Raw genomic sequence first — 48,328 nt, forward strand, 5'->3', positions numbered from 1 at the left:
GAGTAGGACGTCGCCAAGCAACTAAAAACACAAGTCTTTTGACTTGTGTTTTTTTGTGTTTTCAAACAGTATGCAAAAAGAAGTAATGGTAATACAAACACGTTGCCCAAGGATGAATCATATTATATAAGAAATCGATGTATATTTTTCTGTAAATTGTTAAGGAATAGAAGTATAAAATATGTCCATTTAAATTAAATAGGGAGGGAAAGATATGAAATCACAAAACGAAGTTTGTATTGTTTGTGAGACAGAAAGAAAAGAAGGGATATATGTTTATAATAATTTAATATGTTATGAATGTGAAAAGGACATGGTGAATACAGAAACAAATGATCCGAAGTATATATATTATTTAAAACAGCTTCGGAAATTAGAAGTATCATATTTTTAAATAGGCATATGCCTATTATTTTTTTTGTTCTGTATAATAGATAAAGAATGAAATAATAAGGAAGAGATATAGATGAATCAAAATCGCATACCTTTATATGAAGCATTAATAGAGTTTAAAGAAAGAAGGCCGTTATCTTTTCATGTTCCAGGTCATAAAAATGGTTTAAACTTCCCTCAAGGGGCAGTAGAGGAGTTTAAAGATATACTATCTATCGATGTAACTGAGTTATCAGGGTTAGATGATTTACATAGTCCGTTTGAATGTATAGATGAGGCACAACAATTATTAGCTGATGTATATGAAGTGGAAAAAAGTTATTTTTTAATTAATGGTTCAACAGTCGGGAACTTAGCAATGATTTTGTCTTGCTGTAGGGAACATGATATTGTTCTTGTACAAAGAAATTGTCATAAATCAATTATTAATGGTTTAAAATTAGCAGGAGCAAATCCAATTTTTTTAGATTCATGGATTGATGAAGCTTATAACGTACCCGTGGGAATTCATGATGAGATTATTAAGGAAGCAATTGAAAAATACCCAAATGCGAAAGCACTTATTTTAACACATCCTAATTATTATGGTATGGGGATGGATTTAGAGGCAAGCATTGCTTATGCACATGCACATAAAATTCCTGTGTTAGTAGATGAAGCGCATGGAGCTCATTTTTGTTTAGGCGGGGCATTTCCAAAGTCAGCTTTAGCATATGGTGCAGATATTGTAGTTCATTCCGCACATAAAACATTACCTGCGATGACGATGGGATCCTATTTACATATAAATAGCCGCTTAGTGAAAGAAGAAAGAGTTTCTACTTATTTAAGTATGCTACAATCTAGTAGTCCATCGTATCCAATTATGGCTTCTCTTGATATTGCACGCTTTACGATAGCGCGTATAAAAGAAAAGGGACATGATGAAATTGTCGAGTTTTTACGGGAGTTTAAAGAAGAATTGTCTTCTATCCCACAAATAGCTATTTTACAATATCCATTACAAGACGAGCTAAAAGTTACCGTACAGACGCGTTGTCAGTTATCAGGATACGAATTACAGTCTGTATTAGAAAAGGTTGGTATATATACCGAAATGGCAGATCCATATAATGTCTTATTTATTTTACCTTTGCAAGTAAATAAGACGTATATGAAGGCTGTAGAGATGATCCGGGCGGCATTGCAATCTTATGAGGTGAAAGACAAGACGGAATCTATTCGTTATACTTATAAAGGAGAAATTTCTCCTTTACCGTATACATATAAACAACTGGAAGGATATGAAACAAAAGTAGTATCTGTAGAAGAAGCAGTTGGGATGATAGCGGCGGAAATGGTAATTCCATATCCACCTGGTATTCCATTGATTATGTATGGGGAAAGAATTACTTCAGAACATAAAGAGCAAATTATGCATTTAGAGAGAGCAGGCGCCCGTTTTCAAGGTAGCACGAAATATATGAAAGTGTATGATATAGAAAGTAGGTTTTAGGATGAAGGGATTATTTGTAACAATTGAGGGGCCAGAAGGTTCGGGTAAAACAACATTAATTCAAGGTTTATTGCCATACTTTGAACAAAAGGAACAAAAGGTAATGGCGACGAGAGAACCAGGTGGTATTGCAATTTCTGAGGATATTAGAACGATTTTACATAAGCAAGAATATACGATGATGGAAGCACGTACAGAGGCACTTCTATATGCCGCTGCACGTAGACAACATTTAGTAGAAAAAGTTATGCCGGCACTTGATGAGGATTACCTTGTATTATGTGATCGTTTTATAGATAGTTCTTTAGCGTATCAAGGCTATGCAAGAGGGTTAGGTATGGATAAAGTATTTGAAATCAATCGTTTCGCAACAGAAGACTGCATGCCTAGTTTAACAATTTACCTAGACATTGAACCCGAGGTTGGTTTAGCTCGAATTGCAAAAGATGCAGGACGTGAAGTGAATCGGTTAGATATGGAAGATATCACTTTCCATAAACGTGTGCGTGAAGGGTATTTACAAGTTGTAGAACGTTTCTCGGATCGTATTGTATTAGTAAATGCTGATCAACCAATGGAAAAACTTATAGAAGAAGTTATTCAAGTTATAGAAGATAAATTGTTATAATAGAAGGAAAGAATGAAATAAGTGAGGTATGCATTATGACGAAGACGTGGGAGCAGCTTTCTGCTATACAACCCATCGGTGTAAAAATGTTGATGAATAGCATCGCAAAAGAGCGTATATCCCACGCTTACTTGTTAGAGGGAGGGAAAGGGACAGGAAAGTTTGCGACAGCAATTCAAATGGCAAAGAGTTTCCTCTGTTCTCAGCGGAATGGGGTAGAGCCTTGTCATGTATGTACAAATTGTAAGCGAATTGATTCAGGTAACCACCCAAACTTACATATTGTAAAACCAGACGGATTATCTATTAAGAAGCAGCAAATTCATGATTTACAAGAAGAGTTTTCAAAAACAGGATTAGAAGCAAATAAAAAAGTATATGTTATTGAGCACGCAGACCGTATGACAGCAAATGCGGCGAATACACTGTTGAAATTTTTAGAAGAACCAAGTAGTGATACAACAGCTATTTTACTTACTGAACAAAGTCATCAAATTTTAAATACGATTTTATCTCGTTGTCAAGTTGTTACATTTAGACCGTTACCTACGGAATCTTTAATTAGAAGATTACAGGATGAAGGTGTTACGACATCTTTATCGACACTTGCTGCACAACTCACAAATAGTTTTGATGAAGCTTTAGCTTTATGTAGTGATGAATGGTTTGCACAAGCACGAGCTTTAGTGATAAAATTATGTGAAGCGCTCGAAAAAGATAAAGCCTCTATTTTTTTTGTACAAGAAAAATGGGGAAAACACTTTGGAGAGAAAGAACAATTACAGCAAGGTTTAGATATGTTACTCCTTATTTATAAGGATTTATTATATGTTCAACTTGGAGAAGAAGATCGTCTTGTTTTTCATGAGCAGAAAGAGATGTTTGAATCTTTCTCCTACGCTCAGAAGCGCATTGTATCAGCTCTCTTTAATATATTAGAGGCAAAAAATAGAATCAACGCTAATGTAAATGCGCAGCTTGTGTTCGAACAGTTAGTGTTGCGGTTGCAGGAGGGATGACCGTTTTGTATGATGTAGTAGGTGTTCGCTTTAAGAAGGCCGGAAAGGTGTATTACTTTGATCCGAATCAGTTCGATATCTCTGAAAATGAGTTTGTAATTGTAGAAACGGTAAGAGGTATTGAATACGGAAAAGTAGTTATTACCAAAAAGCAAGTTGATGAAAACGACGTTGTATTACCGCTAAAAAAGGTTATTCGCATTGCAAATGAAAACGATCGTACCATTGTTGAAGAGAACAAACATGCTGCAAAAGAAGCATATCAAGTTTGTCAGCAAAAGGTAGTAGAACATAATCTTGATATGAAACTTGTAGATGTAGAGTATACGTTCGATCGCAATAAAATTATTTTCTACTTTACTGCGGATGGTCGGATTGATTTTCGCGAACTAGTGAAGGACTTAGCAGCAATTTTTAGGACAAGAATTGAACTAAGACAAATTGGTGTTCGTGATGAAGCGAAAATGCTTGGTGGTATTGGTCCATGTGGTCGTATGCTTTGTTGTTCTACTTTTTTAGGGGATTTTGAACCTGTATCCATTAAGATGGCAAAGGATCAAAATTTATCATTAAATCCTGCAAAAATCTCTGGTTTATGTGGTCGCTTAATGTGTTGCTTAAAATATGAGAACGATGAATATGAGGCAGCAAAGGAACAACTTCCTGATTTAGATCAACGTATACAAACCCCGCATGGTACTGGCCGTGTTATCGGATTAAATATTTTAGAAAGATTAATTCAAGTGGAACTAGTAGACAAGGAACGGATAGTAGAATATACGTTAGATGAGTTAGTGAATAAAGGGGTCGTTTCGAGTCAAACCACAGATTAATGAGGTGGGTGCTTGTGGAGAAAAAAGATATTTTTGCATCGGTTTCTAGTATGGAAGAGCAAATTGGACATTTATACAAACAGTTGGGAGAATTAAAACAACATCTTGCAGAGTTACTGGAAGAAAACCAACATATAAAAATGGAAAATGAAAATTTGCGACACCGCTTTGAAGAAGTGCAGATTAAAGAAAAACAAAAAACTCAAAAACGTAAAGAAGTGAAGCCGAAGACAGATATTGGTGAAGGCTACGATAATTTAGCAAGACTATATCAAGAAGGTTTTCATATTTGTAATCTGCATTATGGAAGTGTACGTAAAGAGGGAGATTGTTTATTCTGCCTGTCATTTTTAAATAAAAAGTGAAATTACCTTTCCAATAATAATTGGAAAGGTAATTTTTTATACATGAGAGTAGAATCGAATATGTTTTTTATTAGTAGAAGATGAAATAGGGTAGGTTAAGTGTAAGAAAAGGAGCAACATATGAATTTATATGAAGATGAACGTTTAGATTACTTATTAGCACAAGATTTGAAGATTATACAAAGCCCATCAGTATTTAATTTCTCGTTAGATGCTGTTTTACTTGCAGACTTTGCTTGGGTGCCAATTCAAAAAGGTAATTTACTTGATTTGTGTACAGGTAATGCCGTTGTGCCCCTTCTATTAAGTACAAGGACGAAAGGGAATATTACTGGTGTAGAAATTCAAGAACGCTTATATGATATGGGAATAAGAAGTGTTCAATACAATAAGTTGGAAGAAAGAATTCACTTAATACACGGGGATTTGAAAGATATGCCGGAGAAACTTGGACGTCATCAATATGATGTTGTCACATGTAATCCGCCTTATTTCCAAACACCTGCAACTTCTGAAAAAAATATGAATGAACATTTAGCAATAGCTCGTCATGAAATTATGTGTACACTAGAGGATGTTGTATCTGCAAGTAGTCAGCTAGTAAAGCAAGGCGGGAAAGTAGCATTTGTACATCGTCCAGGTCGTTTACTAGACATTGTTACATTAATGCGTAAGTATAAAATTGAACCGAAGCGTGTACGATTTGTTTATCCTAAGGCAGGAAAAGAAGCGAATACATTGTTAATTGAAGGAATTAAGGACGGAAACGCAGATTTAAAAATATTGCCACCTCTTTTTGTATATGAAGAAAATAATGAATATACAAAGGAGATTCGTTCTATTTTATATGGAGAAGAATAAGCATTGTTTTTATGTAGTGGAGTGCTCTGATGGAAGTTACTATGCTGGATATACAAATCATATAGAGAAGCGGATTGAGACCCATAATAGCGGAAAAGGGGCTAAGTATACGCGTGCTAGACTTCCTGTTGCTTTAAAATACGTAGAGTTTCATGAAGATAAGCGTACAGCTATGCAAGCAGAGTACTATTTTAAGCAATTAAATAGAAAACAAAAAGAAGAATATATGCAAAAAGGAGAACCTTATGTGGCAACAAAAAAGTTTTCAACAAAATGAAAAGGGCGTTTTATATTTAGTACCAACCCCTATTGGAAATTTAGAAGATATGACATTTCGTGCAATCCGAATTTTAAAAGAAGCGGATTTAATTGCTGCTGAAGATACGAGACAAACGAAAAAACTTTGTAATTACTTCGAAATTGAAACGCCTGTTATGAGTTACCATGAGCATAATAAGGAAGTAAGTGGGAAGAAAATATTAGATAAGTTAGACGAAGGAAAGACAGTAGCACTTGTTAGTGATGCTGGTATGCCGTGTATTTCCGATCCAGGTTACGATATTGTTGTAGAGGCTGTAGCGGAACAGTATCATGTTATCCCGCTTCCTGGGGCAAATGCAGCCCTTACAGCATTAATTGCATCAGGCCTTGAAACAAAACAGTTTTATTTCTATGGATTTTTACAAAGAAATAAAAAAGAAAGAAAAATGGAGTTAGAGAAGCTTCGTTATATACAAACTACAATGATGTTTTATGAAGCACCTCACCGTTTGGATGATACTTTAATCTCGATGCAAGAAGTATTGGGAAATAGAGAAATTGTATTGTGCCGAGAGTTAACAAAAAAATTCGAGGAATTTATTCGTGGAACAGTTGAAGAAGCAATTGAGTGGACGAAACAAAATGAAGTTCGTGGTGAGTTTTGTATTTTAGTAGCTGGTTCAACGGAAGAACCTGCTCCAGAGGAACAATGGTGGGAAACTATTTCGGTATATGACCATATTGAACATTATATAAACGAAAAAGGTATGAATTCAAAAGAGGCGATAAAAACAGTTGCTAAAGATCGAGATTTGTCGAAACGCGATGTATATCAAATCTATCATGTCGATAAAAAATAAGCTTCTCATAATTGAGAAGCTTATTTTGCTGTTTCGATATAATCTTGAAGCTCGTTTAAGATTTGCTCAGCGCCTTCTTTGCTTAAGATAATTTTACCTTCAGCTAAAGATAGGTTACCATCAGATACTTCACCAGTTACTTGGCAAGTCATGTTTGGCTTATATTTTTTTAAGATGATTTTCTCGTCATCAACATAGATTTCAAGAGCATCCTTTTCTGCAATACCTAAAGTACGGCGTAATTCAATCGGAATTACTACACGACCTAATTCATCAACTTTACGAACGATACCAGTAGATTTCATAATTCTTTTCCTCCTAAAGAAATAGTTTATAAGTTTCGAGTCTATTTTTAGATTCGTCATTTTTCGACAAAATACCCTATGGACATATGATACCAATCATTTACATTTCCGTCAATTCTTTAATTCTATATTTTTTAAAAAGATTTATAGATTTCTTACTTCTTATATATAATAGAATTTGAGTAATTTCTACTATTATTTCACTTTATTTTCAGAAAAGTTCAGAAATTATAGGTAATGACTGTATATTTTCTTGAAATATGAGTAATAGATGATAAATATAAAAATATGAAGTTGTTTTTATCCTGTATTAACGAGTAGTAAGATTCTAAATTTTAAATTCGGCTGGGTCAAAGAAGTTAAGTGGAAGTCGGATTGCTCGTAAAAGTCCGATTGGTGTGGGTTGATAATCCGTGGGAATGAACAAGATCCTCACAGATTAAAGTTTCACTTTATATATAAGTTTTTGATATACTATTTATAAATACATATGAGGTTATCCGGGAGGTCCAAAACAATGACAAAGGAAAACAAATCCTTTTATATTACTACCCCAATTTATTATCCAAGTGGAAAATTACACATTGGACATGCTTATACAACAGTAGCAGGGGATGCGATGGCACGATATAAGCGTATGCAAGGATATAATGTTCATTATTTAACAGGAACTGATGAGCATGGACAGAAGATCCAAAAGAAAGCAGAAGAATTAAATGTTACACCACAAGCATATGTGGATAACATCGTTGCAGGAATTAAAGAACTTTGGGAGAAGATGGATATCTCCTATGATGATTTTATTCGTACAACGGAAGATCGTCATAAAGATGTTGTCGAAAAAATCTTCAAGCAACTAGTAGATCAAGGTGATATTTACCTTGATGAATATGAAGGTTGGTATTCTGTACAAGATGAGACATTCTATACGGAACACCAATTAGTAGATCCAATTATGGAAGGTGACAAAGTAGTTGGAGGAAAAAGTCCAGATAGTGGTCATGATGTAGAGCTTGTTCGTGAAGAATCTTATTTCTTTAGAATGGGTAAATACGTAGACAGACTATTAAAATTCTATGAAGAGAATCCACATTTCATTCAGCCAGAGTCTCGTAAGAATGAAATGATTAATAACTTCATTAAACCAGGCTTAGAAGATTTAGCAGTTTCTCGTACTTCATTTGACTGGGGAGTTCGTGTTCCAGGTAACCCGAAACACGTTATTTACGTATGGGTTGACGCGTTATCTAACTATATTACAGCATTAGGTTATGGAACAGAAAATGAAGAGATGTATAAGAAATTCTGGCCAGCAGATGTGCATTTAGTTGGAAAAGAAATCGTTCGTTTCCATACAATTTATTGGCCAATCATTTTAATGGCATTAGATTTACCTCTTCCGAAAAAAGTATTTGCTCACGGTTGGATTCTAATGAAGGATGGAAAGATGAGTAAGTCAAAAGGAAACGTAGTAGATCCAGTTACATTAATCGATCGTTACGGATTAGATGCATTACGTTATTACTTACTTCGTGAAGTTCCATTTGGATCTGATGGCGTATTCACACCAGAAGGATTTGTGGAGCGTATTAATTTCGATTTAGCAAATGACTTAGGTAACTTATTAAATCGTACAGTAGCTATGATTGATAAATACTTTAACGGAGAAATCCCTGCATTTAAAGCAAATGTAACGGAATTTGATGGAACGTTAGTAACGTTTGCACAGGATACATTGAAAAAAGTAGAAGAAGCAATGGAGAATATGGAATTCTCTGTAGCTCTAAGCTCAATTTGGCAATTGATTAGCCGTACGAATAAATATATTGATGAAACACAACCGTGGGTATTAGCGAAAGATGAGAATGATCGTGAAAAGTTAGCCTCTGTAATGGCTCACTTAGCAGAAGTACTTCGTCAAACAGGTATTATGCTTATGCCATTCTTAACAGTAGCACCAAGCAAGATGTTTGCTCAGCTTGGCCTTACTGAAGAAGCACATACATCTTGGGAAAGCCTGTCTACAATTGGATGCATTCCAGCTGGAACAAAAGTAGAAAAAGGAAACCCGATTTTCCCTCGTTTAGAAATGGAAGTAGAGGTAGCGTACATTAAAGAACAAATGAAAGCCTCTGCTCCTAAAGTAGAAGAGAAAAAAGAAGAAGAACCGAAGGCAGAAGAAATTACAATTGATGATTTCTTTAAAGTAGAATTACGCGTAGCTGAAGTTCTATCTGCGGAACCTGTGAAAAAAGCAGACAAGTTGTTAAAAATTCAACTAGACTTAGGCACAGAAAAACGTCAAGTGGTTTCTGGAATTGCAAAATTCTATTCGCCGGAAGATTTAAAAGGTAAAAAAGTTATTTGTGTAACAAACTTAAAACCTGTAAAATTACGCGGTGAATTATCACAAGGTATGATTTTAGCAGGTGAAGAGAATGGCGTATTGTCATTAGCATCAATCGACCAAAATCTACCAAACGGTACAAAAATTAAGTAATTAAGACAAGAAAAGAGATGTTTCACGTGTAACATGTGTGAAGCGTCTTTTTTCTTTTTACACCTCAATTTTTGCATTAAGATTGTAGTATTGTTATCGTTAAGTTATAAAAGAGCTTATTTGCGTAGAATAAATTTGATTTCAATATAAAAGGAGTTATGTATTATGTTGTTTGATACACATTCACATTTGAATGCAGAGCAATTTGAAGAAGACTTGCAAGAAGTGATTGCCCGAATGAAAGAAGCGGGTGTTACTTATACAGTTGTTGTTGGTTTTGATGAAGTAACGATAAAAAAGGCGATTGAATTAGCTGAAGCCTATGATTTTATTTATGCTGCGGTTGGATGGCACCCAGTTGATGCAATCGACATGACAGAAGAGCATTTAGCTTGGTTAGAAGAACTTGCTTCTCATCCTAAAGTCGTTGCACTTGGAGAGATGGGCTTAGATTATCACTGGGATAAGTCTCCAAAAGAAATACAGAAAGAAGTATTCCGTAAACAAATTGCATTAGCGAAAAAAGTAAAATTACCGATTATTATACATAACCGCGATGCAACTCAAGATATTGTTGATATTCTAGAAGAAGAGAATGCAGCTGAAGTAGGAGGTATTATGCATTGCTTTAGCGGTAGCGTAGAGGTAGCAGAGCGATGTGTTGATATGAACTTTTTAATTTCGTTAGGTGGACCGGTTACATTTAAAAACGCTAAGAAACCGAAAGAAGTTGCTACGGAGATTCCATTAGAGAAATTATTAATAGAGACGGATTGTCCGTATTTAACACCGCATCCATTTCGCGGGAAACGAAATGAACCAAGTTATGTAAAACTCGTAGCAGAAGAAATTGCGAAATTAAAAGGAATTTCTTATGAGGAAGTAGCAGAAATGACAACGAAAAATGCAAAAGTTTTATTTGGTGTTGAATAAAAGAGTGGGAGAACCCATTCTTTTTTATTTTTGTGAAAAAATAGCAGGCGTGACAGAGAAGATAAGGGCGAATGAGTAAGTGGTACAATAAGGAGAGAGAACAAAGTTTTGGACATTCTATTTTTTAAAATGTAACAATGGGGAAAATAATAATGGAAAAGTCGTCATTTTTTTGTTTTACTAAGTAGAGACGAAACGAGTGTGGAGGCAAGCATGAAAATTAAAGAGATTATCGTTGTAGAAGGTAAAGATGATACAGTTGCGATTAAGCGTGCTGTTGATGCGGATACAATTGAAACGAACGGTTCAGCAATCGGTGATCATGTTATTGAACAAGTTAAATTAGCGCTGCAAAAACGAGGCGTTATTATTTTCACAGATCCGGATTATCCTGGAGAGCGTATTCGAAAAATTATTTCTGATAAGGTGCCTGGATGTAAACATGCGTTTTTACCGAAGGAAGAAGCACTTGCTAAGAGGAAAAAAGGTGTCGGAATTGAACATGCTTCTAATGAATCAATTCGCCGTGCTTTAGAGAATATACATGAAGAAATGGAAGCTTACACAAGTGAAATCAGTTGGAGCGATTTAGTCGATGCAGGTTTAGTGGGCGGAGAAATGGCAAAGAGTCGCAGAGAAAGAATGGGTAAGCTATTAAAGATTGGTTATACAAACGCAAAACAGTTACATAAACGTTTACAAATGTTTCAAGTTTCAAAAGAATCATTTGCAGAAGCGTATAAGCAAGTCATACAGGAGGAAAGAAAATGAAGGATATCGCAACGCCAAATCGTACGAAAGACATTGTTGAAAAGTATGGATTTTCATTCAAAAAAAGTTTAGGACAAAATTTTTTAATTGATACGAATGTATTAAATCGTATCGTTGATCACGCTGAAATTGGTTCAGAAAGTGGTGCAATTGAAATTGGACCAGGTATCGGTGCATTAACAGAACAATTAGCGAAGCGTGCTAAAAAAGTAGTGGCTTTTGAAATTGATCAAAGGTTATTACCGATTTTAGATGAGACGTTAGCTCCATATGGCAACGTTACTGTTATCAATAAAGATGTACTAAAGGCAGATGTACATGAGGTGTTTAGTGAGCAATTTGAAGAAGGGCAAGATGTAATGGTAGTAGCTAACTTACCATACTATATTACGACGCCAATTTTATTTAAATTGCTGGAAGAGAAATTACCGGTTCGTGGATTCGTTGTTATGATGCAAAAAGAAGTTGGGGATCGTTTAGCGGCTAAACCTGGAACGAAAGAGTATGGTTCTTTATCCATTGCTATTCAGTATTATACAGAGGTAGAAACAGTTATGACTGTACCGCGTACGGTGTTTGTACCACAACCAAATGTTGATTCTGCAATTATCCGCCTCCTAAAGCGTCCGAAACCAGTGGTAGAGGTAACAGATGAGACATTCTTCTTTGAAGTAGTACGAGCAAGTTTTGCACAGCGTCGTAAAACTTTAATGAATAATTTATCAAATAATTTAAATGGTTTCCCGAAAGATAAAGAGCTGTTGGATCGAATTTTAACAGAAGTAGGAATTGATCCGAAACGAAGAGGCGAGACGCTATCTATCGAGGAGTTTGCAACATTAAGTAATGCATTAGTTCTTCATAAGTTATCATAAGAATATAAAAGGGACAGTTCAACTTGAACTGTCCCTTTTGTCACCTTTCCCCTCTTACATTCATACTTTAAAAACAGGTAAGATGGCCTAATGAGTTTGGAGGTAGGAGAATGGCTTTACATGTTGGAGAATTAGTGGAACGATACTCTCATAATAGGGATATTCTTTTTCGTATTATAGAAATAAAAGGCGAGATAGCTATATTGTTTGGAGAGGAAATTAGATTGGTGGCAGATGCGCCACTTGAAGATTTAATTAGTATAGATCAACGAGAACATAAAAAGAGAGCGAAGCGTGAGAAAGAAACGATGGAGCGGACGTATCGTTTGTTTCAACAAGATTACGTACTAATGAAACAAAGGCATGAACACACTTCAACTGGTGGATATACAAGTGAAGTGAATTATTTTCAAATGCCAGGGCGTGTCTTGCACATAGATGGAGACCCGTTATATTTGCGCAAGTGCCTAGATTTATATAATAAAATTGGTGTTCCTGTACAAGGTATTCATTGTAAAGAAACAGAGATGCATGAAAAGGTAGTAGATTTAATAGATCATTTTCGTCCGGACATTTTAGTTATTACAGGGCACGATGCGTATACAAAATCAAAAGGAGTAAAGGGAGATTTAGCAGCATATAGGCATTCAAGGCATTTTGTACAGGCTGTTCGAGAAGTGCGAAAAAAATATCCATCGTTGGATCAACTCGTTATTTTTGCTGGGGCATGTCAATCACACTTTGAAGCATTAATTCGAGCAGGCGCTAATTTTGCTAGTTCCCCATCTAGAATTAATATTCACGCACTAGACCCTGTATATGTGGTTGGTAAAATTAGTTTTACGTCATTTATGGAAAGGGTTAATGTATGGGATGTTGTACGTAATACGATTACTGGTGAAAAGGGACTTGGCGGGATTGAAACAAGGGGGATTTTACGAACTGGATTACCTTTTCAACATTATGAAGAATAAGCAAGGTACATATGTATCTTGCTTTTTTGTATGGAAAGGATTTAAATCAGTTTGGATAAAAAGAGACAAGAACGCACAGACTACATAATGATACTTTTACAATATAGTATTTCTTCTATCTATTCGAACGCATGATGCTTTTATAATGATATTGTCTGTGAGTTGCGGTTAATAATTGGGATAGATATATCGTGTTTTAAGTGTTCAATCTAAATTACAGCGAGGTGTAACGAAGTATATGTCAAAACGTTTAGATGAAATTAAAAGCGAATTAGATCACCATCTTGGACAGAGACTGATGTTAAAGGCGAACAGTGGGAGAAGAAAAACTGTAGAACAATCAGGTGTACTTGCAGAAACGTACCGTTCTGTTTTTGTTGTACAACTGGATCAACAAGAAGATGCGTTACAACGTGTATCGTATAGCTATGCGGATGTTTTAACAGAGACAGTAGAGTTAACATTTTATGGTGAACCTCATAATGAAGTGATTTTATAATTCATGTATCGTTACATATATTCCCACAAATGAAAAGCTATATTATTTTGCATACTAATGATACCGTAGCAAAATAAGGAGGGACTCTGCATTGAGTAGACGAAGAGGTGTCATGTCAAATCAATTTAAAGAAGAGCTTGCAAAAGAGTTGGGCTTTTATGATGTTGTTCAGAAAGAAGGATGGGGCGGAATTCGTGCGAAAGATGCTGGTAACATGGTGAAACGTGCTATAGAAATTGCAGAACAGCAATTAATGAAACAAAACCAGTAGTTGTAAGATACTTTCTATGCTACGGTAGCCGAGGAGTGATTCCTCGGCTTTTTGTACTATAAAAGGTGCCATCATTTTACATAAGTAGTTTCATTCTGAATGCTTTTCGTTATAATTAGGGAAGTGTCATCGTCTTACTATAAATTTATGGTAAAATAAACGATAAAAGATTGAGTACATAGAGTGGGTGAATAGATTGAAGCTACTAGTGAAAGCACCAGCAAAGATTAATCTGTCGTTAGATGTACTGGGAAAAAGACAAGACGGATATCATGAAGTGAAAATGATTATGACAACAATTGATTTAGCGGATCGTTTAGAACTAATGGAATTAGCAGAAGACCGTATTGAAATTTTATCCCATAATCGGTATGTCCCAGACGACCAAAGAAATCTGGCTTATCAAGCAGCGAAATTATTAAAAGAGAAGTTTAATGTAAAAAAAGGTGTATCTATTACTATTGAAAAAACGATTCCAGTAGCAGCTGGATTAGCGGGTGGAAGTAGTGATGCAGCAGCAACATTACGTGGTCTTAATAAATTATGGAATTTAGGGCTTACAATTGATCAGTTAGCAGAGCTTGGCGCAGAAATTGGGTCAGACGTATCGTTTTGCGTATATGGTGGGACAGCAATTGCCACTGGAAGAGGAGAGCAGATTGAGCACATAAAAACTCCACCTTCTTGTTGGGTTATTTTAGCAAAACCCCATATTGGTGTATCTACTGCTGATGTGTATGGAAATTTAAAGTTGAATCGAGTTACACATCCAAATGTAGATAAAATGGTGGATGTCATAAATGCTGGAGACTACAAAGGGATTTGTGATACTGTCGGTAACGTTTTAGAAGATGTAACGTTTGCGATGCATCCTGAAGTTGCACGTATTAAGGCACAGATGAAGCGATTTGGGGCAGATGCTGTATTAATGAGTGGTAGTGGTCCAACTGTATTCGGTCTTGTGCACCATGATTCGCGAATGCATCGTATATATAACGGATTAAAAGGATTTTGTGAACAAGTATACGCAGTACGTTTATTAGGAGAGCGAGAAACGCTTGAATAAAGACGTATAATACGTTATGATTTGTTTAGAATATTCGTGATTTGAGGTGAGAGTATGAAAATTAGACGAAGTACAAGATTAGTCGATATGACTTATTACTTGTTACAAAACCCTCGTCAGCTAGTTTCTCTCACTTTTTTTGCTGAAAGGTATCAATCAGCTAAGTCTTCTATTAGTGAAGATTTAGTTATTATTAAGCAAACGTTTGAACAACAAGGGGTCGGCACATTGCAAACGATACCAGGAGCAGCAGGAGGAGTGAAATATATACCATATATAAGTGAAGAAGAGGCAGATCTAATTATTGGTGAGCTTTGTAGCTTATTCGAAAATCCAGATCGTATTTTGCCTGGTGGTTACTTATATATGACAGATCTTTTAAGTAATCCTCGTCATATTAATGGCGCAGGTCGTTTGTTTGCTTCTGTTTTTGCTAGGCAACCAATTGATGCAGTTATGACGGTGGCAACGAAGGGGATTCCACTTGCATATGCAGTGGCGAACTACTTAGATGTACCGGTAGTGATTGCAAGAAAAGATAATAAGGTAACAGAAGGACCCACTGTTAGTATTAACTATGTATCAGGTTCTTCTAAGCGAATTCAAACAATGACGTTAGCAAAGCGTAGTCTTCCGGAAGGATCAAATGTTTTAATTATTGATGACTTCATGAAAGCTGGCGGGACAATTCAAGGTATGATGAGTATGTTAGAAGAGTTTAAGGCTAATGTTGTTGGTATTGGTGTATTAGTAGAATCCACGGATATTGAAGAAAGACTAATTAATAACTATGTATCATTGATTCGTCTATCGGAAGTTGATGTGAAAGAAAAAGCGATTCAAGTGGAAAAGGGAAATTATTCACTGGCACCATTTGATGAAGGGCTTGTAGAGGCTGAGTAAAAAGGTAAAGCAAATAGCTTTATCTTTTTTTATTCTATTTATAAGTTACAAAATAGATGGACAAACTGCTTTTCGTGCACTATTTTTAAAGAGTAAAAATAAATAATAAAAGGGTGAAAAGTATGAAAGTTGTTCAAACAAAAAATGCACCACAAGCAATTGGACCATATTCACAAGGGATTATTGTAAATAATATGTTTTACAGTTCAGGACAAATTCCGTTAACTGCAAGTGGAGAGCTTGTAGTAGGAGACGTAACAGTACAAACAGAGCAAGTATTTCAAAATTTACAAGCAGTATTAGAAGAAGCAGGTGCTTCATTTGATACGGTAGTAAAAACAACAGTATTCTTAAAAGATATGGATGATTTTAATGCTGTTAATGAAGTATATGGATCTTATTTCTCTGCTCATAAGCCAGCTCGTTCTTGTGTACAAGTAGCAAAATTACCGAAAGATGTTTCAGTTGAAATCGAAGTAATTGCCCTAGTTAAGTAATTCTTTGTAAGCGATAACCTCTACTAATCTCTATATTCAATTACATTAAAAATTTTTATCTTAAAAATTTTTAAAAAATTAAAGGGAAAATAGAAATTTTGTGGAATTTATACAAATATATCGCTTATTTAGAAAAGGGTGGTGAACACAAGATGGAAGTGACTGACGTAAGATTACGCCGCGTAAACACAGAAGGCCGCATGAGAGCAATTGCCTCTATTACTCTAGACCATGAATTTGTTGTTCATGATATTCGTGTAATTGATGGTAATAATGGATTATTTGTAGCAATGCCAAGTAAACGTACTCCAGATGGAGAATTCCGTGACATTGCACATCCAATTAATTCTGGTACACGCTCTAAAATTCAAGATGCGGTTTTAACAGAGTATCATCGTTTAGGCGAGTTAGAAGAGGTTGAGTTTGAAGAAGCGGGTGCTTCGTAAAATTCGAATGAAAAGGGCTTTTTAGAGAAGCCCTATAATTTTGCAACAAACTCCTGTAAGCATTTACAGGGGTTTGTTTTTTTGTGTTTATACATATATTTTATTCGGAAAATTCTAAATTAAGAAAAAGAAAGGTGGGGAACTTCTAATTTTTTCAAAATCATTTTAAATAGTATAGCTTATTTCTTAAAAAAGATACTAAAGAGTAAAACATCTTATAAGAATTATGGTAAAATTTAATAGTTAAAATGTGTTTCTTGAAATATATGATGATTTAGGATAATATCGTTAATGGATAAATAGGTTGCGATGGAGGGTCTATATGTCAAACAGATTTGCAGTGATTCTAGCGGCAGGTAAAGGCACACGTATGAAGTCTAAGCTATACAAGGTGCTTCATCCTGTATGTGGAAAACCTATGGTACAACATGTTGTCGATCAAGTATCTCAATTAGGATTGCAGAAACTTGTAACAGTCGTAGGACATGGTGCTGAAATGGTACAAGAACAGCTAGGAAACGTAAGTGAGTTTGCATTACAAGCAGAACAACTTGGTACAGCACATGCTGTAGATCAAGCTGCAAGTGTACTTGCAAACGAAGAAGGAACAACTTTAGTTATTTGTGGTGATACACCGCTAATAACTGCTGAAACGATGGAAGCATTACTTCAGCAACATAAAGAAGCAGGGGCAATGGCAACGGTATTAACAGCTTACATAGAAGAACCTGCTGGATATGGTCGTATCGTTCGTAATGAGAATGGTCACGTTGAAAAGATTGTTGAGCATAAGGATGCAAATGAGAAAGAATTAGCTATTAAAGAAATCAATACAGGTACGTATTGTTTTGATAATAAAGCTTTATTCGCTTCACTTTCTAAAGTTTCAAATGATAACGTACAAGGTGAATATTACCTGCCAGATGTTATTGAAATTTTAAAAAATGAAGGTCATATTGTATCAGCTTATCAAACAGAGCACTTCGATGAAACGTTAGGTGTTAACGACAGAGTCGCTCTATCGCAAGCGGAAATTATTATGAAAAACCGTATCAACCGAAAGAACATGGTAAATGGTGTTACTATTATTGATCCAAGTAACACGTATATTTCTGCTGATGCAATTATCGGTAGTGATACAGTTCTTCATCCAGGAACAATTATTGAGGGGAACACTGTAATTGGTTCTGATTGTGAGATTGGGCCGCATACAGTAATTCGCGATAGTGAAATTGGAGATCGTACGACAATTCGTCAATCTACTGTACATGATAGCAAGCTTGGTACAGAAGTATCGGTTGGCCCATTTGCACATATTCGCCCAGATTCAGTTATTGGAGATGAAGTACGCGTTGGAAACTTCGTGGAAATCAAAAAAACTGTTTTTGGTAATAGAAGTAAAGCTTCACACTTAAGTTATATCGGGGATGCACAAGTTGGAGAAGACGTGAATCTGGGTTGTGGTTCAATTACGGTGAACTATGACGGTAAGAATAAATTCAAAACTGTGATTGGTAACGGGGTATTTATTGGATGTAATTCAAACCTTGTTGCTCCTGTAACAGTTGAAGACGGTGCTTATGTGGCAGCAGGCTCTACAATTACAGAGAATGTTCCATCAAAAGCATTGTCTGTAGCACGTGCACGTCAAGTTAACAAAGAAGACTATGTTGATCAATTGCTGAATAAGAAAAAATCATAATGTGGAGGGTTAATCTAGATGTCGACTCAATATCTAAATTCTAATTTGAAAGTATTCTCTTTAAACTCTAATAAGGAACTTGCTGAGCAAATTGCAAAGCACATTGGAGTAGGACTAGGAAAATGTTCTGTTGATCGTTTTAGTGATGGAGAAGTTCAAATTAACATTGAAGAAAGTATCCGTGGTTGCGATGTATTCATTATTCAATCTACAAGCTTCCCAGTAAACGAACATATCATGGAATTACTTATTATGATCGATGCATTAAAGCGTGCATCTGCAAAAACAATTAATATTGTTATTCCTTACTATGGTTATGCGCGTCAAGACCGTAAAGCGCGTTCTCGTGAACCAATTACATCGAAACTTGTAGCAAACTTGCTTGAAACAGCAGGTGCAACTCGTGTAATCACTCTAGATTTACATGCTCCACAAATTCAAGGGTTCTTTGATATCCCAATCGACCACCTAATGGGTGTACCGATTCTTTCAGATTACTTTGAAACAAAAGGTCTTAAAGATATCGTAATCGTGTCACCTGACCACGGTGGAGTAACTCGTGCTAGAAAAATGGCAGATCGCCTAAAAGCACCAATCGCTATTATTGATAAGCGTCGTCCTCGTCCGAACGTATCTGAGGTAATGAACATTATCGGTAATATTGAAGGTAAAACAGCAATTTTAATTGATGACATCATTGATACAGCTGGTACAATTACATTAGCAGCAAACGCTCTTGTTGAGAACGGTGCTTCTGAAGTATATGCTTGCTGTACACACCCAGTATTATCTGGTCCAGCAATTGAGCGTATCCAAAACTCAAATATTAAAGAGTTAGTTGTAACGAACTCTATCGTATTACCAGAAGAGAAGAAAATCGACAAAGTACATGAACTTTCAGTTGCTCCACTAATCGGAGAAGCAATCATTCGTGTATACGAAGAAGAATCTGTAAGTGTATTATTCAATTAATTGGATAGAATGAGACGTAACCAAGATTGGTTACGTCTTTTCGTATCGAAAAAAGAAAGTAGTGGTACAAGAATGAAATTGATAGTAGGACTTGGGAACCCAGGTAGAGAATATGAATTAACAAGGCATAATATTGGATTTATGGCGATTGATGAACTTGCAAAGCGTTGGAATATTTCTTTGAACGAACAAAAGTTTAAAGGAGTATTTGGTGCAGGATTTGTTAATGGAGAAAAAGTAATCTTATTAAAGCCACTTACATATATGAATTTATCTGGGGAAAGTATTCGTCCGTTAATGGATTACTATAAAATTGATGTAGAGGACTTCGTTGTTCTGTACGATGATTTAGACATCCCTGTAGGTAAATTACGCCTTCGTATGAAAGGCAGTGCGGGTGGACATAATGGTGTGAAATCAACAATTTCACATTTAGGAACACAAGAGTTTCAACGTATCCGCATGGGAATCGATCGTCCGAAAAATGGAATGAAGGTAGTAGATTACGTATTAGGACGTTTTACATCAGAAGAGATTCCTGGTGTAAATCATTCTATTGAAAAAGCAGCAGATGCATGTGAAGAATGGTTAAATAAACCTTTTCTTCAAATTATGAATACTTTCAATAGTTAAGGGTACGATTGGGAATATTTTGTTTTATTTTTACCCATACTAGCAGTAATTGGATTTTTAGGAGGCTAGTATGGAAGGGTATTATTATTGCAGACATTGCGGGAGTAATGTAGGCTCCGTTACCGCAGAAAAAGTATATAGCGACGTTTTATTTCAACTAACAGAGCAAGAAGTAGTAGAAATGATTCATTTTCATGAGAATGGAAATATATATATAAAAACGATTTGTGAATTGTGTCAAGAAACGCTCGCATCTTATCCTGAGTATTATGAATATGAAAAATTTCTGCAATAAAATGTTGTCGCTTTGGCATGTCCAAAGCATTTTTCTGTTTTCTTTTTCCGAAATATTTGCATAAAATATAGTGGCTTGCTCTTTTATGTTGAGAGGGGTTTTGAAAATGATAGGTTTATTAGAGCAATTTTATAAAAATGAAGAGATCCAATCGGTCATTAATGGATTAGAAGATGGTTTAAAAGAGCAACTTGTATCAGGTATGGCAACCTCTTCTCGTTCGTTATTAATGGCGGCCTTATATAAAAAAACAAAAAAATCACAACTTATTGTGACGCATAATTTATATCAAGCACAAAAAGTACATGAAGATTTAGTGGCGTTACTTGGTGAAAAAGATGTATGGCTATATCCAGTAAATGAATTGATAGCATCAGAACTTGGTGTTGCAAGCCCAGAATTGAAGGCGCAACGTATTGAAGTGTTAAATCGCTTAGCTGCAGGAGAGCACGGGATTATTGTAGCACCAGTTGCAGGACTACGCAGATTTTTACCAATGAAAGAGTTGTGGAAGCAAAGGCAAATCGAAATCAGTCTAGGGCAAGAGATTGATTTAGATACATTTTTGCATACTTTACATCATATCGGCTATGAGCGTAAGTCTATGGTAGAAGCTCCTGGAGAATTTAGTTTGCGTGGGGGAATATTAGATATATATCCACTAACTGAAGAGTTACCATTTCGTATTGAATTTTTCGATACAGAAGTCGATTCTATTCGATTATTTGATGTGGATGAACAGCGCTCTCAAGATAAAAAAGAAAGTGTTAGATTTGGTCCAGCAACAGAGTTTTTATTTTCGCAGGAAGAATTGAAATCAGGAATTAAGCATCTTGAAGAAGGTCTGACTAAGACGATGCAAAAACTTTCTGATGATAAGTTGAAGACTACAGTGCTTGAGACGGTAAGTCATGAAATTGAGATGTTAAAAAACGGGCAAAGTATAGAACAGATGTTTAAATATTTATCTATTTTCTATAATGAACCTGCTAGTCTGATAGATTATTTACCAGAAGATGGTGTTGTTATTTTAGATGAGATTTCACGTATTCAAGAAACAGCATCACATCTTGAAACGGAAGAGGCGGAATGGTATATATCCCTTCTCGGTGAGGGAACAATTATTCAAGATTTATCTTTCTCTCATTCGTTTGAAGAATTTCTTCATCATAAAAAAAGAAGTTTTGTATATTTAACGTTATTCTTACGTCATATAGCACATACACATCCGCAAAACATTGTGAATGTGACATGTAAAACAATGCAAGATTTCCATGGGCAGATGCAGTTGTTGAAAACTGAAATTGATAGATGGAACGAAGGGCATTTTACGACTGTTGTGTTAGGTACAGATGATGAACGTGTGAAAAAACTACAACATATTTTAAGTGATTATGATATTGAGGCAGATATTGTAGAAGGCACAGATATATTATTGCCTGGAAGGTTACAAATTGCTGTAGGTGATTTACATGCAGGATTTGAAATGCCGATGCAAAAGCTTGTTGTCATTACTGAAAAAGAGCTTTTTCATAAGAAAGTTAAAAAATCACAACGTAAGCAAAAGTTATCGAATGCTGAACGTATTAAAAGTTATTCGGAATTAAAAGTTGGGGATTATGTAGTTCATGTAAATCATGGTATAGGTAAATTCTTAGGTATTGAAACATTAGAGATTAACGGTGTTCATAAAGATTATTTGAATATTAAATATCAAGGTAATGATAAGTTATACGTTCCAATTGAACAAATTGACCAAGTGCAAAAATATGTAGGATCTGAGGGTAAGGATCCGAAAGTTTATAAATTGGGTGGAAATGATTGGAAGAAGGTCAAAACGAAAGTTGAAAAATCTGTACAAGACATTGCGGATGACCTAATTAAACTATATGCTGAGCGCGAAGCTTCAAAGGGTTATGCATATACACCGGATACGGCAGAACAACAAGAATTCGAGTCCTCTTTCCCGTATCAAGAGACAGAGGATCAATTACGTTCTATTGAAGAGATTAAAAAGGATATGGAACGCGGACGTCCGATGGATAGGCTTCTTTGTGGTGATGTAGGATATGGAAAGACGGAAGTAGCTATTCGTGCGGCGTTTAAAGCAATTATGGATGAAAAACAAGTTGCAATTTTAGTGCCGACAACGATCCTTGCACAACAACACTATGAAACAATTCGAGAGCGTTTTCAAGATTATCCAATCAATATAGGATTATTAAGTAGATTCCGTACGAGAAAGCAGCAAAATGAAACAATTAAAGGTTTAAAAGATGGCACAGTAGATATTGTAATCGGAACGCACCGTATTTTATCTAAAGATGTTACTTATAAAGATTTAGGTCTTCTTATTATTGATGAAGAACAAAGATTTGGTGTAACGCATAAAGAAAAAATTAAACAATTAAAAGCAAATGTTGACGTATTAACACTAACGGCAACTCCGATTCCGCGTACGCTCCATATGTCTATGCTTGGTGTGCGTGATTTATCTGTTATTGAGACGCCGCCGGAAAATCGTTTCCCGGTTCAAACATATGTAGTAGAGTATAATCCAGCATTAATGCGAGAAGCGATAGAACGGGAGCTTGCAAGAGGTGGTCAAGTTTACTTCCTATATAATCGTGTAGAGGATATCGAACGAAAAGCAGATGAAATTTCGATGTTAGTTCCAGATGCGCGTGTAACTTATGCACATGGGAAAATGAACGAGAGTGAATTAGAGTCTGTTATGCTATCGTTTTTAGAAGGACAGCATGATGTTCTTGTAAGTACAACGATTATTGAGACGGGTGTAGATATTCCAAATGTAAATACATTAATTGTATTTGATGCAGATCGTATGGGATTATCGCAGTTGTATCAGCTTCGTGGGCGTGTTGGACGTTCTAATCGTGTTGCATATGCTTACTTTGCATACAAACGGGATAAAGTGTTATCGGAAGTTGCGGAGAAGCGCCTGCAAGCCATTAAGGAGTTCACAGAGCTTGGATCTGGTTTCAAAATTGCGATGCGAGATTTATCAATTCGTGGTGCTGGTAACTTGTTAGGAGCCGAACAACATGGATTTATTGATTCTGTCGGATTTGATTTATATTCTCAAATGTTAAAAGATGCAATTGAACAGCGTAGAGGAACAGACGGAGTTGAAAATACAGTTAATGTTGAAATTGATTTAGAAGTAGATGCATATTTACCGGATGCTTATATTTCTGATAGTAAACAAAAAATTATGATGTATAAACAGTTTAGAGGTGTTTCTGCAATTGAGGATATTGAAGAGTTGCAGGAAGAGATGATAGATAGATTTGGTGATTACCCGCAAGAAGTTGGTTACTTATTACAAATCGCAAATATTAAAGTATTAGCAATGAAAGAACAAATTGAATTAATTAAGCAAAATAAATTTGAAGTAACAATTCTGTTCTCAGAACAAGCGAGTCAAAACATTGATGGCGGAAAATTATTCATGCTTGGAAATAGTTTTGGACGAATGATCGGTCTAGGAATGGAAGGATCACAATTGAAAATCGTCATGAAAACAAATGGCTTAGAGACATCGAAGTGGTTAACAATTGCTGAAAATTTATTAAAAGGCTTGCCAGATGTAAAAAAAGAAGTCATAAATGCCTAATATTAGATAAAAAAATGCAATTCGACGTGCATAGAAGAACTAATGTGTAAAATACTATGTCTAACAGTTGGTGATTTTTACATGAACAGGTAAATTCACCACTTTGATCATCAGTAGAAAGTGAGGCAGCATTAGAATGAAAGCAACTGGAATCGTACGTCGAATTGATGATTTAGGTAGGGTAGTAATCCCGAAGGAAATTCGTAGAACTTTACGTATTCGAGAAGGGGACCCACTAGAAATATTTGTAGATCGCGATGGAGAAGTAATTTTAAAGAAATATTCTCCAATTAGCGAGCTAGGTGATTTTGCAAAAGAATATGCAGATGCTTTATATGATAGCTTAGGACATAATGTGCTTGTATGTGATCGAGATTCTATTATCGCAGTATCAGGTGTATCAAAAAAAGAATACTTAAATAAAAGCGTTGGCGATCTAATTGAAAAAACGATGGAAGAAAGAAAGTCTGTTATTATGACGGACGAAAGTGATATTTCCATTATTGATGGTGTAACAGAAAAGGTTCATTCTTATACAGTTGGGCCGATTGTTGCAAATGGAGACCCAATTGGGGCTGTCATTATTTTTTCAAAAGAAGCGATTATAAGCGAAATAGAGCACAAGGCGGTCAATACTGCTGCCAGTTTCTTAGCGAAACAAATGGAACAGTAAAGGTGTATGGTTTTAGAAGTAGCAATCTTTCCTAATTATGATATTTCTTCTTGAGAAATCAATTATTTGGAGATATATGTATATTGAATGAAGGTAGCGCTTTGCTACCTTTTTTCATTGAATATTTCTAGCGTTGCACGAACGTATTCTTACTTGTGTAGGTAAGGAAGCTTGTCCTTTTCTTTATGATATAATACGAGGGGTGAGAATAGAAAAAGGAGTTTTCTTGCATGGAATCGAAGAAGTATCAAGCCTTTTGGCGTGGGGCTATTATATTAACAATCGCAAGTTTTGTTACAAAGGTATTAAGCGCCTTTTACCGTATTCCATATCAAAATATAGCGGGTGACGTTGGTTTTTATATTTACCAACAAATTTATCCATTTTATGGATTTTGTTTAATTTTAGCTACTTATGGGTTCCCTATTATAATTTCAAAAATGGTTGCGGAACGATTAGAGCGAGGGAAAAAACAAGAAGCAGAGGAAATTATTTGTGTATCTTTTTGGTTTTTATTAGGTATTGGTTTCATAGGATTTTTTACATTGTTCTTTGGTGCCGAAGCAATTGCGATAGCTATGGGCGATATACACTTAGATAAGCTATTACGCGTTATTTCCTTTTCATTCATATTGATGCCGTTTTTATCTGTAGCAAGAGGATATTTCCAGGGATTCAATAATATGATGCCAACAGCTGTTTCGCAAGTGATAGAACAAACGATTCGTGTTTCTATTATTGTATTTTTATCTCTATTCCTAATTGCTCACGAATTTGATTTATATACAGTTGGTGCAGGTGCTATGCTCGGTTCAATCGCAGGTGGATTGATTGGGATTATCGTACTTATACTTTATATGCGTCATGACTTTCGTTCTATATTCTTCAAAAGTGTAAAGAGGATTAAAGGGAAAAAGAAGATTATAAAAATCCTGTTTTGGCAGGGGTTAGCGATTTGTGTTAGTAACTTAGTGCTTATTTTTATACAAATGGCTGATTCTATTTCTTTCTATTCTCTACTTATTGGAGCGGGAGAGCCAGCTGAAAGTGCAAAGGTGTTAAAAGGTGTTTATGACAGAAGTATCCCGCTTATGCAATTAGGTACTGTCGTGACAACTTCCTTCTCGTTGTCGCTTATTCCAATTATTACAGCAGCGAAGGAAAGAGGAGATCTTACCTTTATTCGAGAAAAGGTAAGGTTAGCGATGAAAATAACATTTGTTATCGGATTTGCAGCAGCCATTGGATTAACTTGTATTATCCAACCTACGAATATTATGTTGTTTGAAAATAGTGATGGGTCAGATGTTTTATCTATTTTATCTTTATCTATTTTATTTAGTTCATTGTCGATTACAACTGCTTCTATTTTGCAAGGGTTAGGACAAACATTAAAACCAGCAATATTCGTTATATTTGGCGGTTGTTTAAAGTTAGCTTTAAATTATATATTAATGCCATATTTTAGTGTGAAGGGAGCTGCAATTGCGACGCTAGTTGCGTTAATTGTAATTTCTATACTAAATAGTGTATTACTTATGCGAGCTGTATCCGAATCGCTTATCGACAAACGGAATATGTTAGGTGTAGTTATTAGTGGTATCGGTATGGGATTTGTACTAATGATGTTTATGCGTGTATTGCAAATGTCTGGATTAGTGATGGATACAAGTCATAGAGGTGTTGCAACACTTGAGGCGTTGTTAGGTGTAGCCATCGGCGGATTGGCATATATGTTTTTCATTTTAAAATTACGTGTATTTACAAAAGCGGAAATAGGAACCGTTATGAAAAAAGAGAAAAAAGAAGGTTCATTGAAGAAGAGTGGATAGAGGTGGCAGGTTGTGAGTGGAATCATTACTATTTTAGGATTAGGTGCTGGTGAATTAGATCAGTTAACGATGGGTGTATATCGAAAAATAAAAGAAGCAGATCACATGTTTGTTAGAACGAAGGAACATCCCGTTATAGAAGAGTTGGAGAAAGAAGGTATACAATATACTGCCTTTGACAATGTATATGAAGCACATGATACATTTGAAATTGTATATGAAACAATTGCGAATACATTGTTAGAACAAGCTGAAGATACAGAAATCATCTATGCTGTTCCAGGGCATCCGCTTGTAGCGGAAAGAACGGTTCAGCTACTATTGAAAAAAAGTGAAGTAGCGAATGTTGAAGTGCGAATTGAAGGTGGGCAAAGTTTCCTTGATCCTATGTTTGCAAGTCTTAAGATTGATCCGATTGAAGGGTTCCAATTAATTGACGCCACATCATTTGAAAGAGGACAATTAGAATTACGTCAACACTTAATCTTTTGCCAAGTATATGACGCATTCGTTGCATCAGATGTGAAATTAACATTAATGGAGATGCTGCCAGATGATTATGAAGTGTATATCGTAACAGCTGCGGGGACTTCATTTGAGCAAGTGAAAAAGGTGCCGTTGTACATGTTAGATCATGAAACGGAGTTGAATAACTTAACGAGTGTATATGTACCACCAGTTCAGGAACGTGCGTCCTTATATCAACAGTTTGATGTACTTCGAGAAATTATTGCAGACCTTCGTGGTCCAAATGGTTGTCCGTGGGATAAAAAGCAAACACATCAATCTTTAAAGAAGTATTTAATTGAGGAAGCGTATGAAGTGTTAGAAGCAATTGATGAAGAGGATGATGATCACTTAGTAGAAGAACTGGGTGATGTATTATTACAAGTTATGCTTCATGCCCAAATCGGAGAGGACGAAGGTTGGTTCTCTATAGATGATATTATTCGAACTTTATCTGAGAAAATGGTTCGTCGTCATCCGCATGTATTTGGGAATACGGATGTAAATAATGCCGATGAAGTAATTGCCAATTGGGAAGAAATTAAAAAACAAGAAAAAGGGTTTGTAAAAGAATCTGTTTTAAATGGAGTTCCAAAAAGTTTGCCGCAGTTACTACGCGCTTATGAAATCCAGAAAAAAGCTGGTAAGGTTGGTTTCGATTGGGTGGATGTACAGCCGATGATAGAGAAAGCCTTAGAAGAATGGCAAGAGTTCCAACAAGAAGTCGCAAACATGGATGAGGCGAAGATGTTAAGTGAATTTGGCGATTTACTATTTGCGTTTGTTAATATAGCTCGTCATTATAAAATAGATCCAGAAGAAGCGTTACGTTCAACAAATGAGAAATTCGTCAGTCGTTTTTTATACATGGAAGCAAAGGTAGCTGAAATGAATAAAGAGATGCAAGATTTATCATTAGAGCAGTTAGATGTTTTCTGGGAAGAGGCAAAACAAACAGAGCGTTAATAGGGGGATTTAATATGCGTCTAGATAAGTTTTTAAAAGTATCACGTTTAATTAAAAGAAGAACATTGGCGAAAGAAGTAGCTGATCAAGGAAGAATATCCATTAACGGTCAAGTGGCAAAAGCGAGTTCGGATGTGAAAGTAGCTGATGAATTAACAATTCGTTTTGGTCAAAAAATAGTAACTGTAAAAATAAATGAATTGAAAGAAACGACTAAAAAAGAAGATGCAGCAAATATGTATAGCTTAGTTCGTGAAGAAAAAGTAAAGGCCGAAGAAGGCTTGTTCTAAAATCGATTATCCCTTCATACATTACTATTAGCTAGTATAAATGTATGGGGGGATTTACGTGAATAATGGTTACTCACCTATGTCTTCTAATCAACAAAATGTTTCTGTAGAGCATGATATTATTATGCGTGGCAGACGTGTAATTGATATTACCGGTGTAAAGCAGGTAGAGAGTTTTGATAGCGAAGAGTTTTTACTTGAGACTGTAATGGGCTTTTTAACAATTCGTGGTCAAAATTTGCAAATGAAAAATTTAGATGTAGAAAAAGGTGTTGTATCGATTAAAGGGAAAGTTCATGAGATGCTGTATATTGATGAGAATCAAGGGGAGAAAACTAAAGGCTTCTTTAGTAAGTTGTTTAAATGAGTCTAACAATTCAGTTGTATACGATGCTCTCAATGATCGGAATGGGTGCTTGGATTGGAGCGTCTTTAGATACATACCAACGATTTTTAAAACGTCAAGAACGTAAGCGTTGGATTGTATTTATACATGATATACTATTTTGGATTGTCCAAGCATTATTCGTTTTTTACGTATTGCTTCTTGTAAATGAAGCTGAACTACGTATATATGTATTTTTAGCATTATTATGTGGTTTTGCGGCATATCAAAGCATGTTGAAAGCAATATACATGAGACTGTTAAATTTTCTCATCTATATTTTTGTGCAAACAACACACTTTTTTGTTCAAATTATACAGCTACTCATGATAAAACCTGTTATTATTATAGCGCAGCTATTTATTGCATTTATATTATTCTTATTTCGTATACTGCTTTCAATTGGACATGTGTTATGGAAAATGGTGATTTGGATATTACTTTTCATATGGAAAGTTTTTTTCTGGCCTGTTCGATTTATTGCTTCGCTCATATGGAAACTTCTCCCTAATCGTGTTAAACTTTTTATAATGAAGCATGTAGGGTTCCTGCAATATATAGCAAAATTGAAGGGACATATCTTCCAATTATGGGAGCGTATAAAAAAGAAGTTAGGGGGACCTCGGAAATGAGGGAACTGAGACAAAGAACAATCGAAAAACAGAGTCCAAATCCTGTTAAAGAGCATATAATACAAACGGATGAGAACAGGAAGCGACTTTATCGCCGTTTAGCGGTTTTTCTTGTCTTTGCTTTTACAATTATTGCGAGTATTAGTGTAACGTTTTATCAACAAAACAGTTCCATTAAAGCAAAAGAAGCAAAAGTTAAGGACATGAAAAAAGAACTGGATTCATTAACGAACAAAGAAAAGAGTCTAAAAGACGAAGTTCAAAAGTTAAATGATGAAGAGTACGTATTAAAGATTGCTAGAAGGGATTATTTCTTCTCTGGAAAAGGGGAGATAATTTTTCCTGTTTCTAAGTAGAGTATGTCTTATTGACACTATATTTTAGGATTATATATAATAAAGTAAAATTTGACTTTTTAACCACTAAGGAGGAGCATTTTTTTTATGTCAATCGAGGTAGGCAGCAAGTTACAGGGTAAAGTAACAGGTATTACAAATTTTGGGGCTTTTGTGGAGCTGCCAGAAGGCTTAACGGGTCTTGTTCATATTAGTGAAGTTGCTGATAATTATGTGAAAGATATTAACGATCACTTAAAAGTGGGCGACCAAGTAGAAGTAAAAGTTATTAACGTTGAAAAAGATGGTAAGATCGGTCTATCTATTAAAAAAGCGAAAGAGCGTGAAAAAACAGAAGGAGATCGTCCACGTGGTGAATACCAACGCGGTGGTGATCAACAACGTTCTGGACGTCCACAACGTAATCGTTCTTTCAACAGAGATAACCGTGGTGGCGGTAACGACCGCGCTCCAAAAGAAACATTCGAGCAAAAGATGGCACGTTTCTTAAAGGACAGTGAAGATCGTTTAACTTCTTTAAAGCGTAACACTGAATCTAAACGTGGTGGCCGTGGCGCACGTCGCGGATAATAAGAACGTTTAATTCTTAGAATATAGAGAGGTGCCCAGGGCGATTGCTCAGGGTGCTTTTTTATATGTGAAAATATATTTTAAAAAAAGTTTTCAAGATGTGTTGACTTTAAATTATATCTGAGGTAAGATACTAATTGTCCGTTAAATAAGACGACATGGCGGTGTAGCTCAGCTGGCTAGAGCGTACGGTTCATACCCGTGAGGTCGGGGGTTCGATCCCCTCCGCCGCTATATTTAATTTAACGGCCCGTTGGTCAAGTGGTTAAGACACCGCCCTTTCACGGCGGTAACACGGGTTCGAATCCCGTACGGGTCATCTAAAAAGATCATGCAAATGCGCATGATCTTTTTTTGTTAAATAAATTAAGACATACAACACTTCTACAAAATCACCCTATATTTTCTGAATGTTCGATTAAAATATTAAAAATAAAATACATACTGTGTATATATGTAGAGTTATTTCGAATAAAAAGTCGAACGATTATAAAAGTGAAAACTGTTGTTTTGACAAAAATCCCAATAATCATCTTTTATAATGACAGTAATTAAACTATGCAGGTGGTGTTAAAAATATGCCTAAAGCAGGAAGGAATACTATGAATACAAGTGCATTGGCAATGAATGAAGGTCAGCTTGGAGGAGTAAAGTGGACGAGTAAGTTGCGAATGAAGTTTGAGCAAGTTTTCTTTAGATGGGGATTTATTATTGTTGTTATTGGTTTTCTTTTGGGACGAGCATATATATTAACAAACATTTTACCGTTTGCACTGCCGTTTTTTGCTGCTGTTTATGTTATGAAGCGGGATAAAATGCCGCTCGCGTTCTTGGCTCTAATGGGGGGCGCACTTTCAGTTTCGATAGATAATTTATTCTTTACCTTTGCATCTATTTTTACTTTCTTCATTTATAATATCTTCTTTAGTCGGTTTACACGTAAAACTGTTGGACTTGTACCATTCCAAGTATTTATCTCCGCATTAACTGCACATTTAGTTGTCGTATATTTTGCACAACAAACTGTTACCATGTACGATTTACTCGTTAGTACGATTGAGGCAGGGCTTAGCTTCGTATTAACTATGATATTTTTACAAAGTGTCCCGCTTTTAGTAGAAAGAAAAGGGAAACAACAAGCGTTAGAGACAGAAGAAATTGTTTGTTTAATTATATTACTAGCATCTGTTTTAACTGGTACAACAGATTGGTTCATATATGACGCTTCTATTCAACATATTTTTACTAGGTATTTAGTGCTTGTGTTTGCGTTTATCGCAGGAGCGGCTACAGGATCTACAGTAGGGGTCGTCACTGGGTTAATATTAAGCTTAGCAAATGTCTCTAGTTTGTCCCAACTTAGTCTGCTTGCTTTTTCTGGATTGCTTGGTGGTTTGTTAAAAGAAGGGAAACGCTTAGGTGTTAGTTTAGGTTTATTAATTGGGACAAGCTTGATTACGCTATATGTAGACAAGCAAACAAACATTGTGACAACTTTAATTGAATCTGGTGTGGCGATTGCTTTCTTTTTATTAACACCGAAACTTGTTATGGATCGTATTGCTAAATTTATGCCAGGTACACAGGAGCATTCGCAAGATCAACAACAGTATTTAAGAAGGATGCGTGATGTTACAGCGAATAAAATCAATCAATTTGCCAATGTATTTGCTGCTTTATCTAATAGCTTTTCTGTATATGGATATGTGGAGGAGGAAGATAAAGAGACGGAGGCAGATTTGTTTTTAAGTACAATTACTGCAAAAACATGTCAAACATGTTTTAAAAAGGACCAATGCTGGGTAGTTAATTTCGATAAAACGTATGATTATATGAAACAAATAATGAGCGAAACAGAAGAAGGAACTCTGCAGCATAATCGGAAGTTAGTTCGTGAATGGGACAAGCATTGTGTGAGAGGAAAGAAAGTGACGGATTTAGTAGCAGGTGAATTAGATCACTTCTATGAGGGACAAAAATTACGAAAACAAATGAAAGAAAATCGTAGAATAGTAGCAGAGCAATTGTTAGGTGTATCAAAAGTTATGGAGGATTTTGCCAAGGAGATACAAAGGGAAAGAGAAAATCATCAAGTACAGGAAGAGCAGATTCTGCAAGCATTTCGTGATTTTGGTGTAGAAATAGAGCATGTTGATATTTATTGTTTAGATAGAGGAAGTATTGATATTGAAATGTTGATTCCAGTTGCATCTAATGAACATGGAGAGTGTGAAAAATTAGTTGCACCAATGCTTTCTGATATCCTGAAGGAAAACATAGTTGTGAAACATGAAGAAAAATCTTCTTATCCGAACGGCCACAGTTTAATATCATTTGGTTCAGCAAAAACGTATTCCCTTGATACCGGCTTGGCCACAGCCGCGAAAGGCGGTGGGTTTGTTTCGGGTGATTCTTATGCAATGATGGATTTAAGTGTTGGGAAATATGCCCTTGCAATTAGTGATGGCATGGGAAATGGGCAAAGAGCTCATATGGAGAGTAAAGAAACAGTGAAATTATTACAAAAAATACTTCAGTCAGGCATTGATGAGGAGATAGCGATTAAATCTATTAACTCTATTCTTTCTTTAAGAACAACAGAAGAGATGTTTACGACATTAGACTTAGCTATGGTAGATTTGCGGGATGCGAGTGCGAAGTTTTTAAAGATTGGATCGACGCCGAGTTTTGTTAAACGCGCAAATAATATTTTGAAAATTGAAGCAAGTAATTTACCAATGGGAATTATTGAGGATGTTGAAGTTGATGTAGTGGGTGAGCAATTAAAAACAGGTGATATTCTTATTATGATGAGTGATGGGATTTTTGAGGGCGCGCAGCATGTGGAGAATCATGAATTATGGATGAAGCGGAAAATTAAAGAATTACAAACTGAAGACCCGCAAGAAATTGCTGATATCATTATGGAAGAGGTGATTCGATCTGGCGATGGTTATATAAATGATGATATGACTATTGTAGTAGCGAAAGTGAAGAAAAATATGCCGAAGTGGGCTACCATTCCAATTGTAGGAATGCAAGCGCAATAAAGTGAAACTTGAAATATGATGTTTCTTTCTAAAAACCTAGGTGGATGCCTAGGTTTTTTTGCTTTAAAAGATAATATTATTATTTTTGTGAATATGTACGAATGATGTAAGATAAAAATGTAATTTTTGTATATCTTTTTTTTGCACAATGTTTGTAAAAGTTGTACCATTATAAACAAGGTAACTAACGTTGCTGTTCTTGTTTAATGAAAGGTGATTACGAAGTTGAAAGATACATTTGTTGAAAAGGTAGATGACTTTGTAAAGCAGCATGATGTATTAAAGGAACGCTCAACAATTGTTGTAGGTGTTTCTGGTGGTCCTGACTCTGTGGCTCTTCTATATTATTTGTTAGAAAAAAGAGCAGCAAAACAGTTTGAGATTGTAGTGGCGCATGTGGATCATATGTTTCGAGGTGATGAATCTCATGAGGACCTACAGTTTGTGCAAGACCTTTGTAAAGAGCTAGGAGTTATTTGCGAAACGATAAGGATTAATGTGTCGCAATATCAACAGCAATACGGGATGAATGCACAAGTTGCTGCTAGAGAATGCAGATATGCATTTTTGGAAAGAATAATGAAGAAATATGATGCGAGGTATGTAGCTCTTGGACATCATGGTGATGATCAAGTAGAGACAATTTTAATGCGCCTTGTACGAGGGAGTACTCCGAAAGGATATGCAGGCATTGCAGTGAAGCGTCCTTTTCATAATGGGTATTTAATTAGGCCGTTACTTGGAGTAACGAAGGAAGAGATTGTTGATTACTGTCATAAGTTAAAAATAATTCCTCGTATAGATCCAAGTAATAAAAAGGAAGTATATACAAGGAATCGATTACGTAAATATGTTCTTCCTCATTTGAAAGAAGAAAATCCACAAGTGCATGAGAAATTCCAAAAATTTAGCATGCAGATGCAAGAGGATGAGGCGTATTTGCAGGAATTAGCTTTTGAGAAAATGAATAAAGTAATTACAAAAAAAAGTGATAAACAAATTAGCTTATCAATTCCTGCCTTTGAATCCATGTCTATGCCTTTACAAAGAAGAGGGATTCAACTAATATTAAACTATCTTTATGAATATAAGATTCCATCTTCTCTTTCCTCTATACATATTGACAAAGTGATTGAGTTTTTTAAGCGGACACAACCTTCGGGTTCACTTGATTTCCCAGGTGATTTAAAAATTGTTCGCGCATACGAGGAGTGCAGCTTTGGATTTAAACAAGAAATTGTTTCCCCTTTTTTACAAGATTTATCAGTGCCCGGGACAATTACGCTATCGAACGGGGATAAGCTTGTAACAGAGGTGAGCGAAGATATACCAAGTAACATGAATGAAACAGTTTTTGTTGCTAAGTATAATGATATATCATATCCACTTCGTATTCGTTCTAGAGAAAATGGAGATCGCATGTCAATACAAGGTATGAATGGCACCAAAAAGATAAAAGCTATTTTTATCGAAGCGAAAGTACCAAGAGAAAAAAGAGAAGAATGGCCGGTCGTTTGTGATGCAAGAGGGAATGTTATTTGGTTACCCTTGTTGAAGCGATCTGCATTTGCTATCTCGAAAGAGACAGCAAAGAAGGATAAATATATGATTATTCACTACAAAAGCAAGGAGTCTTCCGGGAGGATAATGAAATGATGAATCAAGATATCGAAAAAGTATTAATTTCTGAAGAGCAAATACAAGAAAAGGTGCTCGAATTAGGCGCAATTATTGCAGAGGATTATAAAAATACAGTACCTCTTGCGATTGGTGTACTAAAGGGTGCAATGCCATTCATGGCAGATTTATTAAAGAGAACAGATACATATCTTGAAATGGATTTTATGGCTGTATCTAGTTACGGTCACTCAACTGTTTCAACAGGCGAAGTGAAAATTTTAAAAGACCTTGATACTTCTGTAGAAGGTCGCGATATTTTAATCGTTGAAGATATTATTGATAGTGGTCTTACGCTAAGCTACTTAGTAGACCTATTTAAATATCGTAAAGCGAAGTCTGTAAAAATTGTTACGTTATTAGATAAACCAACAGGCCGTAAGGTAGATTTGAAAGCGGATTATGTTGGATTTACTGTACCGCATGAATTTGTTGTAGGGTATGGATTAGATTATAAAGAGCAGTACCGTAATCTTCCTTATGTAGGAGTATTAAAACCAAGCGTTTACTCAAATTAATTAAATACAGGCGTCACAATTGTATAGGAAAGTTTTTCTATGTTACGATTTACTATAGTGTTTATGCCGTGAGAGGAGGTTAGGAATGAATCGTATCTTCCGTAATACCATCTTTTATTTACTGATATTCCTAGTAGTAATTGGAATCGTGAGCTATTTTAATGGTTCGACACAAAAAACGACATCAGTTAGCTACGATAAATTCATTACTAAACTAGAAAAAGGTGAAGTTCGTAATGTGCAACTTCAACCGAAAAATGGTGTGTTTGAGGTAAAAGGACAATTTAACAACTCTAGCCAAGGAGAACAATTTGTTACTTACGCACCAAATACTGAGGAATTACAAAAGAAAATTAATGACAAAGCGCAAGGTGCTGAAGTTAAGTATCAACCAGCAGAAGAAACAAGTGCTTGGGTAACATTCTTTACTTCTATCATTCCGTTTGTTATTATCTTCATTTTATTCTTCTTCTTGTTAAACCAAGCTCAGGGCGGCGGTAGCCGTGTTATGAACTTCGGGAAAAGTAAGGCGAAGTTATATAATGACGAAAAGAAAAAGGTTCGTTTCAGAGATGTTGCTGGGGCGGATGAAGAGAAACAAGAGCTTGTTGAGGTAGTTGAATTCTTGAAAGATCCTCGTAAGTTCGCTGAAGTTGGTGCCCGTATTCCGAAGGGTGTTCTATTAGTTGGACCTCCAGGTACAGGTAAAACTTTATTAGCACGTGCTGTTGCAGGTGAGGCAGGCGTTCCGTTCTTCTCTATCAGTGGTTCTGACTTCGTAGAGATGTTCGTCGGTGTCGGTGCATCACGTGTACGTGATTTATTCGAAAATGCAAAGAAAAATGCTCCTTGTATCATTTTCATTGATGAAATTGATGCAGTAGGACGTCAACGTGGTGCGGGTCTTGGTGGTGGCCATGATGAGCGCGAGCAAACGTTGAACCAATTACTTGTTGAAATGGATGGCTTTGGTGCAAACGAAGGTATTATTATCATCGCTGCGACAAACCGTCCTGATATTCTTGACCCAGCATTATTACGTCCAGGTCGTTTTGACCGTCAAATTACAGTAGATCGTCCAGATGTAAATGGCCGTGAAGCTGTACTGAAAGTACATGCTCGTAATAAACCGCTTGATGAGAATATCAACTTAAGAGCAATTGCAACTCGTACACCGGGATTCTCTGGTGCCGATCTTGAAAACTTATTAAACGAAGCTGCGTTAGTAGCTGCGCGTCAAGATAAGAAGAAAATTGATATGAGTGACATTGATGAAGCAACGGATCGTGTTATTGCAGGTCCGGCTAAGAAAAGTCGTGTTATCTCTGAAAAAGAACGTAATATCGTTGCTTTCCATGAAGCAGGCCATACTGTAATTGGTGTTGTTCTTGATGAAGCAGATGTCGTTCATAAAGTAACAATTGTCCCTCGTGGTCAAGCTGGTGGATATGCAGTAATGCTTCCGAAAGAAGATCGTTACTTCATGACAAAGCCAGAGTTACTTGATAAAATTACTGGTTTACTTGGTGGTCGAGTAGCCGAGGAGATTGTATTTGGTGAAGTGAGTACAGGTGCTCACAACGACTTCCAACGTGCGACTGGCATTGCAAGACGTATGGTAACGGAATTTGGTATGAGTGATAAGCTTGGACCAATGCAATTTGGTAGCTCACAAGGTGGTCAAGTGTTCTTAGGAAGAGACTTCCATTCAGAACAAAACTACAGTGATGCAATTGCACACGACATCGATGTGGAAATGCAAACGATTATGAAAGAATGTTATGCTCGTGCAAAAGACATTCTTACTGAAAATCGTGATAAGTTAGATCTTATTGCAAAAACGTTACTTGAAGTAGAAACGTTAGATGCTGAGCAAATCAATCATTTATGTGATTATGGCAGATTGCCAGAACGTCCAACATCTTCAGCTGATGTGAAAGTAAACATCAACATGAAGAAGGATGATGAAGAATCAGAAGATAAGTAAGAAATGAAGGAGTGACGGTGGTCACTCCTTTTTTTATTTGTGTAACGAAATGAAGTAGAAAAAGAATTTAAATAAATCTGGTATTAAAAATTGAAATAGGGAGTAATCTTTTTGTAAAATGATGAGGACAGAAAAGCTGATTATATAAGTATGTGTGATATGATGTTTTTATAAGTTTTATACATACTGCACAAATATAGATTAAATAAGATAAGTGGTGAGAATATGATTTTTGTATTGGATGTAGGGAACACAAATGCTGTACTGGGCGTGTTTGAAGAGGGGGAACTTCGTCAACATTGGCGCATGGAAACAGATCGTCATAAGACAGAAGATGAATATGGAATGCTTGTAAAACAGTTGCTTGAGCATGAGGGTCTTTCGTTTGAAGATGTGAAAGGTATTATCGTGTCTTCAGTCGTACCACCAATTATGTTTGCTTTAGAGCGCATGTGTGAAAAGTATTTTAAAATTAAGCCGCTTGTAGTAGGCCCTGGAATAAAAACGGGGCTAAATATTAAATATGAAAATCCACGTGAAGTAGGTGCGGATCGAATCGTAAATGCAGTAGCAGGAATTCACTTATATGGAAGTCCGCTTATTATTGTCGATTTTGGTACGGCTACTACATATTGTTATATTAACGAAGAAAAGCATTATATGGGTGGCGTTATTACACCGGGAATTATGATTTCAGCAGAGGCTTTATATAGTAGAGCGGCAAAACTTCCTCGTATTGAAATTACAAAACCAAGCAGTGTTGTTGGGAAGAATACGGTAAGTGCGATGCAATCTGGTATTCTTTATGGTTATGTTGGACAAGTGGAAGGTATTGTTAAGCGCATGAAAGAGGAAGCTAAACAAGAACCAAAAGTTATTGCAACAGGTGGATTAGCGAAATTAATTTCAGAAGAATCGAATGTAATTGATGTTGTAGATCCATTCTTAACATTAAAAGGTTTGTATATGTTATATGAGCGTAATGCAAATTTACAGCATGAGAAAGGTGAATAAATAAATATGAAAGATTATTTAGTAAAAGCGTTAGCGTTTGATGGTGAAGTGCGTGCGTATAGTGTACGTACTACAAATACGGTAAGTGAGGCGCAAAGACGTCATGATACATGGAGAACAGCTTCAGCAGCACTTGGTCGTTCTTTAACTGCAGGTACAATGATGGGTGCAATGTTAAAAGGTGACCAAAAGCTAACGATTAAGGTAGAAGGTAATGGCCCGATTGGTCCGATCTTAGTAGATGCTCATGCAAATGGGGATGTGCGTGGTTATGTAACGAATCCACATGTTGACTTTGAAGGAACAGAACAAGGGAAATTACGTGTATATCAGGCGGTAGGTACTGAAGGATTTGTAACGGTAATTAAAGATATTGGTATGCGTGAGCCGTTTATTGGTCAATCTCCAATTGTTTCAGGAGAATTAGGAGAAGACTTCACGTATTATTTTGCAGTTTCTGAGCAGACCCCTTCTTCTGTAGGTGTTGGTGTCCTTGTAAATGGAGATGATAGCATATTAGCAGCGGGTGGATTTATTCTTCAAATTATGCCAGGTGCACAGGAAGAAACAATTTCATTCATTGAAGAGCGTTTACAGAAGATTCCTCCTGTATCAACATTGATCGAACAAGGGCTTTCTCCAGAAGAGTTACTGTATGCAGTCCTTGGAGAAGATAAGGTAAAAGTATTAGAAACGATGGATGTTCAATTTAATTGCACATGCTCTCGCGAACGTATCGAGAGTGTGTTAATTAGTTTAGGTAAAACGGAGTTAGAGCAAGTTCGTGAAGAAGAAGAAGAAACAGAAGTTCATTGTCATTTCTGTAATGAGCGATACAAGTTCTCTAAAGAAGACATTACAAATTTAATTGAGAATTTGTAATAAGGCAATTCCCCCTCTAAATACATTGACAAACAGGGAATTTTCTGACAAAATCTAAATATAGATAAAACCAATAAAAATACTCGGTGTTAGGAGTGACAGGAATGCGAGTGGCACAATCAGTTTCAGAATTAATCGGGAAAACGCCGATCGTTAAGTTGAACCGCATCGTAGAATCAGACAGCGCAGATATATACTTAAAATTAGAATTTATGAATCCAGGGAGCAGTGTTAAAGATCGTATCGCATTAGCTATGATTGAAGATGCTGAGAAAAAAGGATTATTAAAAGAAGGCGATACAATCATTGAACCGACAAGTGGTAACACAGGAATTGGTTTAGCGATGGTAGCAGCTGCTAAAGGATATAAGGCAATTTTAGTAATGCCAGAAACAATGAGTATTGAACGTCGTAATTTATTACGTGCTTACGGTGCGGAATTAGTATTGACTCCAGGTCCTGAAGGAATGGGTGGAGCAATTCGTAAAGCGACTGAATTAGCAAAAGAGAATGGTTACTTCATACCACAACAGTTCAAAAATCAATCGAATCCAGAAATTCACCGTTTAACAACAGGTCCAGAAATTGTTGAACAAATGGGCGACCAATTAGATGCGTTTATTGCAGGTATTGGTACGGGTGGAACGATTACTGGTGCTGGTGAAGTGCTGAAGGAAGCGTATAAAGATATTAAAATTTATGCAGTAGAACCTGCGGATTCACCAGTATTATCTGGTGGGAAACCAGGTCCACATAAAATCCAAGGAATTGGGGCTGGATTTATCCCAGAGACATTGGATGTAGAAGTATATGATGAAATTGTTCAAGTGAAAACGGAGCAAGCGTTTGAATATGCAAGAAGAGTGGCGAAAGAGGAAGGTATTCTAGTTGGTATCTCTTCTGGAGCAGTTATTTATGCAGCAACAGAAATTGCGAAAAAGTTAGGCAAAGGGAAAAAGGTACTTGTTATTATCCCAAGTAACGGTGAACGTTATTTAAGTACACCACTTTATCAATTTGAGTCTTAATATATGTGATTGAAAAAGCATCCTTGAAAAAGGATGCTTTTTCTTTTTGGATTGGAAATAGGAAAAGAGTGAATGACTAGAAAACTTCATGTAAAATAAGAGGTAGTATAATTAATTTATTTTCACTAGCCTTCGAGTATAACTCTTCTATATACATAACGAATGTAGTTTGAAGTGGTTAATATAAGAGGGTGGGATAAAAGAAGACGGGGTGTTGATATGCAACGAAGAAAATCTTTAGCGCTTTCTATTCCATATCAGTTAGATTTCTTTAAGCAATATAAATTTCTTTCTAAGGATAAACCGCAACATATTTTGTTAGAGAGTGGGCGTGGCGGTCGTTATAACATTGTGGGGTTAAACCCGGTAGCGGTAATCCGAGGGAAGGGTAAAACATTACATATAAGTGAAAGTGGTAAGGAAACAATAAAGCAAGGAAACCCATTAGATTTAATGCAGGAATATATGGAGCGATGGAAAACGGATTATAATCCGGAATACCCGCCTTTTCAAGGTGGTGCAATTGGCTACTTTAGTTATGATTGCATCCGTTATATTGAAAAACTTCCTTCTCTTGCCGAGGATGATATTAATATACCTGACATATTCTTTTTATTATTTGATGATGTGTTTGTGTATGATCAAGAAGAAAAAGTATTATGGATTATTACACATTATGCAGATAAGCATGAAGAGGCAAAAGAACGATTAAATGAATGGAAGGTTCTTTGGACGACAGAAGCGCCAGAAGTGACTATGCCGTTTGCGTGCCCTGAAAAGAAAAGTGAAGCAGTTGCTTTTACTGAAGAAGGTTTTATGAAGGCAGTTGAATGTATTCAAGAATATATTGGTGCTGGTGATGTGTTCCAAGTGAACTTGTCAACAAGACAAGAAAGAACGTTACAAACACATCCACTAGAAATTTATACAAGTCTTCGCGAAATTAATCCATCTCCATATATGGGTTACTTGGAGCTTGGGGATTTTCAAATTGTTAGTGGATCGCCGGAGTTGCTAATTAAGAAACAAGGAGCTGAAGTAAGTACAAGACCAATTGCTGGAACGAGATCTAGAGGGGCGAATGAGCAAGAGGATGAAGAGTTGGCAAGAGAATTAATTGAGAATGAAAAGGAACGAGCAGAGCATGTCATGCTTGTAGATTTAGAGCGAAATGATTTAGGGCGTGTTTGTAAATATGGCACTGTAGAAGTAGATGAATTTATGGTAATTGAGAAATACTCACACGTTATGCATATTGTTTCTAATGTGCGTGGTGAGGTGGAAGAAGATAAAGATGCTTTTGATTTAGTGAAGGCTGTATTCCCTGGGGGGACAATTACTGGTGCCCCGAAAATACGTACGATGGAAATTATTGAAGAACTAGAACCTGTTCGCCGAGGGATTTATACAGGTTCAATTGGTTGGATTGGTTATTCTGGAGATACAGAATTGAATATTGTGATTAGGACACTTCTTGCTAAAGATGGAAAAGCACATGTACAAGCGGGAGCGGGAATTGTAATTGATTCAAATCCGGAAAATGAATATAAAGAGTCGTTAAAAAAGGCGATTGCTTTATGGCGTGCAAAAGAACGTAGCGAAGAAACGGTTAGGTGAGAGAAATGATATTAATGATTGATAATTATGATTCTTTTACATTTAATTTAGTGCAGTTTCTTGGAGAACTTGGACAAGAGCTTGTTGTTAAACGTAACGATGAAGTGACTATTTCAGATATTGAGAATATGAAACCAGACTTTTTAATGATTTCGCCAGGTCCATGTAGTCCGAATGAGGCAGGGATTAGTATGGAGGTTATTCGATACTTCGCTGGAAAGATTCCGATTTTTGGGGTTTGTCTAGGGCATCAATCTATTGCGCAAGTGTTTGGTGGAGAGGTTGTCCGTGCAGAGCGATTAATGCATGGGAAAACATCGCTTATGCATCATGATGAGAAGACGATTTTTTCGGATATCCCTAATCCATTTACTGCGACGCGCTATCATTCCCTTATTGTTAAGAAAGAGACATTACCGGAGTGCTTAGAGGTAACATCTTGGACGGAAGAAGGGGAAATTATGGCGCTCCGTCATACAACATTACCGATTGAAGGTGTACAGTTCCATCCGGAATCTATTATGACTTCTCACGGAAAAGAGTTGTTGCAGAATTTCATTCGTAAATATAGTCCAAGTGTGACATCATGTTAATTTACGTAAATGGTCAGTATGTAGAAGCGAGTGAAGCGAGAATTTCGCCGTATGACCACGGTTATTTATATGGACTTGGAGTTTTCGAGACGTTTCGTATTTATAATGGTCATCCTTTCTTATTGGATGATCATTATGACCGTTTAATAGATGCGCTGGATACGTTGCAAATTAAATGGTCGATGACGAAAGATGAAGTAATGCTTATTTTGAAGAATTTACTCGTTAAGAACAAATTAGAGCATGCGTATGTCCGTTTTAATGTATCGGCGGGTATAGATGAAATTGGATTGCAAACAGAAATGTATGAAGAGCCGTCTATTATTGTTTTTATAAAACCTTTAGCGGCCCCGGGAGATGTAGTGGAAAAAGAAGGGGTTGTCTTAAATCAAGTGAGAAATACACCAGAGGGTGCATCTCGCTTGAAGTCTCACCATTATTTAAATAACATTTTGGGGAAACGCGAAATAGGCAATGTTGTGAATAAGGAAGGTATTTTCCTTACTGAAACAGGTTATGTTGCAGAGGGCATTGTTTCGAATCTCTTTTTTGTAAAAGGTGATATTTTATATACACCTTCTTTAAAAACGGGGATTTTAAATGGTATCACTCGTGCGTTTATTATAAAGGTTGCTGAAAAGATGGGTATAGAAGTAAAGGAAGGTCTCTTTACAAAAGATGAATTACTTTCAGCCGATGAAGTCTTCGTAACAAACTCGATTCAAGAAATTGTTCCGCTTAATTGTATAGAGGGGCGAGATTTCCCGGGTAAAGTAGGTGTGGTTACAAAAAGATTTATGAATCTTTATGAAATGCAGAGAGAGAAATTGTGGAGCAGAAATGAATTACGAAGAGGAGATGTGTAGTTTGAAGTGGGATTATGATTTGCGCTGCGGCGAATATACATTGAACTTAAATGAAAAAACGTTAATTATGGGGATTTTAAATGTAACACCAGATTCGTTTTCTGATGGTGGGAGTTACAACGAGGTAGATGCTGCAGTGCGCCATGCGAAAGAAATGCGAGAAGAAGGTGCTCATATTATTGATATTGGTGGCGAATCTACTCGTCCGGGCTTTGCTAAAGTATCGGTGGAAGAAGAAATAAAACGAGTTGTTCCAATGATTCAGGCTGTTTCAAAAGAGGTGAAATTGCCTATTTCTATCGACACGTATAAAGCTGAAGTTGCAAAACAAGCAATTGAAGCTGGTGCTCATATTATTAATGATATTTGGGGAGCGAAGGCGGAACCAAAAATCGCTGAAGTTGCAGCTCATTACGATGTACCTATTATCTTAATGCATAATCGCGATAATATGAATTATCGTAATTTAATGGCTGATATGATTGCTGACTTATATGACAGTATTAAAATTGCTAAAGATGCTGGTGTGCGAGATGAGAATATCATTTTAGACCCAGGTATTGGTTTTGCTAAAACGCCTGAACAAAATTTAGAAGCGATGCGTAATTTAGAACAGTTAAACGTACTAGGTTATCCAGTTCTCTTAGGTACTTCGAGAAAGTCCTTTATTGGGCATGTGCTAGATTTACCGGTAGAAGAACGTCTTGAGGGGACGGGAGCTACCGTTTGTCTTGGTATTGAAAAGGGTTGTGAGTTTGTTCGTGTTCATGATGTGAAGGAAATGGCGCGTATGGCTAAGATGATGGATGCGATGATTGGTAAGGGGGTAAAGTAATTGGATAAAATTTATATTCATGATATGGAGTTTTACGGTTATCATGGTGTATTCCCAGAGGAAAATAAATTGGGCCAGAGATTTAAAGTGGACTTAACGGTGGAATTGGATTTGAAACAAGCAGGAGAAAGTGATGACTTAGAGCAGTCTGTTAATTATGGAGAGCTTTTCGAGTTATGTAGGAAAGTTGTAGAAGTTAGAACATATAAGCTTGTAGAGAGCATTGCTGAAAATATTGCTACAGATATATTGAAACAATATGAGAGTATTTCAAGATGTACGATAAAGGTAATTAAACCAGATCCGCCGATACCGGGACATTATCGTGCTGTAGCGGTAGAAATTACGAGAGAACGTCCATGAATAATATAGCTTACATTGCATTAGGTTCAAATATTGGAGAACGTTATACGTATTTAACTGAAGCGATTCAGTTTCTGAATAAAAATCCTTATATCAAAGTTGAGGATGTTTCGTCTGTATATGAGACGGAACCGGTTGGCTATACTGACCAAAGTTGCTTTTTGAATTTAGTTATAAAAATTTCTACCAATTTATCACCGCAAGAATTATTGAAAGTAACGCAAAAAGTAGAAAATGATCTAGGAAGAAAAAGGGAAATTAGGTGGGGACCTAGGACTATCGACCTTGACATTTTACTATATAATCAAGAAAATATTGAAGCAGAGAATCTTATTGTTCCGCATCCGCGGATGTTCGAAAGAGCTTTTGTTATCGTTCCGTTGTTAGAGATTAATCAAGATATAAAACAAAACATTTCACGTTCACAAGTAGAAGAAATGAAAAGGCGAGAGGGAGTAACGGTATGGAAGCAGAAAAATGGGGAAGACGCATTCGTGCTTTTCGAAAACTAAAAGGTTATACGCAAGAAGGTTTTGCAAAAGAATTAGGGGTATCTGTATCTGTTTTAGGTGAAGTTGAGCGAGGGAATCGATCGCCTTCCCAAGACTTTGTAGTGGAAGTTGCTAAAGCATTAAAGGTCTCGATAGATGAGCTAATGCCAAAGTGACCATGAAGGAAGGAGTAAATCGAGTGTTAAAAATCGCAAATATTGAGATGAAAAATCCGGTTGTATTAGCACCGATGGCGGGAGTGTGTAACTCTGCATTCCGTTTGACAGTAAAAGAATTCGGTGCAGGCCTAGTTTGTGCTGAAATGGTAAGTGATAAGGCGATACTACTGAACAATAAAAGAACATTAGATATGTTATATATTGATGAGAGAGAAAAGCCATTAAGTTTACAAATTTTTGGTGGTGAGAAAGAAACTCTTGTAGATGCTGCGAAATACGTAGATCAATATACGACAGCAGACATCATTGATATTAATATGGGGTGCCCAGTACCGAAAATCGTTAAGTGTGATGCAGGAGCAAAGTGGCTTTTAGACCCAAATAAAATATATGAAATGGTAGCGGCAGTTGTAGATGCTGTAGAAAAACCAGTTACAGTTAAAATGCGTATTGGTTGGGATGAGGATCATATTTTCGCAATCGAGAATGCGAAGGCTGTTGAGCGTGCTGGTGGACAAGCGGTAGCGGTTCATGGGCGCACACGAGTACAAATGTATGAAGGAAAAGCGGATTGGGATATTATTAAACAAGTAAAGCAAGCTGTAAATATCCCGGTTATCGGAAATGGTGATGTCGCAACGCCGCAAGATGCAAAGCGTATGCTTGATGAAATCGGTGTAGATGGTGTTATGATTGGCCGCGCTGCCCTTGGAGATCCATGGATGATTTATCGTACGGTAAAGTATTTAGAGACGGGTGAATTAATGCCAGAACCGACAGTACGTGAGAAAATTGACGTATGTATGTTGCATCTAGATCGTCTGATCGATTTAAAGAATGAAAATGTCGCTGTAAGAGAGATGAGAAAGCACGCAGCTTGGTATTTAAAGGGCATTCGTGGTAATGCAACTGTACGTAATGGTATCAATGCTTGTAATACGCGTGAAGACTTAGCGAATGTATTAGGTACATTTGTAGAAGAAGTAGAAGCGAAACAACAAACAATTCACGTTGGTTAATAATAGGAAGGGAAGATTGACATTCTTCTATACACTTCCTATAATTACGTGAAAGAAAGAAGAACTGCCAGTTAGTTGCTGGCAGTTTTTCTAGTTGAGTAGAAAATGCTATACTGTATATATTGTAAAAATTAATAGAGCTGGAGTGATATCAATACCATGGATAACATGAACCACGAAGAATTAAACGACCAATTGCTTGTTCGTCGTGAAAAGCTACATAACTTACGTGAGCAAGGGATCGATCCGTTCGGTAAACGTTTTGAACGTACAAATGCAACAAATGAATTATTAAGCCTATATGGAGAGTTCTCTAAAGAAGAATTAGAGGAGAAAGAAATCTCTGTTTCTATCGCTGGTCGTATTATGACAAAACGCGGTAAAGGAAAAGCTGGATTTGCACATATTCAAGATTTACATGGACAAGTTCAAATTTACGTTCGTAAAGATGCTGTTGGAGATGAAGAGTACGAATTATTTAAAACAGCAGATTTAGGTGACTTAGTAGGTATTGAAGGTAAAGTTTTCAAAACGAACGTTGGAGAACTTTCGGTGAAAGCAACGGGCTTTACGCTATTAACGAAATCTCTTCGTCCATTACCGGATAAATATCATGGACTAAAAGATGTTGAACAACGCTACCGTCAACGTTACTTAGACTTAATTACAAGTATGGAAAGCCGTGAAACATTTGTTACTCGCAGTAAAATCATTCGTGAAATGAGAAGATACTTAGATGACAATGGTTATCTTGAAGTGGAAACACCTATGATGCACGCAATTGCAGGTGGAGCTTCTGCGCGTCCTTTCATCACGCACCATAATGCGTTAGATATGGAATTATATATGCGTATCGCAATTGAACTTCATTTAAAACGCCTTATTGTGGGTGGATTAGAAAAAGTTTATGAAATCGGCCGTGTATTCCGTAACGAGGGTGTATCAACTCGTCATAATCCCGAGTTTACGATGATTGAATTATATGAAGCGTATGCTGATTATAAAGATATTATGAAACTAACAGAAAATATGGTTGCTCATATCGCGAAGCAAGTACTAGGTACAACAACAATCCAGTATGGTGACTATGAAATTAATCTAGAACCAGAATGGACACGTCTTCATATGGTAGATGCAATTAAAGAACATTCTGGAGCAGATTTCTGGAATCCGATGAGTGTAGAAGAAGCGCGTGAACTTGCAAAAGAACATAATGTAGAAATTAAGGATACAATGGAAGTTGGTCATATTATTAATGAATTCTTCGAACAAAAAGTAGAAGATAAATTAATCCAACCAACATTTATTTACGGTCATCCGGTAGAAATTTCGCCACTTGCGAAAAAGAATGACGAAGATCCACGATTCACAGATCGTTTCGAATTATTTATTGTTGCACGTGAACATGCAAATGCATTCACTGAATTAAATGATCCAATTGATCAGAAAGAACGTTTTGAAGCACAATTAAAAGAACGCGAACAAGGTAATGATGAAGCTCACATGATGGATGATGATTATATTGAAGCTCTTGAGTATGGTATGCCTCCTACAGGTGGACTAGGAATTGGTATTGATCGTCTTGTTATGTTATTAACGAATGCACCATCTATTCGTGACGTACTATTATTCCCTGCTATGCGTCATAAACAAGACTAAGCTTTGGAGATTTCTCCAAAGCTTTTTTTATTTGAGTATGAACGTGGGGCATTAGATGTCGATGTTGGGAGAAATTATATTTATATAGAAGAAAAGTGCTGTTTTTATACTTTTTTACTAAGTTAAAAATTTTATTAGAAAAACTATTGCATTTTAATAATCAAACTGGTATATTTATATTCGTTGCCACGAAAGGTAACAAGCAAAACAAACGAAAAACAACTTATTGAAAAAAGTTGTTGACGAAAATATAACGAAATGTTATATTAATAAAGTCGCTTCTGAGCGACGAAGTAGTTCTTTGAAAACTGAACGAAACAAACAACGTGAAACGTCAATTTTTAT

The 48,328-nt window shown here is 36.2% G+C and carries 50 protein-coding genes and 2 tRNA genes; 51 read left to right on the plus strand and 1 reads right to left on the minus strand.

Annotated elements, in window-relative coordinates:
- The first annotated feature begins 214 nt into the window (after positions 1-214).
- The 9 genes from RTP99_RS26590 (at position 215) to rsmI (ending at position 6,715) form a co-directional block, all read left to right on the plus strand.
- Positions 215-394: a sigma factor G inhibitor Gin gene (locus RTP99_RS26590; protein WP_000842028.1), complete on the plus strand. Its 180-nt coding sequence runs from the start codon at positions 215-217 to the stop codon at positions 392-394.
- 72 nt (positions 395-466) lie between these two features.
- Positions 467-1,888: an aminotransferase class I/II-fold pyridoxal phosphate-dependent enzyme gene (locus tag RTP99_RS26595; RefSeq protein WP_001075281.1), complete on the plus strand. Its 1,422-nt coding sequence runs from the start codon at positions 467-469 to the stop codon at positions 1,886-1,888.
- 1 nt (position 1,889) lies between these two features.
- Complete coding sequence (gene tmk / locus RTP99_RS26600; RefSeq protein ID WP_000677228.1) at positions 1,890-2,516, plus strand: dTMP kinase; 627 nt, start codon at positions 1,890-1,892, stop codon at positions 2,514-2,516.
- A gap of 35 nt (positions 2,517-2,551) precedes the next feature.
- The gene (gene holB, locus RTP99_RS26605; RefSeq protein WP_000169574.1) at positions 2,552-3,535 is read left to right on the plus strand and encodes a DNA polymerase III subunit delta'; all 984 of its coding nucleotides are present in this window, start codon (positions 2,552-2,554) and stop codon (positions 3,533-3,535) included.
- A 5-nt stretch (positions 3,536-3,540) separates the two neighbouring features.
- On the plus strand, positions 3,541-4,368 hold the full coding sequence (locus tag RTP99_RS26610) for a PSP1 domain-containing protein (RefSeq protein ID WP_000272429.1): 828 nt from the start codon (positions 3,541-3,543) through the stop codon (positions 4,366-4,368).
- Between the two features lie 14 nt (positions 4,369-4,382).
- Positions 4,383-4,733 carry a DNA replication initiation control protein YabA gene (gene yabA, locus RTP99_RS26615; protein WP_000412056.1) on the plus strand — a complete coding sequence of 117 codons (351 nt, stop codon included), beginning with the start codon at positions 4,383-4,385 and terminating at the stop codon, positions 4,731-4,733.
- Positions 4,734-4,853: 120 nt separating this feature from the next.
- Positions 4,854-5,594: a tRNA1(Val) (adenine(37)-N6)-methyltransferase gene (locus tag RTP99_RS26620; protein WP_001055351.1), complete on the plus strand. Its 741-nt coding sequence runs from the start codon at positions 4,854-4,856 to the stop codon at positions 5,592-5,594.
- Positions 5,581-5,871 carry a GIY-YIG nuclease family protein gene (locus RTP99_RS26625; protein ID WP_000414339.1) on the plus strand — a complete coding sequence of 97 codons (291 nt, stop codon included), beginning with the start codon at positions 5,581-5,583 and terminating at the stop codon, positions 5,869-5,871. The genes RTP99_RS26620 and RTP99_RS26625 overlap by 14 nt, the downstream gene beginning before the upstream one ends.
- Positions 5,840-6,715, plus strand: a complete 876-nt coding sequence (rsmI, locus tag RTP99_RS26630) for a 16S rRNA (cytidine(1402)-2'-O)-methyltransferase (RefSeq protein WP_000267806.1) — start codon at positions 5,840-5,842, stop codon at positions 6,713-6,715. Before RTP99_RS26625 ends, rsmI begins: the two co-directional genes overlap by 32 nt.
- A gap of 20 nt (positions 6,716-6,735) precedes the next feature.
- Here rsmI and RTP99_RS26635 read toward each other — a convergent pair whose 3' ends face one another.
- A complete protein-coding gene (locus RTP99_RS26635; RefSeq protein ID WP_000843036.1) occupies positions 6,736-7,020 on the minus strand; it encodes a transition state genes transcriptional regulator AbrB in 285 nt (94 codons plus the stop codon).
- A 517-nt stretch (positions 7,021-7,537) separates the two neighbouring features.
- Here RTP99_RS26635 and metG point away from each other — a divergent pair.
- From metG to lysS, 42 genes are all read left to right on the plus strand, one after another.
- A complete protein-coding gene (gene metG, locus RTP99_RS26640; protein ID WP_000159678.1) occupies positions 7,538-9,520 on the plus strand; it encodes a methionine--tRNA ligase in 1,983 nt (660 codons plus the stop codon).
- Positions 9,521-9,685: 165 nt separating this feature from the next.
- Positions 9,686-10,453, plus strand: coding sequence for a TatD family hydrolase (locus tag RTP99_RS26645; protein WP_000895830.1), 768 nt, complete (start codon positions 9,686-9,688; stop codon positions 10,451-10,453).
- A gap of 213 nt (positions 10,454-10,666) precedes the next feature.
- Positions 10,667-11,224 (plus strand): ribonuclease M5, encoded by a 558-nt coding sequence (gene rnmV / locus RTP99_RS26650; RefSeq protein WP_000692830.1) that lies wholly within the window; start codon positions 10,667-10,669, stop codon positions 11,222-11,224.
- Entirely contained in the window at positions 11,221-12,099 is an 879-nt protein-coding gene (gene rsmA, locus RTP99_RS26655) for a 16S rRNA (adenine(1518)-N(6)/adenine(1519)-N(6))-dimethyltransferase RsmA (RefSeq protein WP_000651552.1), read from the plus strand. Before rnmV ends, rsmA begins: the two co-directional genes overlap by 4 nt.
- Positions 12,100-12,209: 110 nt before the next feature.
- On the plus strand, positions 12,210-13,073 hold the full coding sequence (gene yabG, locus RTP99_RS26660; protein WP_001173738.1) for a sporulation peptidase YabG: 864 nt from the start codon (positions 12,210-12,212) through the stop codon (positions 13,071-13,073).
- 238 nt (positions 13,074-13,311) lie between these two features.
- Positions 13,312-13,572: a biofilm formation stimulator Veg gene (gene veg, locus RTP99_RS26665; protein ID WP_000044349.1), complete on the plus strand. Its 261-nt coding sequence runs from the start codon at positions 13,312-13,314 to the stop codon at positions 13,570-13,572.
- Between the two features lie 91 nt (positions 13,573-13,663).
- On the plus strand, positions 13,664-13,843 hold the full coding sequence (gene sspF / locus RTP99_RS26670) for an acid-soluble spore protein SspF (RefSeq protein WP_001985066.1): 180 nt from the start codon (positions 13,664-13,666) through the stop codon (positions 13,841-13,843).
- A gap of 196 nt (positions 13,844-14,039) precedes the next feature.
- Positions 14,040-14,909: a 4-(cytidine 5'-diphospho)-2-C-methyl-D-erythritol kinase gene (ispE, locus tag RTP99_RS26675; RefSeq protein WP_000772094.1), complete on the plus strand. Its 870-nt coding sequence runs from the start codon at positions 14,040-14,042 to the stop codon at positions 14,907-14,909.
- A 54-nt stretch (positions 14,910-14,963) separates the two neighbouring features.
- The gene (purR, locus tag RTP99_RS26680) at positions 14,964-15,812 is read left to right on the plus strand and encodes a pur operon repressor (RefSeq protein ID WP_000702474.1); all 849 of its coding nucleotides are present in this window, start codon (positions 14,964-14,966) and stop codon (positions 15,810-15,812) included.
- A 122-nt stretch (positions 15,813-15,934) separates the two neighbouring features.
- Positions 15,935-16,309: a RidA family protein gene (locus tag RTP99_RS26685; protein ID WP_000869805.1), complete on the plus strand. Its 375-nt coding sequence runs from the start codon at positions 15,935-15,937 to the stop codon at positions 16,307-16,309.
- A 152-nt stretch (positions 16,310-16,461) separates the two neighbouring features.
- Positions 16,462-16,755, plus strand: a complete 294-nt coding sequence (gene spoVG, locus RTP99_RS26690) for a septation regulator SpoVG (protein ID WP_000454041.1) — start codon at positions 16,462-16,464, stop codon at positions 16,753-16,755.
- Between the two features lie 322 nt (positions 16,756-17,077).
- Entirely contained in the window at positions 17,078-18,457 is a 1,380-nt protein-coding gene (gene glmU / locus RTP99_RS26695) for a bifunctional UDP-N-acetylglucosamine diphosphorylase/glucosamine-1-phosphate N-acetyltransferase GlmU (protein WP_000071036.1), read from the plus strand.
- 18 nt (positions 18,458-18,475) lie between these two features.
- A complete protein-coding gene (locus tag RTP99_RS26700) occupies positions 18,476-19,429 on the plus strand; it encodes a ribose-phosphate diphosphokinase (RefSeq protein ID WP_000107420.1) in 954 nt (317 codons plus the stop codon).
- Positions 19,430-19,501: 72 nt separating this feature from the next.
- The gene (pth, locus tag RTP99_RS26705; protein WP_073569349.1) at positions 19,502-20,062 is read left to right on the plus strand and encodes an aminoacyl-tRNA hydrolase; all 561 of its coding nucleotides are present in this window, start codon (positions 19,502-19,504) and stop codon (positions 20,060-20,062) included.
- 70 nt (positions 20,063-20,132) lie between these two features.
- Positions 20,133-20,357, plus strand: a complete 225-nt coding sequence (locus RTP99_RS26710; RefSeq protein WP_000399440.1) for an anti-sigma-F factor Fin — start codon at positions 20,133-20,135, stop codon at positions 20,355-20,357.
- A gap of 106 nt (positions 20,358-20,463) precedes the next feature.
- A complete protein-coding gene (gene mfd / locus RTP99_RS26715) occupies positions 20,464-23,994 on the plus strand; it encodes a transcription-repair coupling factor (protein ID WP_000579716.1) in 3,531 nt (1,176 codons plus the stop codon).
- Between the two features lie 136 nt (positions 23,995-24,130).
- Complete coding sequence (gene spoVT / locus RTP99_RS26720; protein WP_000648302.1) at positions 24,131-24,667, plus strand: stage V sporulation protein T; 537 nt, start codon at positions 24,131-24,133, stop codon at positions 24,665-24,667.
- A gap of 230 nt (positions 24,668-24,897) precedes the next feature.
- Positions 24,898-26,499, plus strand: a complete 1,602-nt coding sequence (locus tag RTP99_RS26725; RefSeq protein ID WP_000444153.1) for a putative polysaccharide biosynthesis protein — start codon at positions 24,898-24,900, stop codon at positions 26,497-26,499.
- 12 nt (positions 26,500-26,511) lie between these two features.
- Entirely contained in the window at positions 26,512-27,972 is a 1,461-nt protein-coding gene (yabN, locus tag RTP99_RS26730) for a bifunctional methyltransferase/pyrophosphohydrolase YabN (RefSeq protein WP_000014257.1), read from the plus strand.
- 14 nt (positions 27,973-27,986) lie between these two features.
- Positions 27,987-28,262 (plus strand): RNA-binding S4 domain-containing protein, encoded by a 276-nt coding sequence (locus RTP99_RS26735; protein ID WP_001234876.1) that lies wholly within the window; start codon positions 27,987-27,989, stop codon positions 28,260-28,262.
- A 58-nt stretch (positions 28,263-28,320) separates the two neighbouring features.
- Positions 28,321-28,629: a sporulation protein YabP gene (yabP, locus tag RTP99_RS26740; RefSeq protein ID WP_001059101.1), complete on the plus strand. Its 309-nt coding sequence runs from the start codon at positions 28,321-28,323 to the stop codon at positions 28,627-28,629.
- Positions 28,626-29,279 (plus strand): spore cortex biosynthesis protein YabQ, encoded by a 654-nt coding sequence (gene yabQ / locus RTP99_RS26745; RefSeq protein ID WP_000059762.1) that lies wholly within the window; start codon positions 28,626-28,628, stop codon positions 29,277-29,279. The genes yabP and yabQ overlap by 4 nt, the downstream gene beginning before the upstream one ends.
- The gene (gene divIC / locus RTP99_RS26750; protein WP_001208736.1) at positions 29,276-29,635 is read left to right on the plus strand and encodes a cell division protein DivIC; all 360 of its coding nucleotides are present in this window, start codon (positions 29,276-29,278) and stop codon (positions 29,633-29,635) included. Before yabQ ends, divIC begins: the two co-directional genes overlap by 4 nt.
- Before the next feature lie 87 nt (positions 29,636-29,722).
- The gene (locus RTP99_RS26755; RefSeq protein WP_000021452.1) at positions 29,723-30,205 is read left to right on the plus strand and encodes a S1 domain-containing RNA-binding protein; all 483 of its coding nucleotides are present in this window, start codon (positions 29,723-29,725) and stop codon (positions 30,203-30,205) included.
- Positions 30,206-30,365: 160 nt separating this feature from the next.
- Positions 30,366-30,439, plus strand: a tRNA-Met gene (locus RTP99_RS26760).
- 13 nt (positions 30,440-30,452) lie between these two features.
- A tRNA-Glu gene (locus RTP99_RS26765) sits at positions 30,453-30,524 on the plus strand.
- Between the two features lie 259 nt (positions 30,525-30,783).
- Positions 30,784-33,255: a stage II sporulation protein E gene (gene spoIIE / locus RTP99_RS26770; RefSeq protein WP_001123528.1), complete on the plus strand. Its 2,472-nt coding sequence runs from the start codon at positions 30,784-30,786 to the stop codon at positions 33,253-33,255.
- Positions 33,256-33,480: 225 nt separating this feature from the next.
- Positions 33,481-34,911: a tRNA lysidine(34) synthetase TilS gene (gene tilS, locus RTP99_RS26775; protein WP_000655454.1), complete on the plus strand. Its 1,431-nt coding sequence runs from the start codon at positions 33,481-33,483 to the stop codon at positions 34,909-34,911.
- A complete protein-coding gene (gene hpt, locus RTP99_RS26780) occupies positions 34,908-35,450 on the plus strand; it encodes a hypoxanthine phosphoribosyltransferase (protein WP_000981838.1) in 543 nt (180 codons plus the stop codon). Before tilS ends, hpt begins: the two co-directional genes overlap by 4 nt.
- Positions 35,451-35,535: 85 nt before the next feature.
- Positions 35,536-37,437, plus strand: a complete 1,902-nt coding sequence (gene ftsH / locus RTP99_RS26785) for an ATP-dependent zinc metalloprotease FtsH (RefSeq protein ID WP_001079658.1) — start codon at positions 35,536-35,538, stop codon at positions 37,435-37,437.
- Between the two features lie 225 nt (positions 37,438-37,662).
- A complete protein-coding gene (locus RTP99_RS26790) occupies positions 37,663-38,451 on the plus strand; it encodes a type III pantothenate kinase (RefSeq protein WP_000578367.1) in 789 nt (262 codons plus the stop codon).
- A 6-nt stretch (positions 38,452-38,457) separates the two neighbouring features.
- Positions 38,458-39,333, plus strand: a complete 876-nt coding sequence (gene hslO / locus RTP99_RS26795) for a redox-regulated molecular chaperone HslO (RefSeq protein WP_000656366.1) — start codon at positions 38,458-38,460, stop codon at positions 39,331-39,333.
- Positions 39,334-39,437: 104 nt separating this feature from the next.
- Positions 39,438-40,361, plus strand: coding sequence for a cysteine synthase A (gene cysK / locus RTP99_RS26800; RefSeq protein ID WP_001261701.1), 924 nt, complete (start codon positions 39,438-39,440; stop codon positions 40,359-40,361).
- Between the two features lie 219 nt (positions 40,362-40,580).
- Entirely contained in the window at positions 40,581-41,978 is a 1,398-nt protein-coding gene (gene pabB / locus RTP99_RS26805; RefSeq protein ID WP_001189697.1) for an aminodeoxychorismate synthase component I, read from the plus strand.
- Between the two features lie 5 nt (positions 41,979-41,983).
- Positions 41,984-42,571, plus strand: coding sequence for an aminodeoxychorismate/anthranilate synthase component II (gene pabA, locus RTP99_RS26810; RefSeq protein ID WP_000602301.1), 588 nt, complete (start codon positions 41,984-41,986; stop codon positions 42,569-42,571).
- Positions 42,565-43,437, plus strand: a complete 873-nt coding sequence (gene pabC / locus RTP99_RS26815) for an aminodeoxychorismate lyase (protein WP_000909880.1) — start codon at positions 42,565-42,567, stop codon at positions 43,435-43,437. Before pabA ends, pabC begins: the two co-directional genes overlap by 7 nt.
- Positions 43,412-44,272, plus strand: coding sequence for a dihydropteroate synthase (gene folP / locus RTP99_RS26820; RefSeq protein ID WP_016716243.1), 861 nt, complete (start codon positions 43,412-43,414; stop codon positions 44,270-44,272). Before pabC ends, folP begins: the two co-directional genes overlap by 26 nt.
- Positions 44,273-44,635, plus strand: coding sequence for a dihydroneopterin aldolase (gene folB, locus RTP99_RS26825; RefSeq protein ID WP_000358061.1), 363 nt, complete (start codon positions 44,273-44,275; stop codon positions 44,633-44,635).
- On the plus strand, positions 44,632-45,147 hold the full coding sequence (gene folK / locus RTP99_RS26830) for a 2-amino-4-hydroxy-6-hydroxymethyldihydropteridine diphosphokinase (protein ID WP_001059445.1): 516 nt from the start codon (positions 44,632-44,634) through the stop codon (positions 45,145-45,147). Before folB ends, folK begins: the two co-directional genes overlap by 4 nt.
- Positions 45,099-45,302: a helix-turn-helix domain-containing protein gene (locus tag RTP99_RS26835; protein ID WP_000387027.1), complete on the plus strand. Its 204-nt coding sequence runs from the start codon at positions 45,099-45,101 to the stop codon at positions 45,300-45,302. The genes folK and RTP99_RS26835 overlap by 49 nt, the downstream gene beginning before the upstream one ends.
- A gap of 23 nt (positions 45,303-45,325) precedes the next feature.
- Positions 45,326-46,324 (plus strand): tRNA dihydrouridine synthase DusB, encoded by a 999-nt coding sequence (gene dusB / locus RTP99_RS26840; protein ID WP_000912258.1) that lies wholly within the window; start codon positions 45,326-45,328, stop codon positions 46,322-46,324.
- 159 nt (positions 46,325-46,483) lie between these two features.
- Positions 46,484-47,983, plus strand: coding sequence for a lysine--tRNA ligase (lysS, locus tag RTP99_RS26845; RefSeq protein ID WP_000369678.1), 1,500 nt, complete (start codon positions 46,484-46,486; stop codon positions 47,981-47,983).
- Positions 47,984-48,328: the final 345 nt, after the last annotated feature.

Source organism: Bacillus sp. (in: firmicutes) (genome assembly GCF_031983925.1).
Taxonomy (GTDB): Bacteria; Bacillota; Bacilli; order Bacillales; family Bacillaceae_G; genus Bacillus_A; species Bacillus_A pacificus.

Coding starts and splice junctions, on each gene's coding strand:
- rsmA (WP_000651552.1), top strand. CDS start 11,221: ATGAAGGATATCGCAACGCCAAATCGTACGAAAGACATTGTTGAAAAG.
- ftsH (WP_001079658.1), top strand. CDS start 35,536: ATGAATCGTATCTTCCGTAATACCATCTTTTATTTACTGATATTCCTA.
- spoVT (WP_000648302.1), top strand. CDS start 24,131: ATGAAAGCAACTGGAATCGTACGTCGAATTGATGATTTAGGTAGGGTA.
- yabG (WP_001173738.1), top strand. CDS start 12,210: ATGGCTTTACATGTTGGAGAATTAGTGGAACGATACTCTCATAATAGG.
- hslO (WP_000656366.1), top strand. CDS start 38,458: ATGAAAGATTATTTAGTAAAAGCGTTAGCGTTTGATGGTGAAGTGCGT.
- RTP99_RS26710 (WP_000399440.1), top strand. CDS start 20,133: ATGGAAGGGTATTATTATTGCAGACATTGCGGGAGTAATGTAGGCTCC.
- RTP99_RS26790 (WP_000578367.1), top strand. CDS start 37,663: ATGATTTTTGTATTGGATGTAGGGAACACAAATGCTGTACTGGGCGTG.
- tmk (WP_000677228.1), top strand. CDS start 1,890: ATGAAGGGATTATTTGTAACAATTGAGGGGCCAGAAGGTTCGGGTAAA.
- spoIIE (WP_001123528.1), top strand. CDS start 30,784: ATGCCTAAAGCAGGAAGGAATACTATGAATACAAGTGCATTGGCAATG.
- pabA (WP_000602301.1), top strand. CDS start 41,984: ATGATATTAATGATTGATAATTATGATTCTTTTACATTTAATTTAGTG.
- RTP99_RS26735 (WP_001234876.1), top strand. CDS start 27,987: ATGCGTCTAGATAAGTTTTTAAAAGTATCACGTTTAATTAAAAGAAGA.
- holB (WP_000169574.1), top strand. CDS start 2,552: ATGACGAAGACGTGGGAGCAGCTTTCTGCTATACAACCCATCGGTGTA.
- folP (WP_016716243.1), top strand. CDS start 43,412: ATGAATTACGAAGAGGAGATGTGTAGTTTGAAGTGGGATTATGATTTG.
- divIC (WP_001208736.1), top strand. CDS start 29,276: ATGAGGGAACTGAGACAAAGAACAATCGAAAAACAGAGTCCAAATCCT.
- RTP99_RS26590 (WP_000842028.1), top strand. CDS start 215: ATGAAATCACAAAACGAAGTTTGTATTGTTTGTGAGACAGAAAGAAAA.
- RTP99_RS26645 (WP_000895830.1), top strand. CDS start 9,686: ATGTTGTTTGATACACATTCACATTTGAATGCAGAGCAATTTGAAGAA.
- RTP99_RS26635 (WP_000843036.1), bottom strand. CDS start 7,020: ATGAAATCTACTGGTATCGTTCGTAAAGTTGATGAATTAGGTCGTGTA.
- RTP99_RS26595 (WP_001075281.1), top strand. CDS start 467: ATGAATCAAAATCGCATACCTTTATATGAAGCATTAATAGAGTTTAAA.
- RTP99_RS26625 (WP_000414339.1), top strand. CDS start 5,581: ATGGAGAAGAATAAGCATTGTTTTTATGTAGTGGAGTGCTCTGATGGA.
- veg (WP_000044349.1), top strand. CDS start 13,312: ATGTCAAAACGTTTAGATGAAATTAAAAGCGAATTAGATCACCATCTT.
- glmU (WP_000071036.1), top strand. CDS start 17,078: ATGTCAAACAGATTTGCAGTGATTCTAGCGGCAGGTAAAGGCACACGT.
- RTP99_RS26685 (WP_000869805.1), top strand. CDS start 15,935: ATGAAAGTTGTTCAAACAAAAAATGCACCACAAGCAATTGGACCATAT.
- RTP99_RS26755 (WP_000021452.1), top strand. CDS start 29,723: ATGTCAATCGAGGTAGGCAGCAAGTTACAGGGTAAAGTAACAGGTATT.
- hpt (WP_000981838.1), top strand. CDS start 34,908: ATGATGAATCAAGATATCGAAAAAGTATTAATTTCTGAAGAGCAAATA.
- RTP99_RS26835 (WP_000387027.1), top strand. CDS start 45,099: ATGGAAGCAGAAAAATGGGGAAGACGCATTCGTGCTTTTCGAAAACTA.
- spoVG (WP_000454041.1), top strand. CDS start 16,462: ATGGAAGTGACTGACGTAAGATTACGCCGCGTAAACACAGAAGGCCGC.
- lysS (WP_000369678.1), top strand. CDS start 46,484: ATGGATAACATGAACCACGAAGAATTAAACGACCAATTGCTTGTTCGT.
- pth (WP_073569349.1), top strand. CDS start 19,502: ATGAAATTGATAGTAGGACTTGGGAACCCAGGTAGAGAATATGAATTA.
- cysK (WP_001261701.1), top strand. CDS start 39,438: ATGCGAGTGGCACAATCAGTTTCAGAATTAATCGGGAAAACGCCGATC.
- RTP99_RS26620 (WP_001055351.1), top strand. CDS start 4,854: ATGAATTTATATGAAGATGAACGTTTAGATTACTTATTAGCACAAGAT.
- folK (WP_001059445.1), top strand. CDS start 44,632: ATGAATAATATAGCTTACATTGCATTAGGTTCAAATATTGGAGAACGT.
- pabB (WP_001189697.1), top strand. CDS start 40,581: ATGCAACGAAGAAAATCTTTAGCGCTTTCTATTCCATATCAGTTAGAT.
- purR (WP_000702474.1), top strand. CDS start 14,964: ATGAAAATTAGACGAAGTACAAGATTAGTCGATATGACTTATTACTTG.
- rnmV (WP_000692830.1), top strand. CDS start 10,667: ATGAAAATTAAAGAGATTATCGTTGTAGAAGGTAAAGATGATACAGTT.
- RTP99_RS26700 (WP_000107420.1), top strand. CDS start 18,476: ATGTCGACTCAATATCTAAATTCTAATTTGAAAGTATTCTCTTTAAAC.
- rsmI (WP_000267806.1), top strand. CDS start 5,840: ATGTGGCAACAAAAAAGTTTTCAACAAAATGAAAAGGGCGTTTTATAT.
- pabC (WP_000909880.1), top strand. CDS start 42,565: ATGTTAATTTACGTAAATGGTCAGTATGTAGAAGCGAGTGAAGCGAGA.
- yabQ (WP_000059762.1), top strand. CDS start 28,626: ATGAGTCTAACAATTCAGTTGTATACGATGCTCTCAATGATCGGAATG.
- metG (WP_000159678.1), top strand. CDS start 7,538: ATGACAAAGGAAAACAAATCCTTTTATATTACTACCCCAATTTATTAT.
- mfd (WP_000579716.1), top strand. CDS start 20,464: ATGATAGGTTTATTAGAGCAATTTTATAAAAATGAAGAGATCCAATCG.
- RTP99_RS26725 (WP_000444153.1), top strand. CDS start 24,898: ATGGAATCGAAGAAGTATCAAGCCTTTTGGCGTGGGGCTATTATATTA.